This is a genomic window from Aquimarina sp. AU58 (genome assembly GCF_900312745.1).
In the GTDB taxonomy this organism is placed as follows: domain Bacteria; phylum Bacteroidota; class Bacteroidia; order Flavobacteriales; family Flavobacteriaceae; genus Aquimarina; species Aquimarina spinulae.
This window is the reverse complement of record NZ_OMPD01000007.1, coordinates 352,551-410,221: the sequence shown is the minus strand read 5'-3', so window position 1 is coordinate 410,221 and position 57,671 is coordinate 352,551. Positions and strand designations below refer to the sequence as shown.

At 32.2% G+C, this 57,671-nt stretch carries 57 protein-coding genes (1 of these 57 only partly in view); 30 read left to right on the top strand and 27 right to left on the bottom strand.

Annotation, left to right across the window (positions count from 1 at the left end; all coding sequences use genetic code 11):
* Positions 1 to 78 precede the first annotated feature (78 nt).
* The 6 genes from rplS to DK441_RS04220 all read right to left on the bottom strand — a co-directional run bounded on the left by rplS (position 79) and on the right by DK441_RS04220 (position 7,118).
* Entirely contained in the window at positions 79 to 429 is a 351-nt protein-coding gene (gene rplS / locus DK441_RS04245) for a 50S ribosomal protein L19 (RefSeq protein ID WP_109097631.1), read from the bottom strand.
* Positions 430 to 604: 175 nt separating this feature from the next.
* Positions 605 to 2,311 (bottom strand): YARHG domain-containing protein, encoded by a 1,707-nt coding sequence (locus DK441_RS04240; RefSeq protein WP_109097630.1) that lies wholly within the window; start codon positions 2,309 to 2,311, stop codon positions 605 to 607.
* Positions 2,312 to 2,407: 96 nt separating this feature from the next.
* Positions 2,408 to 3,085, bottom strand: coding sequence for a tRNA (guanosine(37)-N1)-methyltransferase TrmD (gene trmD, locus DK441_RS04235; protein ID WP_109097629.1), 678 nt, complete (start codon positions 3,083 to 3,085; stop codon positions 2,408 to 2,410).
* A 65-nt stretch (positions 3,086 to 3,150) separates the two neighbouring features.
* A complete protein-coding gene (locus tag DK441_RS04230) occupies positions 3,151 to 3,768 on the bottom strand; it encodes a tRNA (guanine-N1)-methyltransferase (RefSeq protein WP_109097628.1) in 618 nt (205 codons plus the stop codon).
* Between the two features lie 352 nt (positions 3,769 to 4,120).
* Complete coding sequence (locus DK441_RS04225) at positions 4,121 to 5,569, bottom strand: glyceraldehyde-3-phosphate dehydrogenase (RefSeq protein ID WP_109097627.1); 1,449 nt, start codon at positions 5,567 to 5,569, stop codon at positions 4,121 to 4,123.
* 139 nt (positions 5,570 to 5,708) lie between these two features.
* Positions 5,709 to 7,118 (bottom strand): trypsin-like peptidase domain-containing protein, encoded by a 1,410-nt coding sequence (locus DK441_RS04220; RefSeq protein WP_109097626.1) that lies wholly within the window; start codon positions 7,116 to 7,118, stop codon positions 5,709 to 5,711.
* Positions 7,119 to 7,284: 166 nt separating this feature from the next.
* Here DK441_RS04220 and dapF point away from each other — a divergent pair, with 166 nt between their 5' ends.
* From dapF to DK441_RS04200, 4 genes are all read left to right on the top strand, one after another.
* Entirely contained in the window at positions 7,285 to 8,070 is a 786-nt protein-coding gene (gene dapF, locus DK441_RS04215) for a diaminopimelate epimerase (protein WP_109097625.1), read from the top strand.
* Complete coding sequence (locus DK441_RS04210) at positions 8,064 to 8,591, top strand: GNAT family N-acetyltransferase (protein WP_109097624.1); 528 nt, start codon at positions 8,064 to 8,066, stop codon at positions 8,589 to 8,591. Before dapF ends, DK441_RS04210 begins: the two co-directional genes overlap by 7 nt.
* Positions 8,581 to 9,624, top strand: coding sequence for an endolytic transglycosylase MltG (mltG, locus tag DK441_RS04205; RefSeq protein WP_109097623.1), 1,044 nt, complete (start codon positions 8,581 to 8,583; stop codon positions 9,622 to 9,624). The genes DK441_RS04210 and mltG overlap by 11 nt, the downstream gene beginning before the upstream one ends.
* A 353-nt stretch (positions 9,625 to 9,977) precedes the next feature.
* Positions 9,978 to 10,619, top strand: coding sequence for a peptidoglycan-binding protein LysM (locus DK441_RS04200; RefSeq protein ID WP_109097622.1), 642 nt, complete (start codon positions 9,978 to 9,980; stop codon positions 10,617 to 10,619).
* 16 nt (positions 10,620 to 10,635) lie between these two features.
* On the opposite strand, the gene DK441_RS04195 is transcribed toward DK441_RS04200, so the two are convergent.
* From DK441_RS04195 to dnaA, 3 genes are all read right to left on the bottom strand, one after another.
* The gene (locus tag DK441_RS04195) at positions 10,636 to 11,364 is read right to left on the bottom strand and encodes an SAM-dependent methyltransferase (protein ID WP_109097621.1); all 729 of its coding nucleotides are present in this window, start codon (positions 11,362 to 11,364) and stop codon (positions 10,636 to 10,638) included.
* Between the two features lie 256 nt (positions 11,365 to 11,620).
* Entirely contained in the window at positions 11,621 to 12,091 is a 471-nt protein-coding gene (locus tag DK441_RS04190; protein ID WP_109097620.1) for a low molecular weight protein-tyrosine-phosphatase, read from the bottom strand.
* A 92-nt stretch (positions 12,092 to 12,183) separates the two neighbouring features.
* Positions 12,184 to 13,611 carry a chromosomal replication initiator protein DnaA gene (dnaA, locus tag DK441_RS04185; RefSeq protein WP_109097619.1) on the bottom strand — a complete coding sequence of 476 codons (1,428 nt, stop codon included), beginning with the start codon at positions 13,609 to 13,611 and terminating at the stop codon, positions 12,184 to 12,186.
* Positions 13,612 to 13,814: 203 nt separating this feature from the next.
* Between dnaA and DK441_RS04180 the strand changes: the two genes are divergently transcribed.
* Positions 13,815 to 14,219, top strand: coding sequence for a thioesterase family protein (locus DK441_RS04180; RefSeq protein WP_074409396.1), 405 nt, complete (start codon positions 13,815 to 13,817; stop codon positions 14,217 to 14,219).
* Here the strand turns inward: DK441_RS04180 and DK441_RS04175 are convergent.
* The 6 genes from DK441_RS04175 to DK441_RS04150 all read right to left on the bottom strand — a co-directional run bounded on the left by DK441_RS04175 (position 14,216) and on the right by DK441_RS04150 (position 18,538).
* Positions 14,216 to 14,830 (bottom strand): YigZ family protein, encoded by a 615-nt coding sequence (locus tag DK441_RS04175; RefSeq protein WP_109097618.1) that lies wholly within the window; start codon positions 14,828 to 14,830, stop codon positions 14,216 to 14,218. The two genes, DK441_RS04180 and DK441_RS04175, sit on opposite strands and share 4 nt — an antisense overlap.
* A gap of 10 nt (positions 14,831 to 14,840) precedes the next feature.
* Positions 14,841 to 15,710: a hypothetical protein gene (locus DK441_RS04170; protein ID WP_109097617.1), complete on the bottom strand. Its 870-nt coding sequence runs from the start codon at positions 15,708 to 15,710 to the stop codon at positions 14,841 to 14,843.
* On the bottom strand, positions 15,707 to 16,315 hold the full coding sequence (locus DK441_RS04165; RefSeq protein ID WP_109097616.1) for an HAD family phosphatase: 609 nt from the start codon (positions 16,313 to 16,315) through the stop codon (positions 15,707 to 15,709). The genes DK441_RS04170 and DK441_RS04165 overlap by 4 nt, the downstream gene beginning before the upstream one ends.
* Complete coding sequence (ribD, locus tag DK441_RS04160; protein WP_109097615.1) at positions 16,308 to 17,354, bottom strand: bifunctional diaminohydroxyphosphoribosylaminopyrimidine deaminase/5-amino-6-(5-phosphoribosylamino)uracil reductase RibD; 1,047 nt, start codon at positions 17,352 to 17,354, stop codon at positions 16,308 to 16,310. The genes DK441_RS04165 and ribD overlap by 8 nt, the downstream gene beginning before the upstream one ends.
* A 70-nt stretch (positions 17,355 to 17,424) precedes the next feature.
* Complete coding sequence (locus DK441_RS04155; RefSeq protein ID WP_160111949.1) at positions 17,425 to 17,892, bottom strand: hypothetical protein; 468 nt, start codon at positions 17,890 to 17,892, stop codon at positions 17,425 to 17,427.
* A gap of 184 nt (positions 17,893 to 18,076) precedes the next feature.
* Positions 18,077 to 18,538, bottom strand: coding sequence for a hypothetical protein (locus DK441_RS04150; protein ID WP_109097613.1), 462 nt, complete (start codon positions 18,536 to 18,538; stop codon positions 18,077 to 18,079).
* A 116-nt stretch (positions 18,539 to 18,654) separates the two neighbouring features.
* Here DK441_RS04150 and DK441_RS04145 point away from each other — a divergent pair, with 116 nt between their 5' ends.
* The 16 genes from DK441_RS04145 (at position 18,655) to DK441_RS04075 (ending at position 33,448) form a co-directional block, all read left to right on the top strand.
* The gene (locus tag DK441_RS04145; RefSeq protein ID WP_109097612.1) at positions 18,655 to 19,143 is read left to right on the top strand and encodes a GNAT family N-acetyltransferase; all 489 of its coding nucleotides are present in this window, start codon (positions 18,655 to 18,657) and stop codon (positions 19,141 to 19,143) included.
* A gap of 18 nt (positions 19,144 to 19,161) precedes the next feature.
* The gene (prmC, locus tag DK441_RS26990; RefSeq protein ID WP_235015703.1) at positions 19,162 to 20,013 is read left to right on the top strand and encodes a peptide chain release factor N(5)-glutamine methyltransferase; all 852 of its coding nucleotides are present in this window, start codon (positions 19,162 to 19,164) and stop codon (positions 20,011 to 20,013) included.
* Positions 20,014 to 20,025: 12 nt separating this feature from the next.
* A complete protein-coding gene (locus tag DK441_RS26985) occupies positions 20,026 to 20,616 on the top strand; it encodes a TIGR00730 family Rossman fold protein (RefSeq protein ID WP_235015702.1) in 591 nt (196 codons plus the stop codon).
* A 139-nt stretch (positions 20,617 to 20,755) separates the two neighbouring features.
* The gene (gene ligA, locus DK441_RS04135) at positions 20,756 to 22,750 is read left to right on the top strand and encodes an NAD-dependent DNA ligase LigA (RefSeq protein ID WP_109097611.1); all 1,995 of its coding nucleotides are present in this window, start codon (positions 20,756 to 20,758) and stop codon (positions 22,748 to 22,750) included.
* A complete protein-coding gene (locus tag DK441_RS04130; RefSeq protein WP_109097610.1) occupies positions 22,747 to 23,433 on the top strand; it encodes a lysoplasmalogenase family protein in 687 nt (228 codons plus the stop codon). The genes ligA and DK441_RS04130 overlap by 4 nt, the downstream gene beginning before the upstream one ends.
* A gap of 132 nt (positions 23,434 to 23,565) precedes the next feature.
* Positions 23,566 to 24,261 carry a hypothetical protein gene (locus tag DK441_RS04125; RefSeq protein ID WP_109097609.1) on the top strand — a complete coding sequence of 232 codons (696 nt, stop codon included), beginning with the start codon at positions 23,566 to 23,568 and terminating at the stop codon, positions 24,259 to 24,261.
* A gap of 95 nt (positions 24,262 to 24,356) precedes the next feature.
* Positions 24,357 to 25,061 (top strand): hypothetical protein, encoded by a 705-nt coding sequence (locus DK441_RS04120; protein ID WP_160111948.1) that lies wholly within the window; start codon positions 24,357 to 24,359, stop codon positions 25,059 to 25,061.
* A gap of 118 nt (positions 25,062 to 25,179) precedes the next feature.
* Positions 25,180 to 25,704 carry a hypothetical protein gene (locus DK441_RS04115; RefSeq protein WP_231389225.1) on the top strand — a complete coding sequence of 175 codons (525 nt, stop codon included), beginning with the start codon at positions 25,180 to 25,182 and terminating at the stop codon, positions 25,702 to 25,704.
* A gap of 1 nt (position 25,705) precedes the next feature.
* Entirely contained in the window at positions 25,706 to 26,578 is an 873-nt protein-coding gene (gene dapA, locus DK441_RS04110; protein ID WP_109097607.1) for a 4-hydroxy-tetrahydrodipicolinate synthase, read from the top strand.
* 20 nt (positions 26,579 to 26,598) lie between these two features.
* Positions 26,599 to 27,525, top strand: coding sequence for an ion channel (locus DK441_RS04105; RefSeq protein ID WP_109097606.1), 927 nt, complete (start codon positions 26,599 to 26,601; stop codon positions 27,523 to 27,525).
* 231 nt (positions 27,526 to 27,756) lie between these two features.
* Positions 27,757 to 28,551 carry an outer membrane protein assembly factor BamD gene (locus tag DK441_RS04100; protein ID WP_109097605.1) on the top strand — a complete coding sequence of 265 codons (795 nt, stop codon included), beginning with the start codon at positions 27,757 to 27,759 and terminating at the stop codon, positions 28,549 to 28,551.
* A gap of 15 nt (positions 28,552 to 28,566) precedes the next feature.
* A complete protein-coding gene (locus tag DK441_RS04095; protein WP_074409380.1) occupies positions 28,567 to 28,899 on the top strand; it encodes a DNA-directed RNA polymerase subunit omega in 333 nt (110 codons plus the stop codon).
* Positions 28,900 to 28,903: 4 nt separating this feature from the next.
* Positions 28,904 to 30,115: a bifunctional phosphopantothenoylcysteine decarboxylase/phosphopantothenate--cysteine ligase CoaBC gene (coaBC, locus tag DK441_RS04090; RefSeq protein ID WP_109097604.1), complete on the top strand. Its 1,212-nt coding sequence runs from the start codon at positions 28,904 to 28,906 to the stop codon at positions 30,113 to 30,115.
* Positions 30,108 to 30,992 (top strand): DUF4835 family protein, encoded by an 885-nt coding sequence (locus DK441_RS04085; protein ID WP_109097603.1) that lies wholly within the window; start codon positions 30,108 to 30,110, stop codon positions 30,990 to 30,992. Before coaBC ends, DK441_RS04085 begins: the two co-directional genes overlap by 8 nt.
* Positions 30,993 to 31,064: 72 nt before the next feature.
* Positions 31,065 to 32,729 carry a DNA repair protein RecN gene (gene recN, locus DK441_RS04080; RefSeq protein WP_109097602.1) on the top strand — a complete coding sequence of 555 codons (1,665 nt, stop codon included), beginning with the start codon at positions 31,065 to 31,067 and terminating at the stop codon, positions 32,727 to 32,729.
* Positions 32,730 to 32,953: 224 nt separating this feature from the next.
* Positions 32,954 to 33,448, top strand: coding sequence for a CAP domain-containing protein (locus DK441_RS04075; RefSeq protein WP_109097659.1), 495 nt, complete (start codon positions 32,954 to 32,956; stop codon positions 33,446 to 33,448).
* Between the two features lie 18 nt (positions 33,449 to 33,466).
* Here the strand turns inward: DK441_RS04075 and DK441_RS04070 are convergent, their stop codons facing one another.
* Genes DK441_RS04070 through DK441_RS04060 form a run of 3 tightly spaced genes read right to left on the bottom strand, consistent with a single transcriptional unit; the run spans position 33,467 to position 39,295 of the window.
* On the bottom strand, positions 33,467 to 35,416 hold the full coding sequence (locus DK441_RS04070; RefSeq protein ID WP_109097601.1) for an OmpA family protein: 1,950 nt from the start codon (positions 35,414 to 35,416) through the stop codon (positions 33,467 to 33,469).
* 10 nt (positions 35,417 to 35,426) lie between these two features.
* Entirely contained in the window at positions 35,427 to 36,368 is a 942-nt protein-coding gene (locus DK441_RS04065; protein WP_109097600.1) for a type IX secretion system membrane protein PorP/SprF, read from the bottom strand.
* A gap of 11 nt (positions 36,369 to 36,379) precedes the next feature.
* Positions 36,380 to 39,295 carry an Ig-like domain-containing protein gene (locus tag DK441_RS04060; protein WP_109097599.1) on the bottom strand — a complete coding sequence of 972 codons (2,916 nt, stop codon included), beginning with the start codon at positions 39,293 to 39,295 and terminating at the stop codon, positions 36,380 to 36,382.
* Between the two features lie 749 nt (positions 39,296 to 40,044).
* Here DK441_RS04060 and DK441_RS04055 point away from each other — a divergent pair.
* From DK441_RS04055 to DK441_RS04030, 6 genes are all read left to right on the top strand, one after another.
* Positions 40,045 to 40,863 carry an enoyl-ACP reductase gene (locus DK441_RS04055; RefSeq protein ID WP_109097598.1) on the top strand — a complete coding sequence of 273 codons (819 nt, stop codon included), beginning with the start codon at positions 40,045 to 40,047 and terminating at the stop codon, positions 40,861 to 40,863.
* 93 nt (positions 40,864 to 40,956) lie between these two features.
* The gene (locus tag DK441_RS04050) at positions 40,957 to 41,961 is read left to right on the top strand and encodes a glycosyltransferase family 2 protein (protein ID WP_109097597.1); all 1,005 of its coding nucleotides are present in this window, start codon (positions 40,957 to 40,959) and stop codon (positions 41,959 to 41,961) included.
* A gap of 5 nt (positions 41,962 to 41,966) precedes the next feature.
* Positions 41,967 to 42,926 (top strand): YbbR-like domain-containing protein, encoded by a 960-nt coding sequence (locus DK441_RS04045; protein ID WP_109097596.1) that lies wholly within the window; start codon positions 41,967 to 41,969, stop codon positions 42,924 to 42,926.
* A gap of 8 nt (positions 42,927 to 42,934) precedes the next feature.
* On the top strand, positions 42,935 to 43,513 hold the full coding sequence (gene coaE / locus DK441_RS04040) for a dephospho-CoA kinase (protein WP_109097595.1): 579 nt from the start codon (positions 42,935 to 42,937) through the stop codon (positions 43,511 to 43,513).
* A gap of 84 nt (positions 43,514 to 43,597) precedes the next feature.
* Positions 43,598 to 45,163, top strand: coding sequence for a HAMP domain-containing sensor histidine kinase (locus DK441_RS04035; RefSeq protein ID WP_109097594.1), 1,566 nt, complete (start codon positions 43,598 to 43,600; stop codon positions 45,161 to 45,163).
* Positions 45,164 to 45,166: 3 nt separating this feature from the next.
* Entirely contained in the window at positions 45,167 to 45,880 is a 714-nt protein-coding gene (locus DK441_RS04030) for a response regulator transcription factor (RefSeq protein ID WP_025664007.1), read from the top strand.
* A gap of 48 nt (positions 45,881 to 45,928) precedes the next feature.
* Here the strand turns inward: DK441_RS04030 and miaA are convergent, their stop codons facing one another.
* The 5 genes from miaA to DK441_RS04005 form a co-directional block, all read right to left on the bottom strand.
* Positions 45,929 to 46,834, bottom strand: coding sequence for a tRNA (adenosine(37)-N6)-dimethylallyltransferase MiaA (miaA, locus tag DK441_RS04025; RefSeq protein WP_109097593.1), 906 nt, complete (start codon positions 46,832 to 46,834; stop codon positions 45,929 to 45,931).
* Complete coding sequence (locus DK441_RS04020; RefSeq protein ID WP_109097592.1) at positions 46,827 to 47,666, bottom strand: ion transporter; 840 nt, start codon at positions 47,664 to 47,666, stop codon at positions 46,827 to 46,829. The genes miaA and DK441_RS04020 overlap by 8 nt, the downstream gene beginning before the upstream one ends.
* Before the next feature lie 33 nt (positions 47,667 to 47,699).
* On the bottom strand, positions 47,700 to 49,670 hold the full coding sequence (locus DK441_RS04015) for a DUF3857 domain-containing protein (protein WP_109097591.1): 1,971 nt from the start codon (positions 49,668 to 49,670) through the stop codon (positions 47,700 to 47,702).
* Positions 49,663 to 51,036, bottom strand: coding sequence for an exonuclease domain-containing protein (locus tag DK441_RS04010; RefSeq protein ID WP_109097590.1), 1,374 nt, complete (start codon positions 51,034 to 51,036; stop codon positions 49,663 to 49,665). Before DK441_RS04010 ends, DK441_RS04015 begins: the two co-directional genes overlap by 8 nt.
* 109 nt (positions 51,037 to 51,145) lie before the next feature.
* Positions 51,146 to 51,808 carry a YggS family pyridoxal phosphate-dependent enzyme gene (locus tag DK441_RS04005; RefSeq protein ID WP_109097589.1) on the bottom strand — a complete coding sequence of 221 codons (663 nt, stop codon included), beginning with the start codon at positions 51,806 to 51,808 and terminating at the stop codon, positions 51,146 to 51,148.
* A gap of 317 nt (positions 51,809 to 52,125) precedes the next feature.
* Here DK441_RS04005 and DK441_RS04000 point away from each other — a divergent pair, with 317 nt between their 5' ends.
* Complete coding sequence (locus DK441_RS04000; protein WP_109097588.1) at positions 52,126 to 52,761, top strand: jacalin-like lectin; 636 nt, start codon at positions 52,126 to 52,128, stop codon at positions 52,759 to 52,761.
* A gap of 108 nt (positions 52,762 to 52,869) precedes the next feature.
* Here the strand turns inward: DK441_RS04000 and DK441_RS03995 are convergent, their stop codons facing one another.
* From DK441_RS03995 to DK441_RS03980, 4 genes are read right to left on the bottom strand one after another with little or no spacing between them, the layout of a single operon-like run.
* Complete coding sequence (locus DK441_RS03995) at positions 52,870 to 54,108, bottom strand: DUF1015 domain-containing protein (protein WP_109097587.1); 1,239 nt, start codon at positions 54,106 to 54,108, stop codon at positions 52,870 to 52,872.
* Positions 54,108 to 54,689: a M23 family metallopeptidase gene (locus tag DK441_RS03990; RefSeq protein ID WP_235015701.1), complete on the bottom strand. Its 582-nt coding sequence runs from the start codon at positions 54,687 to 54,689 to the stop codon at positions 54,108 to 54,110. The genes DK441_RS03995 and DK441_RS03990 overlap by 1 nt, the downstream gene beginning before the upstream one ends.
* Before the next feature lie 48 nt (positions 54,690 to 54,737).
* On the bottom strand, positions 54,738 to 55,625 hold the full coding sequence (locus DK441_RS03985) for a 3-hydroxybutyryl-CoA dehydrogenase (RefSeq protein ID WP_109097585.1): 888 nt from the start codon (positions 55,623 to 55,625) through the stop codon (positions 54,738 to 54,740).
* 41 nt (positions 55,626 to 55,666) lie between these two features.
* Positions 55,667 to 56,632 carry a Gfo/Idh/MocA family protein gene (locus DK441_RS03980; protein ID WP_109097584.1) on the bottom strand — a complete coding sequence of 322 codons (966 nt, stop codon included), beginning with the start codon at positions 56,630 to 56,632 and terminating at the stop codon, positions 55,667 to 55,669.
* Positions 56,633 to 56,783: 151 nt separating this feature from the next.
* Here DK441_RS03980 and DK441_RS03975 point away from each other — a divergent pair, with 151 nt between their 5' ends.
* Both DK441_RS03975 and DK441_RS03970 read left to right on the top strand, forming a co-directional pair.
* A complete protein-coding gene (locus DK441_RS03975) occupies positions 56,784 to 57,425 on the top strand; it encodes a protein-L-isoaspartate(D-aspartate) O-methyltransferase (RefSeq protein WP_109097583.1) in 642 nt (213 codons plus the stop codon).
* Between the two features lie 39 nt (positions 57,426 to 57,464).
* Positions 57,465 to 57,671, top strand: the beginning of a protein-coding gene (locus DK441_RS03970) for an ankyrin repeat domain-containing protein (protein ID WP_109097582.1). It continues 813 nt past the right edge of the window; the window shows 207 of its 1,020 coding nt (coding positions 1–207); it begins with the start codon at positions 57,465 to 57,467; its stop codon lies beyond the right edge, outside the window.

Below are 57,671 nucleotides of genomic sequence, written 5' to 3'. Positions count from 1 at the left end.
GAACTTATGTTATTAACTTTTGTTCATAAAAAAAGACCGTTAATTAACGGTCTTTTTGATTTGTTAAAGAAATAAGAATTAACTTCTTTTTTCTCTAATACGTGCTTTTTTACCGGTAAGTCCTCTAAAGTAGAATATACGAGCTCTACGAACTTTACCTCTTTTATTCACTTCGATTTTTTGAAGTGCTGGTAAGTTTACTGGAAAAATACGTTCTACACCAATAGTTCCCGACATCTTTCTGATTGTAAATGTTTCAGTAGATCCAGAACCTCTTCTTTGGATTACAACTCCTCTAAAGAACTGTGTACGTGTTTTGTTTCCTTCCTTAATTTCGTAATAAACAGTGATGGTATCACCTGCAGAGAATTCAGGCATCTCTTTTTTTGCAACAAATTCGTCTTGTACGAATTTTACTAAATCTTCCATTTTTGATATAGTTTCTTGATTTTATTAGAGCAACATTCGCGATTTTCGCCAGAGGTTGATCTAATCAGGGTGCAAAAATAAGTATTATTTGATGATTTGCAAGTGTTTTTGAAATCTTTATCAATGTTTTTATATTCAAAACATTAGAAGGTGCACAATACCATTTAATCATGTGTTAATTTCTATTAGTTATTTTTCCTAAAGGAACATATTCTAATCTATGTTTTTTTGAATAAAATGTTTTTTTATGCTCGGAAAAAGTGATCTGCATAAAAATAATATAGTTTCCGAAATCCATATCCGGATGAAAAAGATCTATATATCCATCTTCTGTTATCCAATCTTGCACTTTGTATTTTTCGTTAATTTCTTCTACATAATTATCATCATATACAATCCATCCATCAGAGGTTTTTACAGCATTTTTTTCATATAACTTATGTTTGTATACTTCATTTTTTTTAGAAACAAATATAAAATATACATCATGTTTTTCTAGTAGTAAATTTTTGTCTGTATAGTTGAGTTGGGGGTAGTGCAAATATTTTCCATTATCTCCTTTTATATAATCATCTATAGAAGGACTAAATATCTCAGTATTTGGATATTTTAGTTCATACAAAAACTTCAAATCTTCAATATTATATTCGCCATTAATATTTGTTTTTAGCGAATCATGAATAAAGTGATTCATTTCTTCTTCTGATAGGGTTGAAGGACTATATAGATCATAAATTGTACTATATTTTATATCATTATTTTCTTCTTGAATATATTTATCAATTGACCACCGATTTTTGTAATGTTCAAGCTCAGGAATATTCAAACCTTTACCATGAAATTGTTTTCCTTTTTCTCCTCCTGTGTTAAAATATGTGCTTTCTGTTATATCGTAAATATTGATTCTATCATGAATAAATAGCTCTTTTTCAACGTTGCCATTTGAATAGTATTGTCGAAATTGTTCATATCTATGATAGATATTATTGAATACTATCTCTTTTGGTTGTCTTTCTTTTTCGTTATAAGATATATAAGTTTTGTTAATATTTATGATCTGTTTTTTATCTTCTTCTGTTTGTGTATCGTATGATTGTTGATGTTTATATCCTATCTTTTTGATCATATCGGTATCATAATATTCGATAAAGTCAATAGTAAGGTTTGCTTTGGATTTTAAATGTTCATAATATTGAAGATATGCGATCTCTGCCGCTTCTTCTTGTGTAAATTGTATGATGTTCTGATCTCTAAAAATAGGAGTGTACCATTTTTGAGTTTTGAAGTAGTTATTTAATTTATCACTTTTGAAAATATACCCTTTTTGAGCATAATATTCATTACGCATAATGTGTAATTCTTCTAGAGAGCATTCATGCAGAGACCTGTCTGTGAATAATGAAGAATCTGGTTTTATATTGTTTTGATTTGTAGGTTGTGAGTATTTAGATAAATGTTTGTTGATTTGCATTGTTTTCATTTCGCTATCAACGATTTTTCCGGTATTTAAAAAAATATAATTATCTCTTTTGTGTGTAAAATGATTATCTACATGTAGATTGAATGTAATATCTCTATGCATATACATTGGGGATAAACTAGTGTATGATAATTCTATAATTACTTGATTGTTGTCAATTTGTTTCTTGAATGTGCAATTTACTTTTGGGATGTACAATCCATTTTCTATAATAGAAAAATTGAATTGATCAACATTTTTTGGTATCACCTTACAATCATCCATATCTTTAATAATACAGGTAGTTGTAATTGTTGGATAATTCTTAAAATCTAACTGATTTGGGTATGTTTGAAGAAAAACTTCTGCTTGTACTACATATGTCATAAACATAAATAGTATAAAAAAGGTAGTTTTTTGCATTATAAAGGCTTTTAGCTTATTAATACAAAGGTGATATTTAGTTGGTAGTTATACTACCCGTTTTACAGTGAAAACTAAAATGAATATTATGATGATTTATTCATCTAATAGATCAGGCCTTCTGTCTTTTGTTCTTTGATATGCTTGTTCTTCTCGCCATGTTTCTATTTTAGGAAAATTACCAGAGGTTAGAACTTCTGGTACTTTCCAGCCTTTATATTCTGCGGGTCTTGTGTAAATAGGAGGGGCTAATAAGTTATCCTGAAAAGAATCGGTTAATGCAGAAGTTTCGTTACCAAGCACACCCGGAATAAGTCTAATGATTGTATCACATAATATTAGCGCACCTAGTTCTCCTCCAGATAGCACATAATCTCCTACAGATATTTCTTTGGTAATGAAATGATCTCTTACACGTTGATCTACTCCTTTGTAATGACCACAAAGAATAATTAGATTTCCTTTTAACGATAATTGATTTGCAATTCCTTGGTTTAAAGTTTCGCCATCTGGAGTCATATAGATGATTTCGTCGTAATCTCTTTCTGATTTTAATTTGGAAATACATTTATCGATAGGCTCTATCATCATAACCATACCAGCACCACCACCAAATTGATAATCATCAACTTGTTTATAATTTGTATCGGTATAATCTCTAAGATTATGAAACTGTACTTCGACCAATCCTTTTTCTATTGACCGCTTCATTATAGAAGCTTCAAAAGGACTTTTTAGTATATCAGGTACTACGGTGATGATATCTATGCGCATCTTTATCTAATTCATTTGTGGGTGCAAAGATGCAAAAGAATATGATGAAAATCTAGAAATTAAAACTACTTAGCGCCAGCTTTACGTTGTTTATTAATTTCGTCCTGAAGTTTACGCATTACTTTTTGCTCTCGTTCCAAAGCTCTTCGTCTGTGATCCTCAAACTCTGCTTCGGTTTCGGTTAATGCCTTTTTGGCTTGTAACGTTATTGTATTACTATTTTTGAATTTATATATAAAGAAACTAAGCAAGGCGATGAGCACACCAATAATAACCCACATAATGGTTTTGTAACTGGATTTGGTTAGTGCTGCTCCAAAAAAGTTAATGCTGTTTTTTTCTTTAGTAACAGTAGTAAGGTCTCCATTTGTTTTGGCAAGTGATTCTTCGAGTCCGGTTATTGTAGATTTTTGCTCATCAATCTTAAGATTGGTAGTATTTAATTTTGATTCTAATGTTTTAATTGTATCTATAGTGTTATTTTTAAGTTTGTTTAACCAAACAAGCTTTACTACTTTGTATTCTTGAAATTTCCCGGATTTTTTTATCACCATATCAAATTGTCCTTCGATCTTTTCCTGCCTTAAAGCATCAGCAACAGTTGCATTTTCTTCTTGTGCATAGGTAGTTTCAAAAAAAGATAGAAGTAGTATTAAAACTAGTAGATACTGTGGTAATTTCATATTGTTATTCTTAATTTTTAATGGTTAGATACGGTATCCCTATAGTGTGGAGTAGTTAGAGAATAAAATAACTAATGACTTTGTAGTATAGGGAATATTTATATGTCGTTTCTTTTCGGTTATTAATTTCTTCTGTAACGGTAATAAATGTACGATATTGTGAGTAATTATAAAGTTTTTTTTGCAAGAATTCACGTAGAGATGATTTTGAGTCTAGATTGTTGATAGTTAAAATCTTACATCTTTTTAAAACAGGTTTTAGAAATGACACTTTTTCTTTTTGGAGAATAGCAATAAAAAAAGTCGTTATTTATATAAATAACGACTTTAGAAATTTTAGTAAAAACGGCTACTAATAATAAGTAAAACGTCTTACTTTGGCAATATATTTTGATAGTCTAATTACTTGATGACTATATCCATACTCATTGTCATACCATACATATAAAACCGCATTATTTCCTTTTGCATCAACAATAGTAGCATTGCTATCATATATAGAGGGTGCAGAAGAACCAATAATATCGCTAGATACTAATTCATTATCTAGTGAATATTTTATTTGCTCTACCAAATCTCCTTCTAGTGCATATTTTTTAAGTACCGTATTCATACTTTCTTTAGAAGCTTCTTTTTCTAAATTAAGATTAAGAATTGCTAATGATCCATTTGGTACAGGAACTCGTATTGCATTAGATGTTAGTTTTCCTTCAAAACTTGGAAGCGCTTTAGAAACTGCTTTTCCTGCTCCTGTTTCTGTGATTACCATATTTAGAGCTGCAGCACGACCTCTTCTGTATTTTTTATGCATATTATCTACCAGGTTTTGGTCATTAGTATATGCATGTATTGTTTCTAAGTGACCATTAACTACGCCAAAACTTTCATCTACAGCTTGTAGTATTGGGGTAATTGCATTGGTAGTACAAGAAGCAGCAGAAAAAACATCTACTTTGTCTGGATCATGTTCTTTATGATTAACTCCGTGTACAATATTAGGAACTCCTTTTCCGGGAGCGGTAAGTAATACTTTACTAGCTCCCTTAGCTGCCAGGTGTCTGCTAAGGGCTTCTTTATCTCTAAAAGCACCTGTGTTATCTATTATCAAAGCATCCTGAATTCCGTAAGATGTGTAATCTATATCTTCTGGATTATTGGCGCTAATAATTTTTACAGTGGTACCATTTATGATTAAAGCGCTATTGGCTAAGTCTGTTTCTACGGTACCAGCAAAATCTCCATGCACAGAATCACTACGAAGCAATGAGGCTCTTTTCTCTAATACTTCTTGAGTGATAGCTCCTCTCGTTACTATAGCTCTAAGCCTTAATTGGCTTCCTTTACCAGTAATGGTCATTAATTCTCTGGCTACTAAACGACCGATTCGTCCAAATCCATATAGGACTACATTTTTTGGAGAAATTGGTTTGAATGTTTTTGCATCTTTTAGCTTATTTTGTACAAAGCTATTTATCGAACTGTATTCATCACTTGCTAAATGATACTCATACGTAAGTTTACCTATGTCTAATTTTGATGGAGGTAAATTCATTAATTTGATAGCTTGTGCAATTTCTACAGAATCAAAAATTGAAATAGGTTTTTGTACAAACTCGCCAGCATATTCGTGCAGATTGATAATTTCACTTACGTTTTTATCAATTAGCTGATTGCGGAAAAGTACCAACTCGATAGAATTGTCGTACCAAAGATCACTTACAGTCTTTATAAATGCTACTGTAGCGCGACGTCTGTCTGCCTGAAAGGCTAATTCTTTTTCATAAACTTCGTTAGAGCTCATAATGTGTTGTGTTTTAAAGTCTTGAAATTTCGTGCAAAAGTATATATTTCAAACGTTTTCGTGAAACCTTTTGTGAAAAAAAATCCCATTACTTTATAAAAGTAATGGGAGGTGCTATTATAATTGTGTTTTGTGATGCTTATTGAAATACAAATTCTCTTTTCTGACCATTTCTGTCTACTAGGCTAATGGTGATGTCTTCGTCTTTATATTTATTTTCAATTATTTCTTTTACTTCAATAACATTCTTTACTTTTTTTCCGTCTATTTCACTAATAATAAGACCTTCCAGATTGTATCTTTTCATTCTCGAACTTAGTGCTTTGCTAATTACAACTCCATGATCAAGGTTAAATTTCTTTAAATAGTCTTTACGTGGGTTAGCTACTTCTACACCAACATCATCTATATTATATTTTTGAATTTCGTATTTTGATAAGGTAACCGGTAAAATAAGTTCTTTGTTTTTTCTTAACACACGTACATTAATAACATCTTTTGGTCTCTTGCTGTTTACATATCCTGTTAAATCCGAAAATTTTCTTATTGGTAGTCCATCTATTTCTTTTATGACATCTCCTTCTAAAAGCCCTGCTTTTTTTGCTCCACTGCCATCGGCAACAGATGCTACAACTACTCCTTGGCTAGTAGAGATATCATAGGCTTCCATTGCTTTTGGGTTTATAGTTCCTCCTGTAATTCCTAATATTCCTCTTTGTACGCCACCAAACTCTATAATATCGTCGATTATTTTCTTAGCATTATTTGAAGGTACAGCAAAGGCATATCCTACATAACTTCCAGTTTGTGAAGTTATGGCTGTATTTATCCCGATTAATTCTCCTCTTACATTTACTAATGCGCCACCACTATTTCCGGGATTGATAGCGGCATCTGTTTGTATAAAAGATTGAGCTTTACCATCAGATTCATCTAAATCTCTTGATTTTGCACTAATAATACCGGCAGTAACAGTAGAAGTAAGGTTGAACGGATTTCCTACAGCAAGTACCCATTCTCCGATTTTAGCCGAATTAGAATCACCAAATGGGATGTAGGATAATTTTTCTTCAGCATCGATCTTGATGAGTGCTATATCAGACTGTGGAGCAGTACCAACTACTTTGGCTTTATAAGACTTATTATTATTTAGTGTAATTTCTAAATCAGTAGCTCCGTCAATTACGTGGTTGTTGGTTACAATATATCCATCTTCTGTAATAATAACTCCTGATCCAGCACCTTGAATTCTTCTTTCCTGTGCTCCACCGTTTCTGAGAAACTCCATTAAATTCCTTGGCGCACGTGTAATCCCATATTGTTTAACATGAACTACTGCATTCACTGTTTTTTCTGCGGCAGTGGTAAAATCAATGCCAGAAACAGAAGCATTAGTGTTAGTTAGGGTATAATTTACAGGGGTTAGATTTGGTTTGGCTTCACTTTCATTAACAACGATGGCTTCAGGCTCTAAAAACATTTTATACGCGCCTAAAGTAAATATACCTGCTAGGATAGCTACAACCAATAAACTCAAAAATCTTTTCATTTTCTTCTCTTTTTTTTGTTTGATTTATGTAATACTAATCTAATAGACTTGTATTAACTCTTAAAATTACAATTATAGTATACTTTTTTTATGAAATTTAACTCACAATTAACAACGGTTTTTTGATAACATTCTTTGTACCTTTGTCCTTATAATTGAAAGAATAATGACTCTTACGTTTTATAAATATCAGGGTACAGGGAATGATTTTGTAATCATTGATAATAGAGATTCTATACTCTCCAAAAATGATACCAAATTGTTTGCCAGACTTTGTGACAGAAAATTTGGTGTTGGAGCCGATGGTTTAATGCTGTTAGAGCTTTCTCAGGATAAAGAGGATGACTTTACAATGGTTTATTTTAATGCAGATGGAAACGAAAGCTCAATGTGTGGTAATGGAGGGAGATGCCTGGTTGCTTTTGCAGCTTTTCTAGGAGTGATAAAAGATAAGGCTACCTTTACTGCAATTGATGGTAAGCATAAAGCTGAAATAAAAGATAGTTTGGTGTATTTGCAAATGCAGAATGTGTCTGAGATAGAGAAGTATGATACACATTTATTTTTGGACACAGGTTCTCCTCATCATGTTGCAATGGTTAAAGATTTAACGAATTATGATGTAGAAAATAAAGGAAGAGCGATACGAAAAGGAGCTCCTTATTTTGAAACTGGCAGTAATGTGAATTTTGTAGAAAAGAAAAACGAGAACGAATTTGCTGTACGTACTTATGAAAGGGGAGTAGAAAATGAAACGCTATCGTGTGGTACAGGAGTTACTGCAGTAGCTCTTTCTATGCATGCGACCAAATTAACAAATGATCAGGAAATTGATATTCATACCCAAGGAGGAAGACTAAAAGTTACTTTTCAAAAAAATGGAAATGGATATAAGAATATCTTTTTGATAGGACCTGCAGAACAGGTTTTTAAAGGGGAGATTACATGGTAACATTAAAAGGGAAAAATATTTATTTGCGGGCTCTTGAACCCGAAGATCTTGATTTTGTTTATATTGTAGAAAATGATGAACAGATTTGGGAAATGAGCTCTACCCAGACTCCATACTCTCGATTTTTGATTAAAGAGTATTTAGAGAATTCACATAAAGATATTTATGAGGTAAAACAGTTGCGATTGGTTATTTGTTCTAATGATCATGCTACACTGGGTTTGATAGATTTGTTTGATTTCAACCCTATGCATAATAGAGCGGGAGTAGGTGTTTTGATAGCAGAAAAAGAAAATAGAGGCAAGGGTTATGGAGCAGAAGCTTTGGAGCTTATTGTAAACTATGGTTTTACTCACTTGCATTTGCATCAGTTGTATGCAAATATTTCTGAAGATAATGAGACTAGTATTAAATTATTTGAAAATAGAGGATTTAATAAAGTTGGGGTAAAGAAAGAGTGGAATCGAGTAAAAGATGTTTATAAAGACGAATTTTTATATCAGTTAGTATATGTACATTAAAAAAATACTATTAGTTATTGCATTATTAGGTTTAATTGCAGGAGGAATTTTTGCGTATTATGTCTATCAGGCAGTTTTTTCTCCTAATACGAATTTTGAAACTAAAACAGCAACCATCTATATCCCCACAGGAGCTACTTATACAGAACTTATTGAAACGATTAACCCCGTGGTTAACGATATTTACAGTTTTGATAGGATTGCAAGAAGGAAAGGGTATATTGATAACATTAAGGCAGGGCGATATATTATACAAAAAGGCCTTAATAATAATGATATTATAAATGTTTTACGAAGTAAAAATTCACCTATACATGTAAGCTTTAATAATCAAGAAAGGCTGGAGAACCTTGCAGGTAGAATTGCTTCACAGATCGAGCCGGATAGTATTTCTTTGTTAAAAGCATTTAAAGAAGAATCTTTTTTAGAAGCAAATGATTTTTCTTTAGAAACTGCTTTAGCGATGTATATTCCTAATAAGTATGAGTTCTTTTGGAATACTTCTGCAGAACAGTTTAGACAAAGAATGTTGAAAGAGTATAAACGATTTTGGAACGAATCCCGGGTGTCAAAAGCAAAGCAAATTGGGTTAACCCAAAATCAGGTGATTACTATTGCTTCTATTGTGCAAAAAGAAACGGCAAAAGTAGATGAACGCCCAAGAGTAGCAGGAGTCTATATGAATAGGTATAATAATAATTGGAAATTAGACGCTGACCCGACCGTAATCTATGCAATTAAAAAACATCGCGATGACTGGGATGTAATTATAAAACGTGTGTTATATAAAGATTTAGAGCTGGATAGCCCTTATAATACTTATAAGTATGCTTCTTTACCTCCTGGGCCAATAGCGATGCCAGATATTTCGTCAATAGATGCGGTTCTTAACTACGAAAAGCATGAATATTACTTTTTTGTAGCTAATGTAGAAAACTTCGGATATCATAAATTTGCCAAGACAATCAGCCAGCATAACCGTAATAAAAAACAATATGTTAACTGGATTAATAAACAGGGGGTAAAACGATGATTGTCGACCTGTTTTTTGTAGGAAAAAAAACAGTAATTTCTTCTTTTTAAATAAAAAGCAACACGAATTTATTAACAAAAGTGCATTCTTTTTTGTGAATTACTTACAAATGAGATTATTTATTTTTTCTCGATTAAAATACTAGGTTTGACGTTTAAGTGTCGTTTTTAAGGTTTTTTATGGAAGATTTAACCGTTTTTAAGCCTGTTTTTTGTTGTAAAACACTGTTTTTCAGTATTATAATTATTTTAACACTTAATTCTTTTTATTTTTTAAAAAAGTTGTATATTTGCACGGCAAAAATTTAAGTAGTGGGGGACGTCATTTATGATGGCTACTTAGAAATTTTTTATATGATAAAGAAGATAGTAGGATTATCTGTATTACTTACAATTGGGGGAATACTCTTGCTAAGTTTTAAAACAAAAGAAAGTATAGATCTTAGTTCTTATAGTACGGAAGGTTTGGATCTATATTACATCGCACCGAATTTTAGTGAAATAGAAGATGATAATATAGTTATCTCTCCAGAGCTTGGTAAATCTTATATAGGGTTTAAAGAGGCTGTTGCTTTTAAGGAGTCTCGTGGAGATTATGGTGTGGTTAATCAATTTGGTTATTTGGGGAAATATCAATTTGGTAAAGGAACACTTGATTTGATAGGTATTAAAAATGTAAAAAGAAATAAATTTCTTAGCAATCCTGCTCTTCAGGAAAAAGCATTTTATGCTAATCTGTCTAGAAATAAGTGGGTGCTGCGTAGGGATATAAAGTGGTATGTTGGTAGAAGGATAAATGGGATAGAAGTAACAGAGTCGGGGATTCTGGCTGCTGCTCATCTATCTGGACCAGGTGCGGTAAAAAAATATTTACGTAGCGGTGGAGTAGAAGGGTTTGCAGATGCTTTTGGTACTACAATTCGTTATTATATGAAACGATTTGGAGGGTATGATACTTCTTTTGTTGTTCCTAATAAAAAAGCAAAAGCAATCTAGTTTCTTTTTCTTAGGCTTAATCTCTTTGTATAATGTATATGGTTGGCCTTTTATGAAGATCTATTTCTTCTTTTTTCCATTCTTCAACCGTTTTGGTAGCAATAAATTCGGTAGTTAATGTGATGTCACATGCAATACATAGCCTGGTATTGGTGTTTAGTATGGTTTTGAGATCAGAAAACATTTTGTCATTTCGATATGGAGTCTCGATAAATATCTGTGCTTGATTTTTTTCTAAAGAGATTTTCTCCAGATGCTTTATGGTTGACTTTCTTTCGTTTTTATCGATGGGGAGATAGCCGTTAAAGGTGAAGCTTTGACCATTCATTCCGCTACTCATCATAGCTAGTAGTATCGATGATGGTCCTACAAGAGGTGTTACTGGTATTCCTTTTTCGTGAGCTATTTTAACAACTTCTGCTCCAGGATCAGCAATTCCGGGGCATCCGGCATCAGATAATAAACCGATAGATTCCCCGTTAAGGCAAGGTGTGAGATAGCTTGGTATCTCCGAGATATCCGTGTATTTGTTAACAGTGTGTATAACAATAGAACGTTGAGACTTGCTGGGGCTTACTTTTTTTATGAATCGTCTTGCAGGTTTTTCGTTTTCTACAATATAGTGATTTACTTGCTCTAATACCTTTTTAATGGATATAGGAAGTACTTCTAAAGGGACATCATCTCCTAATCGTGTTGGGATTAGGTATAATTTTCCTTTGGGATCTAGGGGTTTAAATTCCATAGGTTATTTTATAACTGGTTTTTTAAAGACCTTTTTATTGATAGTGTTGTTGTAATGTGTATCTGCATTTTGTGAATTATCAATAAATTAATTAGTCTTTAAGGTTTAAGAACGTTTATGCCCTTGGTAGGGTGTATACTAAAATAGTATTATTTTTTTTATTGTTATCTATTGTAACGCTATTATTTGTGATGATAGTATATAGCGATGGGAAATGATATTGATGCTAACCGCGTTGTTTGGTTATTGTTGCACCTTATGAATGATTAGAATCTTTGAGTTTTGTAGCGATATTGTTGCATGCTTTGTCAAGCATTTGAAATACGTCTTCAAAACCTTGCTCACCTCCATAATATGGGTCAGGAACATCAAGATCACTATTAGGGTATGATTCATTTAAGATGCGTTTTACTTTGCTTTTTTCATGATCATTGCTGGCTAGATTAATTATATTTTGATAATTAGAACCATCCATAGCGTATATGTAGTCGTATGTTGTAAAATCGCTAATTTTAAATTGAGCAGCTCTTTGGTTTGTGATGTTAATATCATGTTGTTTTGCAATATCGATAGAGCGTTGATCGGGTTTGCTGCCGATATGATAGCTGCTGGTTCCGCAAGATGCTACGCTATAAAAACGTGAGTCGAGTTTAGATTTTAAAATACCTTCTGCTAAGGGGGATCTGCATATATTACCTAAACATACCATTAGAATTTTGACTTTCATGTAGTTTGTTTTGTTGTTTTAGATGTGGTATACGTTTTTTCTAATAATGTAATTGAATTATTAGTATTGATCTGTTTATAAACAATGTAAAGTTATAATGTAAGCTTCTTTCCTAAATCTTCTACATATTTTCTAAATTGCTTGTCTGTAGATGATAGGTTATCTACAGTTTTGCAGGCGTGTAGGACTGTAGCATGATCTCTTTTTCCTATTTGTGTACCGATACTGGCTAAAGAGGCTTTGGTTAGTTTTTTGGCAAAAAACATAGCTAGTTGTCTTGCTTGCACAATATGACGTTTTCGAGTCTTTGATTGTAGTGTTTCTACATCCATTTGGAAATAATCACTTACTACCTTTTGGATGTAATCAATAGATACCTCGCGTTTTGTGTTTTTAACATAGTTGTCTACTATGGTTTTGGCAAGGTCTATTGTGATATCTTTTTTGTTAAAAGAAGAATGAGCTATTAATGATATAATTGCGCCTTCTAACTCTCGAATATTGGTTTTAATATTGTTTGCTAGAAATTCAACTATTTCTTCAGGCATTTCTACCCCGTCACGATACAGTTTGTTTTTAATGATCGAAATTCTAGTTTCGAAATCAGGTTGGTGTAATTCTGCAGACAATCCCCATTTAAAACGAGAAAGTAATCGTTGTTCTATATCCTGCATATCTACAGGAGCTTTATCACTTGTTAGAATTACTTGCTTTCCGTTTTGGTGTAAATGGTTGAAAATATGAAAGAACACATCTTGAGTTCCTGCTTTACCAGATAATAGCTGAATGTCATCAACAATCAAAACATCGATAATTTGATAAAAATGAATAAAATCGTTTCTGTTATTCTTTTTTACAGATTCTATATATTGCTGTGTGAATTTTTCGGCAGAAATATATAGAACTGTTTTTTCTGGATAATTGTCTTTTATGTTAACACCGATTGCATGAGCCAGGTGTGTTTTTCCTAAACCAACTCCTCCAAAAATAAGTAAAGGGTTAAAAGAGGTGCCTCCAGGTTTATTGGCTACAGCCATACCTGCAGAACGAGCTAATCGGTTAGAGTCTCCTTCTAAGAAATTTTCAAAATTATAACTTGGATTTAATTGAGATTCTATTTTTACATTTCGTATTCCAGGAATAACGAATGGATTTTTTAACTCAGGATTTTTACTTTTAATAGGAACGTCAACTTCTTGTGAGTTAACAGGAGTTCGGTTAGAACTTGGGATTTTTTCGGTAAATGGCTTTTTGTTGCCATATGTGTTTTCCATTTTAATAACATAAACTAACTTAGCACCTTCTCCTAATTCTCGGGTTAAGGATACTTTAAGTAGATTTACGTAATGTTCTTCTAGCCACTCATAAAAAAATTTACTAGGAACCTGAATACTGAGAGCGCTATCCGTAAGCTTTACAGCTTTGATTGGTTCAAACCATGTTTTAAAAGCTTGAGGTGTGATATTGTCTTCTATGAAAGACAAACAACTATCCCAAACTGATTGCGCGGTTACATTCATTCTTGTGGTCAGGTTTACTTTTTTGTTATATTAAGGTACTAAAAAGAAATTGCTGAAAAACTCCTTACTGTTTTTGCATGACAAATATGTGAACAAAAAATGTAAAAAAAAAACGATTTAGGGGTTGAATATTAATTATTTTTTTTGCATAATTTGACAACACTACTTTTTAATTAAACTAAATAACCCCTTATTTTTAAAATATGCTAATCACTTCAGAAACTTTACTAAAGGTGCGATACTCTGAAACCGATCAGATGGGTGTAGTATATCATGGTAACTACGCGCAGTATTTAGAATTGGCACGAATTGATTGGTTATCCCGATTAGGGGTCTCATATAAATCAATGGAAGAAAATGGTGTTATGCTTCCTGTATTTACATTAGACTTTAAATTTAAGAAATCTGCCTTTTTCGACGATGAATTAATTGTTAAAACTTCGTTGAAGAAAATTCCTACAGCAAAAATCGTTTTCGATTTTGAGATTTTTAATAAAAATAATGAATTACTAACAACAGCATCTACAACTTTAGTCTTTGTTGATAGTAAAACAAGAAAGCCTATTCCATGTCCCTCTTACTTGCTTGAAAAAATAAAAAACTATTAACCTTGTGTTTTTCTAATTTCTATACCATACAACGGGGAAAAAACATCTTTTATTTTATCTGCAAACTTTTTTCTTACCGAAATGTGAATTTTACAATTCAATTTATGATCTTGTTTCGTGATTTTTAAAGTATGCTCTTTAATAATCCTCATCACTTTATTCATGTCTTTATATTCGAAAATAAGTACAAAATCAATATTAATTGTTTTTTCGACTATATCTGAAGTTTCAAGTGCTAATTGAGCAGCAGTTCTATAGGCGTTAATTAATCCGCCAACTCCTAGTTTGACACCTCCAAAATAACGCACTACAACAATTAGTATATAAGTAACATCAAAAGATAGAATCTGACCATAGATGGGTTGGCCCGCAGAATTAGGAGGTTCACCATCATCATTAATACGGTATGTAGCAGGTTCGGTCCCTATTTTCCATGCATAACACCAATGTCGGGCAGCGTGATGTTTCTTTTTAAGATCGGCAATAATATGTTTGGCCTCCTCTTCTGTAGTAATAGGGAATGTGTATCCAAAAAACTTGCTATTCCTATCTTTAAAAAGAGCTTCCTCTCCGGGAGTGTTAATTGTTTTATATGTGTCTTTTATTTCCAATGAATATATGCTATATAGAAAAGGCAACTAAGATAATGCTAATAATCGCCAGAATAATACCTATCCAGTTTTTAAAGGTTAATTTTTCTTGAAAAAACAGAATCCCTGCGAGAGTTGAAACCAAAAGTATAGCTACATTATTAATAGTAAATACTGTAGAGCTATCCATACTGTCATGGCGTAATGCCTGAATCAGAAAATAAATCGAAAAATAATTAGGAACACCTAATACAATTCCTGCAATAATGTTTTTAAATGCAATTTTAAATGTTCCTGTTATTGCTTTAGATGCTAGTGTGATAATTCCAACAATGGCAGCAAATCCAAAAACGGTAGCAGAAAAAACCGGAATATCATTTTTAGCCACATAATGTGTTTCTAAAAATTTAATACTGGTATCAATAACTCCACTTCCGATAAAAACCAGTAATGGAAAAATAAGATTCTTTTTTGTAATAGGAATTCCTCCGGTGGTTTTAGTCGAAGTGAGATAAACCGCGATAAGTGCAATTAGAATTCCTGCAATTTTTATGATACCTGTGCTTTCTTGGTAGGCAATAATTCCAACAATAATAGGGATTACCAAGCTCATTTTAGTAGCTACAGCAGCTACAGAGAGACCATTTCTTTGTGTAGTAATTGCCATAAGATTAAATACAGATATAAATATTACCCCCAGGATCATTGCTCCAAAAAACCATCCTTTTTCAGATACAGAAGGTAAATCTATTGGTTCTGAATATGCTATAATTCCTGAAACACAAGCTACTATATAATTAACAACAATTGCCTGAAGTGTATCTACATGGTATTTAGCAAACAACTTGAAGATGATAAAAATCAGAGTAGATGCTAATACACTAAGAACTAAATAGATCAAAATAAATTAGATTTTATGGTAAATAAATCTGTAACATCTTCGGTTACAGGGTTGTTGTTCCAGATGTGCATTCCCAGTGCAGCAGCAGTGTCTGTATTATCCTTTGTATCATCAATAAAAAGTGTTTCACTTGGGTTTAATTGGTGTTGTTCTAGAACAAATTCAAAAATATAAGGTTCTGGCTTTCGTAAATTGATTTCGTGAGAAAGGTAAAAAGCATCAAAACATGATTTGAATGCAGGGAAAAAGCTAATGTGTTCCTTAATCCAATTAATATGCAATTCATTATTATTACTAAGTAAAATCAACTTGTAACGTTGTTCTGAAGCTAGTTTCTGAATAAATTCTAGACGATGTTTAGGAAAATCCTGTAAAAGAGCATTCCATGCATAGATAAGTTGCTTTTCTGAAGCTTGTGGAATATGCTTCTGAAAATTTTCTATAAGTTCTTTCGTAGTAATTTTGCCTGCTTCATACAAGATATTAAGCTCTCGTAATTCTGTAGTAAGCTTTTCGTTGTTAAGGTTATATAATTCTCTTTCTGTTGCGGACTTGTCTAAATTAAGAAAGACGTCTCCAAAATCAAAAATTATAGTTTTAATCATTTTGATATGTCTTTAGGGTGTCTGTCATGATTTTTTGTTCAGAAATTAGATTTCCATTTTGTGTAGGTGCTTTTATTCCGGTTCCAAAAGTAATATTTCCTTCAAAAACCCTAGCTTCATCCCAGAGGTTTTTATCAATAAAAGATTGTGTTGTATAAGAACCTCCTTCTATGATCACTGATTGGATGTTGTGTTTATAAAGAATGTTGCATATTTCTTTGGCAAGATTCTCTTGCGTGTCGACAACCTCATAAATAAGAGTATTGCTGTTTTCTTGTTTGAATTTTTCTGAAGTAATCACAATTGTCTTTACCGATTGATCTAATACGGCAGAATCTTTAGGTATTTTTCCTGATCTGTTAATCACAACTCTTATGGGATGATGTTGGCTAGACCAATCTCTGATGGTAAGTTTGGGATTATCCTTAATAACGGTTTGGCTGCCAACCAAAATGGCTTGTTCTTCTGCTCGCCATTTATGTACAATTTGCCTGGAATATGTATTTGTAATCCAAACAGGTTCTCTTTTGTTTGTAGTAACCGGTGCAATATAACCATCTGCAGTTTCTGCCCATTTTAGGATGATATATGGCCGTTTTTTGTTATGAAAAGTAAAAAACCTTTTGTTTAATGCTAAGCATTCATTTTCTAAAACCCCAACAATTACATCACAGCCAGCATTCATTAATTTTTGAATTCCTGCACCCGATACTTTTGCAAAAGTATCTATTGTACCGATAACTACCTTTTTGATTCCTTTTTGGATAATAAGGTCGCTACAAGGAGGTGTTTTTCCAAAATGACTACAAGGTTCAAGGCTAACATAGATGGTAGCGTCTTTTAAAAGAGAGTGATCTTTTACCGAAGCAATAGCATTTACTTCGGCATGAGGTTTGCCCGATTGATAATGCCATCCTTCACCAATGATACTGTTGTTATGCACAATTACACTACCTACCAAAGGGTTTGAGTAGGTCGTTCCTAGTCCGTTTTTGGCAAGCTGTATGCAGCGTTTTATGTATTTTTCGTGTGTTTTCACTTTTGCAAATAGCAAAAATAAGTAAAACTATGTGTTTTATATGGTATAGTAGACCTGTAGTATTGATTAATTATCTTTTTAGCTCAAACACATATTTCATAACACCTTTTTTTTGATCCTTCTTAGGGTTCCATTTGATACGAACTATTTGGGTTTCCTTAGAAGGAAAGATTTTTTCATTAACACCGTGTATAGCTATAAAAATAACACATTTAGAAAAATAGCCTTTCTCTACATTCTTATCAACCGAAGATATTTTGAGTACAATCTCATTAGTGCCATTTTTTATAAGCTTTTGAGCTTTATTGTTACTTACCTGGCTTGCTGATTTTTCAAATTCATGTAATTTTTTACCATTTAAATAAATTTTACCTGCTACGCCTTCAGTTGTTTTGGCTTCGAGTTGATAATATTTAAATGGTTCTGTTTTTATTGGGGTGATTTTAATAATTTCAGATGTATTCTGAGTTTGGCTAAAAGAGTTTATAACTGGAAAAAAAATCACAATCAAAATAAAGTTTTTAATCTGCTTAATCATTTTATTTTCAAGATTAATTAATGTGGGTTTGATAGATTTCGGTTTATGATAGTGCAATTATCAAGAAAGAAACTGTGTCTAAGAATGTTGAACGTGTAGCACAAATATAGTTACTTGATATAGGTTTAGAGTCACTGTTTTCAGTGAAAAACCACCAAAATTATGCTGTGTAGAATTGCTGTTTTTATTTTAATTTCACCTTTTGCTGTTTGTCAATTGTATAAGGGTAAGAAAAATTTCCAAAATGATATCGAATTACCCCTTTGTATTGTATATCAAGCGAATCACTCTGAATTACTTTTAATACACTGCCAAGAATACTATTTTTATTTTTTTTATAGACTTTAGAAAGTGAAAAAGTTCCTTCTAATGGAATAGCGAATTCATTTTTTGAAGGAACATCGAACTCTTGTGAAGAGAGTGCTCCGACATCTATGTTATCAACAAAAATGTGTATGCTGTCTATAGAAAGTTTTCCTTTTATGTGATTTGGATTATTAAAAATAGCATCTGCTTTAAGTGTTATATTGCGCATACTGACATTTTTAACCTCGATATTATCGACATATTTAAATTCAGGTTTTTTAGAAATAGAACAACTGGTAATACCTATGAGTAATGTTGATAATAATAGAAACTTATTCATTGATTCCTTGTTAGATTTAACGTATATTTCAATACCTTTTAAGAAGTTAATTTTTTAGTTAAATGAAGATTAGAAGAACCTTCTGGTGATACCACAAAAATAGTATTTTAAAAATAATGAATGATATAAAAATACGAGCAATACAGCCAAAAGATAATAAAGTAATTGCCTCGGTAATACGAGAAGTCTTAATAGAAATGGGAGTGCCTAAAGTAGGGACAGCTTATGAAGATACGTCTTTGGATAGTATGCATGAAACTTATAACTATTCGAGAATGAAGTATTATGTAGTCGAAGAAGAAGGTAGAATCATCGGTGGTGCGGGTATTGCTCCTTTAGAGGGAGAAGTTGTTAAAGATATCTGCGAGTTGCAAAAAATGTATTTCTTACCGCAGGCGAGAGGCAAAGGAGTTGGGTATAAGATGATAAATACATGCCTTGATTTTGCAAAAGAACAAGGATATACCAAATGTTATTTGGAAACAATGCCTTATATGGAATCTGCCAGGAAATTGTATAAAAAAGTAGGCTTTACTCCTTTGGAAGAGCCATTGGGAGATACCGGGCATTATAGTTGCCAGGCATGGATGATAAAAGATCTATAACTAAAAATAAACTTCAAATTGAAGATAAAAGACCTTAGAGTTAGTTTTACAAATTCTTTATCCGGGATCTATGATTCTGAAGAAGTATTGTCTTTTTTTTATATACTTTCCGAAGAGATTTTAGGGCTTAAAAGAGTAGATGTTGCTATGTGTCTCGATAAAATACTCACCGTTAATGAAAAAGCGAATTTTGATAACGCTATAAAACGACTCGAAAAACAAGAGCCTATTCAATATATAATTGGGGAGACCTATTTTTTTGGAATACCATTTATAGTTAATGAACATGTATTGATTCCGAGACCAGAAACCGAAGAGTTGGTAGATTGGATTTTGAAAGATCAAAAAAAAGAGAAACAATCAATAACAATACTGGATATTGGTACAGGAAGTGGTTGTATAGCTATTTCTTTAGCAAAAAAAATACCTGAAGCCAAAGTGTTTGCAATGGATATATCAGAACAGGCTATACAAGTTGCAAGAGACAATGCAAAGAAAAATCAAGCTGATATAACATTTGTTAAAACAGATATTCTAGAGGTTGAAGAACTATTTCAAGATTTTGATATCATAGTTTCTAATCCGCCTTATGTACGAGAGTTAGAGAAAAAAGAAATGAAATCGAATGTGCTTGATAATGAACCACAGCAGGCTTTGTTTGTTTCTGATGATGAGCCTTTACTCTTTTATAAGAAGATTACAGATCTGGCTAAGGGAAAATTAAGAGAAAATGGTAGTTTGTATTTTGAAATTAATCAATACCTGGGTATAGAAACCAAAAATATGATCGAGAGTAAAGGGTTTAAACCTGTAGAAGTACGTAAGGATATATATGGTAATGAACGTATGATAAGAGCTCGTTTAAATTAAAAATCTATTACTATGAACAGTCTGAATTCAATTTGTGTATTTTGTGGAAGCAGCGAGGGGAATGATACCAGGGTTATTGCAGAGGCATTGTTGCTAGGAGAAAAACTAGCAGAACAAAAAATCACTCTGGTGTATGGTGCTGCAAAAATTGGGATAATGGGAAAGGTTGCCCAGGGAGTGATGCAGCAAAAAGGGAAGGTGATAGGAGTGATCCCAGAATTTTTAAAACGAAAAGAAGTAGTGCATCAGGGGTTATATGAACTAGTTACTACTGTTAATATGCACGAGCGAAAGATGAAAATGCAAGAGCTTAGTGATGGTTTTATTACATTACCTGGGGGATTTGGGACGTTAGAAGAATTGTTCGAAATTATAACATGGTCTCAGTTAGGTTTACATCAAAAACCAATTGGGCTTTTAAATACTGGAGGATTTTACAATGACCTGTTAGCTTTGTTAGAAAATATGGTACGAAGAGGGTTTTTAAAAATGGAAAACTATGAGTTACTCCTTGTTGATGATGATATAGATAGGTTATTAGGAAAAATGAGAGCCTTCAAGCCGGCACAAGTACCAAAATGGTTAAAACCAGAAAGAACATGATATTCATTAACTAAATGAAAACGAAACGATTTATAACAACATTAAAAAACAATAAAGAATAATTGTCTTAACCATTAAACCTGCCAATACATGGTAGGTATTTTGTCTGACCATTAAAAAACAAGACATATAAGTACCAATGAATACAGAACAACACATCAATCAATTAAGGGAAGAACTAAGGCAGCATAATTATAACTACTACGTACTGGATGCTGCTGTAATAAGTGATTATGAGTTTGATATGAAGCTCAAAACACTGCAGGAATTAGAAGAAAAACACCCAGAGTATTACGATCCTAATTCTCCAACACTTAGGGTTGGGGGCGAAGTAACCAAGAATTTTGAAACGGTAGTTCATGAGTATCGAATGTACTCTCTTGATAATTCATATTCAAAAGAAGATTTATTAGATTGGGAAAAACGTATCAAAAAGTTGGTTGATGGAGAGGTTAGTTATACCTGTGAACTTAAGTATGATGGAGCATCTATAAGTCTTACTTATGAAGATGGGGTATTGGTAAAGGCAGTAACCAGAGGAGATGGTATTCAAGGAGATAATGTTACGACAAATGTAAAAACTATTAACTCTGTACCATTAAAGCTGAAAGATGGTTTTCCTCCAAAATTTGATATTCGGGGAGAAATTATTTTACCTTATGAAGGTTTTGCAAAAATGAATGAAGAACGAATAGCAGCAGGAGAAGACCCTTATGCTAATCCCCGAAATACAGCTTCTGGTAGTTTGAAATTACAGGATAGTAGTGAAACAGCAAAGCGACCACTAGATTGTTTGTTATATAGTATTATAGGAAATAGATTAGGAATTGTAACTCAATTTGAAAGTTTAGAAAAGGCCAGGGAATGGGGGTTTAAAGTTCCTGTAGAATCTAAATTGGTACATTCGATCGATGAGGTACTGGATTTTGTAATATACTGGGATGAGCATCGCCATAATTTACCATATGAAACCGATGGTGTGGTGATTAAGGTAAATAATCTTCAGCAGCAAGAAGAACTGGGTTTTACCGCCAAAGCTCCCCGATGGGCTATGGCTTATAAATTTAAAGCCGAACAGGTTTTTACAACCCTTCATGAAATTACATATCAGGTAGGTAGAACGGGGGCAATTACGCCGGTAGCTAACCTCGAACCTGTATTGCTTGCAGGAACTACAGTAAAAAGAGCTTCTTTGCATAATGCCGACCAGATTGAGAAATTAGATATACGTGTTGGAGATACGGTTTTTGTAGAAAAAGGAGGGGAGATTATTCCAAAAATAATAGCAGTTGATTTTCAAAAAAGAGACAACAATTCGCAACCAACAGTATATATAACGCAATGCCCAGAATGTCATACCGATCTTATACGTAAAGAAGGAGAGGCTCAGCATTATTGCCCTAATTACCAAGGGTGTCCGCCTCAGATAATTGGACGCATACAGCATTACATTTCTCGTAAAGCGATGGATATCGATGGGCTGGGAGGAGAAACCGTAGCACTGCTGGTTAATGAAAACCTGATCATAAACTATGCAGATCTTTATGAATTAAAAAAAGAGCAAGTCGTTCCTTTAGAAAGGATGGCAGAAAAAAGTGCAGAAAACCTTATTGCCGGAATAGAAAAATCTAAAGAAATTCCTTTTGAACGTGTTTTATTTGCATTGGGAATTCGATATGTGGGAGAAACCGTAGCAAAGAAACTCGCAAAACATTATAAGTTTATTGACGCTATTATCGAAGCTTCAGAAGAAGAACTGGTAAATGTAGATGAGATAGGAATAAAGATAGCTCAAAGTGTTGTAGAGTTTTTTGCTTCAGAAGAAAATAAAAATTTAATCAACAGGTTAAAACAATATGGAGTTCAGTTAGAAATTTCTGCAGAAAAACTGGCAAATCAAACAGATACTCTACAAGGACAGACATTTGTGGTGTCAGGAGTTTTTGAAAAAGTTTCACGTAATGAACTTAAAAAAATGATAGAAGATAATGGAGGTAAAATATCTAGTTCTATTTCTTCTAAAACCTCTTTTATTGTTGCAGGTGCTAATATGGGACCCAGTAAGTTAGAAAAAGCAAAAGCACTAGAGATTCCTATTATTAGTGAAGACGAATTTCTTAGTAAAATAGCATGAAAATAAGAACTCTTATTAAGGTGTTATTGCTCATTACAGGGGGACTTTGTGTATTGAGTACTGCTATGAACTGGCCCGACTTAGAGTTGTATATAAAGCCAACCACTGTGCCTTTATTTTTTATGCTGTATTGGTTTAATACAAAGCGTATAAGTATTCCGTTTTTACTGGTTTTATTACTTTGTTTTCTGGGAGATATATTTCTACTTACAGATTTTGAGCACAGTTTTATATATGTATTGTTAAGTTATGGTATTTGTTATTTGTTGTTGTTCTATTTCTTATATAAGAATCATAAACCTATAGATTATGATGGTACAGATATCGCTTATGTGTCAATTTTCTTTGTGGTATGGTCTTTTATTGTTTATGAAATTTATGATGCAATACACGTAGGAATGGGGGGTATTAAGCACTATGGATTAGTATATTTACTAATATTATATGTGTTGTTTATAGGAGCTGTTTTTCATTACGTAAATGTTAGGTCAACCAAGTCGTTATGGTTTTTGATTGCGGTGTTAAATTTTGTCATTAGTGATTCTTGTTTTGCATTAAACAGGTTTTATGTGTCTTCAATCGAATTTGAAATTATTAATTCTATTTACCAATTATTGGCTGTTTTTTTTCTTGTACAGTTTAAGATATCTAGTTCGACTTCTTTAAAATTAAATAAATTGTAATAGAGCATTTTTATGACAGTTTTGAGTTGTCTCAAAATTTAGTATCTTGTGTAAGGGAAAAATTTATGATTGTGTAACAAAGTGTCCTATAGAGAATTATATTGATTTTTTTTGGGATGCAAATTAAAATTAATGAATGGAGGAAAACTACTAAAGCTTTTAATTTCTTTTTTAATTATTATACAAGTATTAGGATATGTGTTTCAAAGTGATTTTTTAAACACATACACTAGTTTGATTCTTGTTGTATTAATAGCCACACTTTATTTTGTAAATTCTAAACGAATAAGAACATTTAAAGTTATTGTTCTTCTGATTTTCTTAATAAAAGAGTTAGGTGTATTTTATACTATTGATAATATTGTGAAATTTCAGATAGAGGCACATATAGTGGCCTATATCCTGTTGTTTTATTTCTTGTATTATAATCATAAGTCATTTGTGTATAATAGCAGAGATGTTTTTACATTGGTATTAGGCAGCTCTTTGTTTACCATTATATTTTTTATGGCTTACCTGGAGCTTAAAGACCCTATGGAAGAAATACGAGTATTGGGGTTTCTTTATTTGTTACTAATTTATGTTTTACTAATTGTAGGAGCGATGCATTATATAAACATACGATCAGAAAAATCTTTATGGTTTTTTTTATCTATGTTAAATTTTGCATTTAGTGACTTTATGTTTTTAATCGATAGATTTTATCTACGATCTAAAGAGTTTAATGTTCTTATGCTAATATGCAGCCCGATTGCTCTTCTTTTTTTGGTAAACTATATGATAACTAAATCGTTAGTTCTTAAGTCTGAAGAGTTCGAAGGGTTTTGATTTTAAATAACGAAACGCTAATTGTTGAAAATAGAAATACCATATTACCTAAATTAATTACTATATATGAATCTTGTAATCTTCTAAAAAAATCCTTGAAAACAATAAATATTACATATCTATTAACCTATTTTGCTTTTTTGATCGTTATATGTGTAGCTATCTTTTTTGATAAATGGGTGTTGGTATATGTTAAACCAATTGTTTCTTTATCATTAATAGTTTTGTATCAAAGGTTTGTAAAAAAAACCAGTCTTCTATTTCCTTTAAGTATGCTTGTAATTGCAGCAACCGATGTTTTTGTGTATTTAGACTTTACGAAGTATTTTTCAATTATTGCAATACTAATTGCTTTATTCTATACTTTGTGTTTGCTTTTGTTAAAGAATTTCATATCGATACAGGAAATAAAACTAAATAAATTAATATCTCCTCAGGTTATAGTTAGTGTATTTTTGATAGGGTATCTTATTTTTTCTATTACCAGATTGGTTTTGCCCAAAATTATAAATTCTATAGGATCAGTAATATTGATCGTAGTAAGTCTTCTTTTATTTGTTACAGTTTGTTTTTTTATTTATGTTGCTAATCGATACGAGAAATCAATTTATCTTTTTATAGCTTCGTGCTGTACCTTATTTGTAGATGCGTTTCTTGCGATAAATGAATTGTATTATTACAGTAGGTTATTTACTACAATGATTAATATTGTAGAAATTGCAGGGTTATACTTTTTTACTATTTTTTTTGTGGAAACAAAACTTGTTAAAAAGGAACGTTTAGAAGATAAATATTTATAGATTTAACAAAAATCACTAAGTTGTGTTAATTGGGAAGTTTTTGTTTTTTCTCGAAGTATACCAGATGATTTTAATTTGTAAAATGGCTACATTTGTGGCTTATTAATTTTTTTAATAAATGATTTTAAAAGGTCTTAAAAGAAATGCAATAAAGAAAAGTGCTGAAGCATATCTCAAAGAAAGAGAAACCAGATCTCAAAACATTTCTAATTTAAAAACCCTTGCAGTTCTTATTGATGCAACTCAATCGATTAATATCGTTTCATTATTGAAACTTGCTAATGAATTAGGAGTGAAATCAGAAGAACTAAAAGTGATAGGCTATAAAGAAGATCAGAAAGAAATTATAGATGATAAAGATGCGGCTTATTATAATGATAAGAGTTTTGGGGTAAACGGTGCAATAAAAAGTAAGTCTTTACAAGATTTTGTAGATAAAGATTTTGATGTTTTGATCAATTTTTATGAAAAAAATTCTGTAGAGCTAAACTATGTAGCAGCAGCTTCTAAAGCTAAGTTTAAAGTTGGTTTTGCAGAAGTAGATAATCGAATTAACGATTTGATTATTGGATCAACCACAAATGACACCAATCTTTTTATATCAGAGCTTAAGAAATATTTAAAAATTTTACAGATTATATAGTATGAATGATTTTCTAAGAGGAACAGGTATAGCATTAGCTACTCCTTTTAATAAAGATGGATCGATAGATTATGATGGTGTTACATCATTAGTTAATTTTTGTATAGAAGGGAACGTAGAATATTTGGTTGTATTAGGAACTACCGCAGAGTCAGCTACGCTCTCTAAAGAAGAAAAGAAGAATTTAACAGCACATATAGTAGAGGTAAATAGTAAAAGACTTCCTTTGGTAATTGGAGTAGGAGGAAATAATACATCGGCAGTTGTTGATGAGATTAAAGAAATCAACTCATCTGATTTTGATGCTATTCTCTCTGTCGTTCCTATGTATAATAGACCTAGTCAAGAAGGCATTTATAGACATTATAAAGCCATAAATGATAGTGCGACTTTACCTGTTATATTGTATAATGTTCCATCTAGAACAGCAACTAATATGACAGCAGAAACAACTTTACGCCTTGCTCAATTAGATAAAATAATCGGAATTAAAGAAGCAGTGGGAGACTTTACTCAGGTTTTACAAATTATCAAAAATAAACCTTCTGATTTCCTTGTGATTTCTGGTGATGATGCATTAGCATTGCCGGCTGTAGTAGCAGGCGGAGACGGAGTGATAAGTGTAGTTGGTCAAGGGTTTCCGGCATCATTTTCAGAAATGATACGATTAGGATTATCAGGAGAAACAAAAAAAGCATTTGAGAAACTATATACATTATTACCAGCAATAGATTATGCCTTTGAAGAAGGAAATCCTGCCGGAATAAAAAATATCCTGAAAGTAAAAGGGGTGTGCGAAGACAATCTTCGTTTACCACTAATACCCGTTTCAGAAGGTTTAGCAAAAAGAATAGAAGAGTTTGTTGAAGATTAATCGTTTTCAAAAATGAAGTGATGGCTAAAAAAATAAAAGATCCTGGTATAGGTAAGTCCTCTAATAAATACGCTAAACGATTTATCAATCCAGATGGCTCTTTTAATATAAAACATATCAATAGACCAAGTTCTTTATCAGAGAGCTATAACTATCTGATTAGTATTAGTTGGGCCAAATTTTTCCTATGGGTCGTATTGGGGTATACTTTGATCAATGCGTTATTTGCTATGATCTATACATTTTTAGGGATATCAAATATTACAGAATCTACAGGAAGCGTTTTAAAAGATTTTCTTAATGCCTTCTTTTTTTCGGCTCAGACTATTACAACTGTAGGATATGGAGCGATGGCACCAAAAGGGCTTGTTTTTGGAATCATTTCTTCTTTTGAAGCTCTTATAGGATTATTGAGTTTTTCGTTTATCACAGGGTTGTTATATGGTAGGTTTTCTAGGCCAAGAGCAAATATTAGGTTTAGTAGCAGTATGGTATTTAGAAAACATAATGGAGTAGATTGTATTATGTTTAGGTTAATGAGTAGAAGTGCTAATGTAATGATTCGACCTAAAATTGAAGCTACACTCTCTTTGTCTCAAGAAAGTAAAGACAAAAAATATATCAATAATTTTTACAGCCTAAAGCTGGAAAGAAATTCGATTACATACTTGCCTACAACCTGGACTATTGTACATCCTATTGATGAATTGAGTCCATTAAAAGAATTTAGTAAAGAGCAGTTGCAAAAATTAAACGGAGAAATTTTAATATTAGCTAGTTATTATGATGAATCTTTTGCGCAGGAAGTTCATCAGGTTCATTCTTATGTATTGAAGAATTTAAAACAAGATCAAAGTTTTATTCCAGCATTTTATTATGATGAAGAAGGCTATACAATTCTGGATCATGATAATCTGGATAAGACCTTACCGCATAGTTCTATTTAATTTTGTAAAACTATTTTTTTAGTGTTAAATACTATTAATCCTGCAACATACCATTAATTATATAGTTATTGAAATGAGCTAAAATCAATAAAATGATATAGACAGAAATGTTTATTAGCCAATTCTACCAGCTTAATTCTAGAAACAATAGAGAGTAGCAGGTGAATAGATGAATTAAAGTTTTTGTAATACGGCAGAAATATATACTTTTGCCAGATGTTTTTTTAAGATATGAAGAGATTATTGTATTTACTTGTTTGTGTGTTATTTTTAGGATCTTGTAGTGAATACCAAAAGGTACTAAGAGGCGAAGATTTAGCTGCTAAATATAAAGCTGCAGAGAACTTGTACAAAGAAGGGAAGTACAAAAAGGCCTTAAAGCTTTTTGAACAGATTGTACCTCAATATAGAGGAAAGCCACAAGCAGAAAGAGTAATGTTCTATTACGCCGATACTTATTATCAGTTAGAAGATTATTATCTTGCAGGATACCAATTTGAAAGATTTGCTAAATCTTACCCAAAAAGTCAAAAAAGGGAAGAAGCATATTATAAAGGAGCTAAAAGCTATTATGATTTGTCTCCAAGATATAGCTTGGATCAGGAAGATACAGATAAAGCACTCGAAAAACTTCAGGCATATATTAATGCATATCCAGAAAGTGAGAACCTAAAAGAAGCAAATAAGTTAGTTGCAGAACTTAGAGAAAAGAAAGAAAGAAAGACTTATGAAGTAGCTAAACAATATCATCATAGGGAGAATTATAAAGTTGCTATTTCAGCTTTTGATAATTTCCTCATAGATCATCCAGGATCTCCTTATAGAGAAAAAGTATTATATTACAAATTAGAATCAGAATATCTTTTAGCAATAGGTAGTTATGAAAGTTTGGTAAGAGAGCGTTTAGAAATTGCCCAAGGGTATTATAATAGTTATAAAAAATATTATAAAACAGAAGGAGAGTATCTAGAAAAAGCAGAAGAATTAGGAGAAGATATAAAGACAAGATTAGAAGAATATAAATAGAAAATAAAGTAGAAGATGGATTTGAAAAAAAGTAATGCGCCGGTAAATACAACTACTATTGATAAAAATCGTATCGATCAGCCAACAGATAATATCTATGAGGCAATTTCGATAATATCAAAAAGAGCAACTCAAATCAATACCGATATCAAGAAAGAGCTTCTTGAAAAATTAGATGAGTTTGCTACTTATAATGATAGTTTAGAAGAGATTTTTGAAAATAAAGAACAAATAGAAGTTTCTAAATTCTATGAAAGATTACCAAAACCACATGCTTTGGCAGTACAAGAATGGTTAGAAGGTAAGATTTATCACAGAAATACAAAAGTAGACTCAGGGTCTCTATAAATTTATGTCTATAATAAGCGGTAAAAAGATTTTAATTGGTGTCACCGCTGGTATTGCTGCTTATAAGACAGCAAACTTAGTGCGCTTATTTATTAAATCAGGAGCAGAGGTAAAAGTAATAATGACCCCTGCTGCTAAGGATTTTGTAACACCGCTTACATTATCTACATTATCAAAAAATCCAGTTCATTCCTCTTTTTTCGATGATGAAGATGAAAATGCAATTTGGAATAATCATGTAGATTTGGGATTATGGGCAGATTTTATGATCATAGCACCAGCTACTGCTAATACATTATCCAAAATGGCAACAGGTAATAGTGATAACTTGCTGTTGGCAACCTATCTATCTGCAAAATGCCCTGTTTATTTTGCTCCAGCGATGGATTTGGATATGTATAATCATCCTTCTACGCATCAAACATTTAAAAAATTACAAGAGTTTGGTAATACCATGATCCCTGCAGAATCAGGAGAATTGGCAAGTGGTTTGATCGGTCAGGGACGTATGGCAGAACCTTCTACTATTATTGAGTTTGTAGAAAAAGATATTTTAGATAAACTTCCGTTAAAAGATAAGCGGGTTCTGATTACTGCAGGCCCTACATATGAAGCAATTGATCCGGTAAGATTTATAGGTAATCACTCTAGTGGCAGAATGGGGATTGAACTTGCTAAAACCGCTGCTAATTTAGGAGCACAAGTAACTCTTGTTTTAGGACCTTCTGCTCTTAAAATTAACCATGGTCTTATTCGTGTGATTAATGTAGTTAGTGCCAAAGATATGTATGAAGCTGTAGTTTCTGTGTATAATGATTGTGATATTGCAATTGCATCTGCAGCAGTTGCAGATTATAGGCCAAAGGCAATATCAGATCAAAAAATAAAAAAGGCAGATACAGAATTTTCTATTAAATTAGAGCGAACAACCGATATCCTTAAATGGATGGGAGCAGAGAAGAAAAACCAATTTCTTGTTGGGTTTGCTTTAGAAACAGAAAATGAAGAGGAGAATGCGAAGAATAAATTAAAAAATAAGAACTTAGATTTAATTGTTCTTAACTCTCTTAATGATAAAGGAGCTGGTTTTAAAGGGCAAACGAATAAAGTAACATTGATTAATCATAAATTGGAGATTAAAGCGTTTGACTTAAAGACAAAGTTAGAAGTTGCACAAGATATATTTAATGAAATTAATACATTGAACAATGAATAGGTTGTTACTTGTTATCGTATTTGTAGTTAGCTTAGGAGTTAATGCTCAGGAGTTTAATGCCACTGTGGTTGTTAATGCAGAGCAAACGGGTAATCCTAATTTACAAGTCTTTAAAACCTTAGAGCGTGCACTAACCGAATTTATTAATAATTCGAAGTGGACTTCTATAGATTATCGAACAGAAGAAAGAATCAATTGTAGTTTTTTTATAACTATAAACAGTTTCGATAATGATCTTTTTTCTGCTACTGTACAAGTGCAGGCATCCCGTCCAGTATATGGATCTAGTTATAATACTACAATCTTTAATATAAATGATAAGCAGTTTAATTTTAACTACTTAGAATTTCAACCTTTAAATTATAATCCAAATAGCTTTGAGTCAAATTTAATCTCTGTAGTTGCATTTTATTTGTATACCATTTTAGGTATAGATGCAGATACTTTTGAGCTAAATAGTGGAACCAGTTATTATCAGGAAGCTAAAAATATTGTTAGTAATGCTCAAGGGAGTAATACACTTGGTTGGGCCAGAGAACAAAACCCTAATAGATTTAGACTTAATGATGATCTTCTTTCGGGAACATATGAAGGGTATAGAAAAACGATGTACGCCTATCATAGAGAGGGGTTAGATGTTATGTATAATAATGTGAAACAAGGGAAAGAAACAATTACAGAATCTATGAAGTCGCTTGAGGAAATGCATAATACCAGGCCTAATTCTTATATAATGAGAGTGTTTTTTGATGCCAAAGCAGATGAGATTTCAAGTGTTCTTTCTGGAGGACCTTCAGTTAATATTGCAGAAACCGTTGAAATACTTAATAAAGTAGGACCTACATATTCAGAAAACTGGAAAACTATAAAGTTTTAAAAAATGCTTTATTTTTAATTATTGTAAATAGTATCTTTACTTTTTTAAAAACAACAAAAATTTTTCTATCCTTTGCTAAAAGGTCTTTCTATAAAAAACTTCGCCTTAATAGAACAGCTACAAGTAGCTTTTGATTCGGGTTTAATAACGATTACAGGAGAAACTGGAGCGGGTAAATCTTTATTGCTTGGTGCTTTGGGATTGTTATTAGGAAAAAGAGCAGATCTAAGTAGTGTTAAAGATAATACTCAAAAATGTGTAATAGAGGGAGTTTTTGATGTGAAAAAATATGGGCTTACTTCTTTTTTTGAAGAAGAAGCGCTGGATTATGAAGATCAAACTATAATCAGACGAGAGATTTTGCCATCGGGTAAATCCAGAGCTTTTATAAATGATACGCCGGTCACTTTACAATCATTAGCGTCTCTAGGAAGTAGATTAATAGATATCCATAGTCAACACCAAACATTAGAGGTAACTACAAATGATTTTCAATTTGAGGTATTAGATGCATTGGCTGATGCAGATCGTGAAATAAAATCTTACAAAAGAGGTTTAGAGCTTTTAAAACAAAAAGAAAAAGAAGTAGGTACTCTTATAGCTGATCAAGAAAATTTCACAAAAGAATATGATTACAATGCTTTTCTTTTAAATGAATTGGAAGAAGCAAAGCTTAAGCCAGGTGAACTACAAGAATTAGAAGAACAATACGATCAACTTAATAATATAGAAGAAATTCAGGAACGATTATCGGGATCTGTTGCTGTAATGTCTTCAGAAGAAGTTGGGGTATCTGATCAATTAAATACAATCAAAAATAATCTCTCTAAAATAGAATCGTATTCTGGACCTTTGCAAGAACTTTCTCAAAGAATTCAGAGTGTATATATAGAGTTAGATGATGTAAGTAGCTCTTTACTTGATGAATTAGAAAAACTGGAAGCGGACCCTGAGCGATTAGAACAAATTAGCCAGCGTTTGCAATTATTACACAATCTACAAGTAAAACATGCGGTATCAGATATAAAAGAATTGATCGTAATAACGGATACATTACGAGAAAAAGTTTCTAAAACAGAATCGCTGTCAGAAGATATAGAGAGGCTTAAAAAAGAAATAGTTACTATTCAGTCTCAATTAGATAAAGTTGCAGAAAAGATTCATAAGAAACGAAATAAGGCACTTCCTTTACTTATAAAGGAGTTAGAAGATATTCTTAAAGCACTGGGAATGCCAAATGCAGCATTTCAAGCCTCTTTAGAGCCACAGGAAAAGTATTTGTCTAACGGAAAAGAAGTGCTAACATTTCTGTTCTCTGCCAATAAAGGAGGAGCTTTTGGGCAACTTAAAAAAGTGGCTTCAGGAGGAGAGCTGTCAAGAATTATGATTGCGATTAAATCTATTTTATCTAGATACACACAGCTACCTACAATTATTTTTGATGAAATAGATACCGGTGTATCTGGTGAAGTTGCTCATAAAATGGCAGATTTAATGATGAATATGAGTAAGAACCTACAAGTTTTCAGTATTACACACTTGCCGCAGATCGCTGCTAATGGTCAAAACCATTATAAAGTATATAAAGAAGATATACAAAATACTACTATTACTCAGCTTAAATTGCTAAGCGAGGAAGAACGAATTAACGAAATTGCCGAAATGATTGGTGGCAAAAACATTTCTGATTCGGCATTAACCCATGCAAAATCATTATTGAATTCAGCCCTAAATTAAGTAGAGTAAAGTTGTAAGTCTATCATAAATAAGTAGATTTTTACTTTCTTTGATTTAATGATTAGAAACAAGTGTTAAAGTGCTAAAAACGTGTATTTTATCGATTATTTGCAATATAACGCGTTTAAAGGGTGTTTTTTATCGATTTTAACATTTTTGACCCTAGTTTGTTTTCTTTTATTTTGTAGTTTGTGCAAGTAGCCCCAAACCTACGCCCCCAAATTATGAAATCACCTATCAAAGTAATCTATATTGCTTGTATGGCAATGTTGTTATATTCCTGTTCTGCAGAAAATGTTGAAGATAATTTAGACTCTTCTAACAAGGAATTTACTGTTCCTGAAGTAAAATCAATAGAAATTGAAATTTTAGATCTTATAAATAGCTATAGGGTTTCTAAGAATTTAAATACCCTTGAATCTCTAGATATTATAAAATCACAAGCCTATAGTCATACCGATTACATGATTAAGCAAAATAATATATCTCACGATTATTTTTATGAGCGTAAATCATATCTTGTTGCGAATGCAGGAGCAAGTAAAGTAGCCGAAAACGTTGGATACGGCTATTCCTCGGCAGAATCTATTGTTAATGCATGGATAAAAAGTGATAGTCATAGAAGTACAATAGAAGGTGATTTTACAGATTTTGATATTTCTATAGAACAAAATGAAGATGGTGTGATGTATTGTACTAATATTTTTATTAAAAGATAACCTTCTTACTGACTTCAATTATTCATAGTCATTGAGTATCAAAAAAGCTGAACGTCTGTTTTCATCATGATCTTTTTCTGTACAAGGAGGTTTGTTATCTATACCACACTTGTTTAATAATCGTGATTCACCATAGCCTATAGCACTTGGGATCCTGTTTGTGGCAATCCCTCTTGATAAAATATAATCTCTGGTAGCATTAGCACGTCTATTAGAAAGTTTCATGTTGTACTTAGCACTACCACGGTTATCTGTATGAGATTCAATCTTTATAATCATTTTAGGGTTTTCTCGCATCACATTAACAATATTCTCTAATTCATAGGCTGCATCTGGGCGAATATCATATTTGTCAAAATCGAAGAAAATAGGATTAACTACAATTTCTTTTTTTATGATTAAAGGAGTTAGGTATAGATCTAATTTTATTTCACTTCCATTAGTTGTAGTTGTCGAAAATTGTTTAGAATCTGGCCTGTAATTTGCTTTGGTAGCAAGAATAGAATATGTTTTTCCGCATGATACCTCTTCAAAAATATAGTTGCCGTTATTATCAGATAGGGTAGTATTAATAATTTTACCTGTTTCATCAATGATTTTAACAGTAACTTCTGCAAGTGGTTTTAAGGTGAGTTTATCGTATGTTACCCCGGTCAAAACTTGCTTACATTCGTATTTGTCAAATATATAGATGTCATCGCTACCCTTACCTCCAATTCTGTTAGAAGAAAAATACCCAGAATCACCATCTGTATTTAAAAAGAAAGCAAAATCATCATAGCCACTATTGTATGGGGCTCCCAGGTTTTTAATTTCGACCTCTTCATCGGCTCTTTTTTTAAGCATATTAGATTTGTAAATGTCTAAAAAACCAAGATTTATATGGCTATCTGATGAAAAATATAATGTAGAGTCTTTTGCTACAAAAGGAAAAACTTCCCGGCCTTCGGTATTAATTTTGTCTCCTAAATTTTTTACAGCTCCAAAAGAACCATCATCGTTTATAGCTACTTTATATAGGTCTGATTGTCCATATCCTCCTTCTCTGTCTGATACAAAATACAAGGTTTTTTCATCAGGGCTTAACGCTGGATGCCCTGTCGAAAAAGTTTTGTCATTAAATGGTAATTCTTCAATGGCTGTCCATTGATTGCCTTTAAGCTTGGCTCTATATAATTTTAGATTAGAATTACCTTCTTTATCATAAGATGTTCTTTTTCTTTTATTAATGTTGTTTCTGGTAAAAAAGAGTGTTTTACCATCTTTAGTGATTGTTAATGTGCCTTCGTGTTCATTCTTTAAATTTACTGCGTCTGAAGAAATAGGAGCAATGTTGTTTACTACAATAGTTGAATCAATTCGATCAATTGTAGATTGATAAATGTTTAAATAAGGTTCTCCATTCCATTTATAAATTTTCTTTTTGCCTTTGGCATTGTCATCTGCTCTAGAGGATGAGAAATATAAATTTCCATTTTGTTCAAACCCACCAAAATCAGAGTATTTGCTATTAGAGTTTAGGTTTATTACACGAACATGAATATCTTTTGGAGTAGATAATTCTTGAAATTTTTCAAGACTTATGCTTTCAGAATTTTTGGTGTATTTGCCATTTTGTTGAAGTGCTTTAAATTTTTTAAGCCACTGATTAGCTTCCTCATATTTACCTAAACTTCGTAAGGTTTGTATGAATTTATAGATGTATTGAGGGTGTATCTTTTTGTATTTGTTAACTGCTTTGTTATACCAAAAATATGCTTGTTCTGAGTTAGAATTGTTATAATAGCAATCTCCTATCCTAGATAGAATATGTTTACTGCTATCTTCTCTTTTTAATGCTTCTTTGTATAATTCAATAGCTTTTAAGTATGCGAAATCTCTAAAATATTTATCTGCTACCTTTATTTTTTGCGCATAAATAAAGGTGCTAAACAGGAGTGCTAAAATTAGAAATATTCTATTTTTCATACGTATGCTATTAAAAGTACCTGGGAGACCTGACACGCTTTTCATTAAATAATTCGTACATCAGTAAAATTTCATGAGTGCCACCAATATAAGGGCGTATGTCTGAAATAAAATGTTCATAGGCATAGCCAACTCTAATTTGTTTTGTTACTTGAAAATCTGCTAAGGCTCCTATTGAAGCAGTATGCTCATTATATCTATATGAGCCTCCGAGCCAAAATTTTTCATAGAATAGAAAATTAGCATTTAGATCAATAGAAATTGGCGCGCCATTAGTTGCTTTAAGAAGGGCTGACGGTTTTAATTTTGTGTTTGTACCTAGATCAAACACATATCCTCCTGTAAGGTAATAACTAACGCGTTCTAGGGCTACATATTCTACCGTAGATGTTTCGGTGGTACTATTATTATCGGTATTTAATATTCTTGGTGATGATAGCCCAAGATACCATCTGTCTGAGTGCAGATATAGCCCGGCGCCAATATTGGGATTCCAACGGTTTGAGTAATTTCCAAAGAAAGGATCTTGCGTTACTTCAGGGTCATTTAAAAATTCCCGATCTAGATTGTAATTAGTAGCCCCAGCTTTAAACCCAAAAGCTAATTTCGAATTATCTGTAATATTAATAGAATATGAGAAATCACCATAAATATATAAGTAGTTTTCAAAACCAGGAGTATCTCGTATTACAGATAATCCAACTCCTACTTTTTCGTTTCGTAATGGAGAATGAGCAGATAATGTCTGAGTTTGAGGACCGCCTTGTATTCCTGTCCATTGACTTCTGTGTAAGCCTACAATACTTAATGCTTCTCTGCTACCTGCATAGGCTGGATTTATAGATATGGTATTAAACATATATTGCGTGAACTGTGGCAATTGTTGCGCATATCCGATGATGTTAATGTAAAGTATTAGTAGTACTGTTATTTTGTTTTTTGTAATACCCATTAGTTGTTTTTTTATTTTGTTCCAATATATAATGGGGTACTAATGGGTTTTAAACCACTGTTGTTGATCGTTACTATACAATAATATGTGCCACTAGGTACTTGGTTTGCTGACCCTAAAGATGATTGATGTGCTGTGCCATTCCAATCATTTTGATAATCACTTGATTTGTATATAATCGCCCCCCAACGATTAATGATTTTAACATCTACAACGTAACCGCAATTTTCTACACCATTCACTGCAAAATATTCATTGTACGGATCTCCATTTGGTGTAATTACCTTTGAAATTTTGATAGTATCTTCTCCACAAGAGAATACTGCACATCTATTATGTACTTCTATTGTTGTTTCGAGATATATTGGGCAAGCCAGATTGTTTTCTGTGTAACTAAATGCGATCTCCTCAGAGGTATCTTCGCCAAATAATTCTATGCTTAGAGGATCAAAAAAATGATCATCAACTATAGATGCATTTCCTGATATAACTTCCCAGGTTCCACTAGTACTGTACTCTCCTTCTAATAGATCAAACAAATCAAAAATTTGCGATTCTATTTCATCAAGAGCACATAATGTAGTGTCATTTGCAATTACAGAATTGCTTTCGAATGTTATTGTAGCTTGCACTGTAGTTGCGTTGTTACAATCATCTGTGATAGTGTATTCTACTATCAGGATTCCATCTGTTATATTGTTAAAGTCATAATCCGAAGTTACTAATGCAGTTGCACTCGAGTTACAATTATCGGTTGTACAAGTTTCCAGTAGTGCAATATTATCACTATTCCATTGGTTAGCAATTTCTTCAATATTAGTTGTAGAGCACTCTAAGGTTAAATCAGTAATTGTACAGCTTGTTAGGTCTGGAGGTGTAGAATCATGCAGGGTAAGAATTGCAGTAAGAGTTGTTGTATCTCCATTATCACCTGTGATAGTGTATGTAACTTCTATAGTACCGCCTAGACCGCAAGAACTTACTAAATTATTAAAATCATAATTTGAAGTTATTTGACCAGTAAAATCTGTATTACAAGTGTCAGAAGCGCAGGATTCTAACTCTGCAATATTATTGGCGTTCCAGGTGTTGGCTATGGTTTCATTATCTGTTCCATTACATTCGATGATTTCGTCTGTTACATTACAATTAGTGATATTGGGAGGTACTATAGCAGAGATGGTAATGTACACAGTGGCTCGATCACAAGCAACAACCGGAGAGCCATTATCACATACTGTATAAATAAAACTATCTGTGCCTGTATACCCAGAATTAGGGATATAAGTAAAAGAACCATTGGTGTTAAGAGTAAGGGTTCCGTTATCTACATCATCTACAGGGACTATGTTTATGGTTTGTGTGTCTCCTTCTGGATCAAAGTCATTATCCAGTACATTTCCTTGAATATTTTTACATGCAGTAAAATATGCATCATCATTAGCAAAAGTGCTGTTATTCTGGTTTTTTATAACAGTAATTACTACAATAGTGGTATCGCATAGAGCAGGATTACCATTATCACATATAGTATACTCAAAAGTATCATCACCAGTAAAATCAAGAGGAGGCGTATAGCTATATGTGCCCGTATTGGGATCTATAGCTACTGTAACTCCTTCTGTGGTGGTTACTGTAGGTGTTGTCACTGTAATAGGGTCTCCATCGGGATCAAAATCATTAACTAATACATTACCGTTTACAGGAGTATTTATTTCGGTAATTGCAGTATCTGGATTTGCAATGGGTGCTTCATTTTTGGGATTGCTAATAGGGAGTACTTCGATATATACAGTAGCCGTGTCACAAGCAATTGGATTGCCATCATCACAGATAGTGTATTCGAAAGAATCCTCTCCTGTAAACCCGGTAGGAGGGGTGTAAGTATAAGCACCTGTATTAGGCTCTATATTAACAATAACCCCTTCTGTGGTAGTTGCAGTAGTAGTAGTTACTGTTTGTGTATCTCCTTCGAGATCTTCATCGTTGGTTAATACATTGCCAGAAACGGGTGTATTAATAAAAGTGTTGTTAATGTCTGTCACAGCGTCTGTGCAATTAAATAAAATTGTTGTGCAAACTATAGAAGTACAACAATTAGCATCACGTATCTTTATAGTATAACGTCCTGGTGCGAGATCTAGAAATGTTTCGCTGGTTTGATAATTGGCTCCATTATCGATAGAATATGTATAAGGTGGTACTCCGCCGATTCCTTCTACAGTAATTTGGCCCGAACCGTTACAGCTAATATGGGTTAATTCCTTTACGGAAGCAGATACTGCTTTGCTGGGTTCGGTTATGGTGGCTGAGCTTGTAGTAGTGCAATTTGAAGCATCGGTGATCGTTACCGAATATGTTCCGGCAATTACATTAGTTAAATCTTCATCAGAAGAACCATTACTCCATGCAAAAGTAAATGGAGGGGTACCGTTTTCTACTGTTAGATCAACAGATCCTGTAGCATCGCCATTACAAGATACATTAGTTATAGTATTTGTAGCTTTAATATCACAAGTATTTAAGCATTGAATAACAATACTTTTTGTTACTTGAGTTCCATCGGTATCAGTTACTGTAACACTGTGGGTGCGATTGGTAAGAAGGCTTGCCGTTGCTGTAGTTTGATTGTTAGCAGAAGCACTCCATTGATATGTGTAACCAGGTTTTCCACCAGAAGCGATAGCTTTGGCTTTACCATCACAACATATTCCTGTAGTTGTGGCATCCTGTATTTTTAGTATAGTAAGACTTAATGGATTGGTATATTTGGTATTAATTGTAGTAGTATCCTTTGAGATTAAAGAAGTATACTTGTATTCATGAGGATAATGTGCGTAAACACAAGCCGAAGAGAATAGTAGTGCAAAAAGACAAATAAGAGTGGTGATTCTCTTATGTAAGAGAGTTAACGTAATAATTTTCATATGCCCCGTTTTTTTAATTTGTTCTAAGAAAAAAGCCCCTGTTTTTTTAGTGTTTTAAAAATCAAAAAATGAAAACATCTGACAATGATAATAAGTAACTTGGTAATTTTTTTCCATAACGTATATTCTTAATAATGGTTAATTTTTTTATATAAAGAATTATTTCAACACATAAATCGACTGTATTTTATAGTACTAAGAGTTAGTTACCTATACTTGTATTAATGAAAACAAATTTTTTCAGAAATAGGTACATCATCTTTGTGTAACTAAAAATTCTGTTATAGAAATAACTCTATAATAATTTCAATACTAAGGGGGGATGAAATAGTATATTTTTTCTAAGGGGAGAAATAATATACACTATGGGGGGTGTTTTGTATCATAATCTTACATATCAAATCAATGATATTTTGAAAACAATACTCAATCAAAATTATATGTCAAATATAAGGTATATGTTGATAAAAATCAACTGATAATAGATTAATTTTTAATTAGATTTTAAAAGTCAGGTTTTTTTAAAACTCCCAACGTTATTTATAAGTTATCGCAATCATAGGTTTCTATTTCTTATAGAGATAGAAACATTATTAATTTATCATGTAGAGGTTTGATTAATATTTTATTGCCATGCACCGTTAATTATTTTTTTTACATACTTAACTAAATTCTATTTCGATTGGTTGTGGTTTGGGTCGTTTTATTATCTTTACCACTCGTATAACCATACTTTAATTTATAATTAAATGTCATACAATTTATTAAAAGGTAAAAGAGGAATTATTTTTGGGGCACTTGATGAAAATTCAATCGCTTGGAAAACCGCAGAACGTGTTTATGAAGAGGGAGGAAGTTTTGTTCTTACCAATGCTCCTGTCGCAATGCGAATGGGTGCTATAAATACTCTTGCAGAAAAAACCAATACTCAAGTTATACCTGCAGACGCTACTTCGTTAGAAGATTTAGAAAATCTTGTAGATAAAGCAACAGAAATTTTGGGTGGTAAACTTGATTTTGTTTTACATTCTATAGGGATGTCAATAAATGTGCGTAAAGGACGTCATTATACAGATCAGAACTATGACTGGACACAAAAAGGATTAGATGTATCTGCACTTTCTTTTCATAAAACAATGCAAACCCTATATAAGAAAAAGGTAATGAATGACTGGGGAAGTATAGTTGGATTGACATATATGGCAGCACAGCGCGTGTTTCCTGATTATAATGATATGGCAGATAATAAAGCATATCTAGAATCTATTGCTCGTAGTTTTGGATATTTCTTTGGTAGAGATAGTAATGTACGAGTGAATACAATTTCTCAATCCCCAACCCCAACAACTGCAGGAAAAGGAGTGAAAGGGTTTGATGGATTTATAGAATACGCAAATAAAATGTCTCCTTTAGGTAATGCCACGGCAGCAGAGTGTGCCGATTATACCATTACACTATTCTCTGATTTAACCAAAAAGGTAACCCTTCAGAATTTATACCATGATGGAGGTTTTTCTAATATGGGAGTAAGCCAGTTAGTGATGGATAAATTTGTAGGAGAAGAATAAAGATTTTCTAAAAAAAACTACTATAAAATTAGTAAAAAATCCCATTCTTAATTGGTAATGGGATTTTTTATTTAGACCACTTACCTTTGCAATATGAAAATATATTTCTCCTTTATTGTGCCAGTATATAACAGGCCAAATGAGATTAAAGAGCTGCTGGATAGCATGGTGGATATGGATTATACCAAACCATATGAGGTTGTGATTGTCGAAGATGGATCGTCTGATACATCAAAGGAGGTTATAGCGACTTTTGCAGATAGGTTATCTATAAGTTATTACCAAAAGCCAAATACTGGCCCGGGAGATTCTCGTAACTATGGTATGCGTAAGGCAAAAGGTAACTACTTTGTTATTCTCGATAGTGATGTGCTATTACCAAAAGAGTATTTGTCTAAAGCAGAACGTTTTTTATCCAATACTTTTGTACATTGTTACGGAGGTCCCGATGACGCTCATCAAAGCTTTTCTAACCTTCAGAAAGCAATAAGTTATAGTATGACTTCGTATTTAACTACTGGCGGAATTAGAGGGCGTAAAAATACATTGGGAAAATTTCAGCCCCGTAGTTTTAATATGGGATTGTCAAAAGAAGCTTTTGAGGCTTCGGGTGGTTTCGGAAACATACACCCCGGAGAAGACCCGGATCTTACCATAAGATTATGGAAATTAGGATATGACACTACATTAATTCCTGATGCCAAAGTGTTTCATAAAAGAAGAATTTCCTGGGAAAAATTCTATATCCAGGTGAATAAGTTTGGATTGGTACGACCTATTTTAAATCGATGGCACCCAGATACAGCAAAAATTACATATTGGTTCCCTACCTTATTCTTGCTATACACCGTATTTTCTATAGTGACTGCACTTTTGGGATGGTGGTACTTTGTTGCTATTTTAGGTATGTATTTAGGGATTATTTTTCTAGGCGCTACGCTAGAATATAAGAATCTGTCTATAGGCGTACAATCTATTTTGGCAGTTTTGATACAATTTTATGGATACGGAAAAGGATTCCTGAAATCTTATTATTATATTCATCTATTGAAAAAAGTACCCGAAAAGCAATTTAAGAAATTGTTTTTTTCAAAGTAATTTGTATGTCAGCAAGAAAAAAGAATAGATTTTCCTTAAAAAGGAATAATGTAAAAACCTTTTTGTTTTTTCTAATATTTACTTCAATCTTGTGGTTATTTATACAATTCTCTAAAAATTATACCCAAGAAGTAGAAGTAGCTATACGATATACCAATATACCACAAGACAAAATTTTTAATGAGCAGAGTGACCAAACATTAAGAATGGTCCTTAATGGGAATGGTTTTAGACTAATGAATCATAATTGGAGCAGACCAACATTACAATTTAATGTAGAGGATGCGGTTATTAATAGCGGAGATCAATATTATTTTCGTGTTGATAAAGAATCTTCGGTGTTAAAAAATAAATTGGACTTTAAAGGAAGGGTTTTATCTGTACAAAAAGATACCATACGATTAAAATTAGATCATAATCTGGAAAAAAAGATCCCGGTTAAAATCGTCGAGAAGATTCAGTATGCTATTGGATATGGTAGTGATAAGGGGTTAGTAGTTTCTCCTGATTCTATAACAATTAGTGGGCCTTCACAAATTATAGATACGATACAATATATAACAACAGAAAATTTAAATTTAGAAGGGCTAAACGTTAATTATACTTCAAAATTAGATATAGATATTGAAGAATTACCAGCCACCATTACTGTTACTCCTGCACAAGTAGAGGCTAACGTTTTGGTGAGTAAATTTACAGAGGGAGATCAAAAAATTCCTATAACATTAAATAATATACCTGAAGGTGTAGAAATTAAGATTTTTCCTAAAGAAATTTCTGTAGTATACAGGGTAGGATTAGATAAATACAATGAAATAAGTCCCAGAGATTTTATGGTAGTAGCTGATTATGCTAAAGCATCTGAAGAAAGTTTGTTTTTAACTTTAGAGTTGGTAAATAAACCAGATTACATTCATGATGTACGGTTACAGGTGAAACAAGTTCAATTTGTGGTTTTGAAATAAGTTAGGATATGAAAGTAGTAGGTCTAACAGGTGGTATAGGTAGCGGAAAATCTACAGTGGCCAAAATGTTTGAACAACTAGGAGTTGCAGTTTATATAGCCGATATTGAAGCTAAAAGGCTTATGAATGAGGATGCATTAGTAAAAAAACAAATTATCGATTTATTAGGAAATGATTCTTATATAAACGAAGAATTAAACAGATCATATATAGCAAATGTAGTGTTTAACGATTCTTCAAAACTACTTCAGTTAAATGCAATTGTTCACCCTGCTGTGGCAAACCATTTTGATTGCTGGAAAAGTAAACAAAAAGGGAATTATGTAGTAAAAGAAGCGGCTATACTTTTTGAAAATGGAGGTCATGAACAATGTGATTATACTATTCTTGTATCAGCACCAATAGAAACCAGAATTGAACGAGTCCTAAAAAGAGACAAAACTACGAGAGAAGATGTCCTTTCTAGGATGAATAATCAGTGGGAAGATGCTCGAAAAATCCCATTAGCCGATTTTGTAATATATAATGAAAATATAAAAGATACTGAAAATCAAGTATATAGGGTTCATGAGAAAATATCTTTATAAAATGTTTGTAATCCGAATCTTTCATTTTGTTAACATTTGGTTAAACCCTAAAGTAGCTAAATGTTAAAGTCTTACTTTTGAGTTATGAATAAAAGGTTATTCGTGTTGCTGATAATCCTGATGAGTTTATCGTTAATTGGGATTATTTTTGTTCAGGGATATTGGATTAACAACACTGTAGAGAATAATGAAGAACAGTTTTCTTTTAATGCGAAACAAATATTGATATCTGTATCTCATAGAATTCAATACAGAGAGTTTGAAGAGATGTTTTTTCCATTACAGGAGATTCTGGATAGCATAGAAGAGCCTGATAACAAAACTATACGTCAGCTTCTAAATATTAGTATTGATAATACGACAAAGTCGTTTACACATACAGATGGTATTTTAGAAGAAGACCATAAGTTGTTTTCGTCTTTTATAAATTTAAATATTGATACGGTTCGGTTAAAAAATATTTTAAATCGTAATACCGAGGCTGTTACGCAAAATGATAAAAGTGATTTTGTAAGGCAAAATTCTAAATCCAAACTAGAGAGAATACGTGGGTTAACAGATCTCCAGAGAATGGATTATGAAATAGTAATAGGAGAAATTGCCAGTTTTATACCAATACATAGAAGAGTTCAAAAAAGAGAAATAGATTATCTATTAAGGAAAGAACTGGAAGAAAGAGATATAAAAGTAGACTTTGAATATGCTATATATAGTAATGCTTTAGCAACCAAAGTACGTTCTGATGATTTTAGTTTGGATTATCCAACAACATATGCAATACCACTTTTTGTAAATGATGAAGGTGTAAGTGAGTATCAGCTATATGTTAATTTTACTGGAAAAAAACAATATGTGCTTTCTTCTATCAAGGGAATGGCCATATTATCTATAATATTTACGTTAATTATTGTAGTTGCATATTCCAGTGCTTTATCACAATTGATGCAGCAACGACAGATATCACAAATTAAAACAGATTTTATTAATAATATGACGCATGAGCTTAAGACTCCCATTGCTACTATTAATTTGGCATTAGATTCTATAAAGAATCCTAAAATAGGAGGGGATCCAGAGAAAGTGCAGCGTTATATGAGTATGATACGTGAAGAGAATAAAAGAATGCATGCCCAGGTAGAAAATGTGTTAAGAATATCTCAATTAGAGAAAAATGAACTTAACATTAAAAAAGAAAGACAAGAGTTGCATGATATTATTGAAGATGCAATTACTCATGTGTCTCTACTTGTAGAAAATAGAGAAGGGTATGTGAAAATGCATTTAGGAGCGCTTAAAACAACAGTATTGGCTAATGATAGCCATTTGACTAATGTAGTTGTGAATATTTTGGATAATGCAATAAAATATTCAGAAAATGAGCCTAAAATAGATGTATATACAGAAAATGTAAAAAATAGTATTGTTCTAAAAGTTCGTGATCAAGGAATTGGAATGAGTAAAGTAGCACAGAAAAAGATTTTTGAAAAGTTCTTTAGAGAACATACCGGAGATCTTCATAATGTAAAAGGACACGGATTAGGACTAACATACGTAAAGAGAATTATAGATGATCATCATGGTCAGATATGGGTGGAGAGTGAAAGGGGAAAAGGCTCCACATTTATAATTAAATTACCGTTAATATCTTAAAATATGGAAACAGAAAACAAAAAGATTTTGCTTGTAGAAGATGATCCAAACTTTGGAACAGTATTAAAGGATTATCTAGTAATGAACGATTATGATGTTGTGCATGCTAAAAATGGTATGGAAGGCTTCGAAAAATTCAAAAAGGATGATTATGATATGTGTATTCTTGATGTCATGATGCCTTATAAAGATGGATTTACATTAGCAAAGGAGATTAGAGAAAAAAATGAAGAAATACCAATCATCTTTTTAACTGCAAAAGCAATGAAAGAAGATGTGTTGAAAGGATACAAAGTAGGGGCAGATGATTACCTTAATAAGCCTTTTGATAGCGAAGTGTTGTTAATGAAAATACAAGCTATTATGCAGCGTAAAAGCACAGAGTCTGTTGCCGATAGTAAACAGTTTGAGTTTAACGTTGGAGGCTTTCATCTTAATTCGAAACTTCGCTTTTTAACGTTTAAGGAAGAAGATCCAATTAAACTTTCTCCAAAAGAGAATGAATTACTTCGCTTACTAGCACTACATCTTAATGATTTAATGCCTAGAGAATTAGCATTAACAAAAATATGGAGAGATGATAATTATTTTACCTCTCGTAGTATGGATGTATATATAGCCAAACTTAGAAAATATTTGAAGAAAGACGAAAATGTCGAAATTCTTAATATTCACGGAGAAGGATTTAGACTAGTTGTAAGAAACGAAGAATCGTAGGAATAGTAACGGTAACTAACTTCTAAAAAAGTTCACTATGTATAATTATCATAGTGAGCTTTTTTTTATATGCATTATAATAGGTTTAATATCTTCTTTGTAGTCATACCAACTAATTTCTAAATCTTTTTTAAACCAGGTAAGCTGTCTTTTGGCAAAACGCCTGGTATTTTTTTTGATTTCAGAAAGAGCAAAATCCAAATCCCATTCTTTATCCAGGTATTTAAATATTTCTTTATACCCAACAGTGTTTAATGCATTTAATGATGTGTATGGGTAAAGGCTTTTTACTTCATCTAGTAATCCCCCTTCCACCATTAGCTCTACGCGTTGGTTTATTCTGTCATAAATAGTTTGTCTTTCTGCGGTAACCCCAATTTTAATAGTGTTAAAAGGTCGTTTCTTTCGTGGTTTAGTAAGAAATGATGAATAAGGTTCTCCACTACCAATACATACTTCTAAAGCCCTCATAACTCTATGTGTATTGTTAAGGTCTACCTTCTCGTAATACAATGGATCCAAAATTTTTAATTGTTGCTGCAAATTTTCGATTCCTTTGTCGTTATATTCTTTTTGAAGTTCTTGTCTAATCTTTATATCTATTTCAGGAAAACGATCCAACCCCTTGGTTACCGCATCGATATAGAGCCCAGAACCTCCAACTAGAATAGCATAGTCATTGCTTTTGAATAATTCATTAAGTTTATCTAAAGCATCTTTTTCAAAATCACCTACACTGTATTCATTCTTAATACTTATGTGTTGAATGAAATGATGTTTAGCTTGTTTTAATTCATCAAGAGAAGGAGCTGCAGTACCAATGCTCATTTCTTTATAAAACTGCCTGCTGTCTGCAGAAACAATTTCACAATTAAAATGTTTTGCAAGTGCAATACTTAAGCTGGTTTTGCCTATAGCAGTTGGGCCAACAACCACAATTAGATTTTTATTCATGGTCATGATGTAAGTCTTCTCCGCATTTATGGCAGAATTTAGCGTTATCGCGATGCTCATTCTCACTACAATGACTACAGGATTGAGTATTTAGATGTACTTTACTAGCTTGATGATGTGTGTATTCGGCACTAACAATACCCGTAGGAACAGCAATAATACCATAACCCATGATCATAATAATGGCTGCAATAAATTGTCCTAGCGGAGTAACAGGAGCAATATCACCATAACCAACTGTTGTTAGTGTAACAATACACCAATATACGCTTATGGGGATGCTTTTAAAACCACTTTCTTCTCCTTCTACGATATACATTACCGTACCCATAATTATGCATAACACTAATACAGCAAATAGAAATACCAGTATTTTGGCTCTACTATCTTTTATAGCTTTGGCTAGTCTGTTGGATTCACCAATATATCTCGAGATTTTTAAAATTCTAAAAACCCGAAGTAATCTTAACGCTCTAACAGCCAACAATGCACTGGTGCCTGTTATAAAAAATGATAGGTATAATGGTAAAGTAGATAAAAGATCGATGATCCCATAAAAACTAAAAATATAAGAGGCTGGTTTTTTTATAGAAATAATACGGGCTATATATTCAAAAGTAAAGAATATAGTGATGATCCATTCTGCATAATACAAAAACGTATAGGTTTCAGCAGATAGTCCTTTTACACTTTCGAGCATTACAAAGATGATGCTCAATACTATTAAGATAAGTAGAGTTACATCAAATATTTTTCCTATCGGAGTATCGGCTTCATAAATGATGTCGTGCAATTGGTTTTTCCAGTTCTTATGAGATGAATTATTGTCCAAATTTCTTGATTTTGAATAAAAATACTAAAAAAACTAATGTACCCTTCTAACGGCTATAAGAGTATTATTTTCTATTTCAATAATAAGATTAAAAAAATCTTTAAGTGTTTTATAATATTCTACAGGGTAATATGAAGAATTAAATGTTATTCTATGAGTAATAATTAATTTTTTTTCATTTTTCTGAAAATTGACACCTGCCTGACCTAGATGATTAGGAATAGCATACAAAGAATTATTTGGGATGTCGACAAATTCATGATTTTCGGGTAACTCGATAGAAACCAGGTATGTATATGAGTCTGGATAGCCAAAATCAACAGGATATGTTCTTTGATTAAGTTTGAAAGGAGTTTCTTCGAAAAAAGGTAGGGTAAATGGTTTTATGTAAATCGTGTTATCTATTGTTTCTGTATTTCTTGTAAATTGAAATTCTTCTTCAAATGGTTTTTCATAATCCTTCTCATCTTTAATGCTAATGTTGGTTATTTTTACTTCGGAGTTTTTCTTTTTCCTTAAGTCTAAATAACTTTGTTTGTTTACCTGATCCAGTTCTTTTCGCTTATAGTATCCATGGTAACCAGCGAAAACATGTTTTGCTTTACCGTCTAATTCTAATTTTTCATTTAGTTTTAATTCTTCTTTATAAAAAATTAAAGAACGCTTTGCGGGTTTTATATCTATCCAGGAACTACCATTTTTAAAATCTAATAACCTACCATGTACATTTAAGCATCTAAAAGGTACTTCTCCGAACGCTAAATTATTTTCTGTAGCATCTAGAAGAAATGTCTCATCTTCGATAGTTAATTGTGTAATTAAGTAATTAAAATCAGAGATTACAGGGTGTATAGTTGTAGCGTAGCCATTATTCCTTGTTGATAGTAATACAGGATAAACTTTAAATTGTTGTTGTTTCAGTGTGTTATGTAATAAAATATTTATACCAGAGACATTACCTGATTTAGAGTTAATTACTTCAGAAATAGAATTACCTTTAAAAATGTCATTCTTTTTGTTCCATTTATAATGATCAGCAATATAACGATATATTGCTTTTGCTTTGATCACATCATTAGGCATTGATTGTATAGTGTCGGGAAGAATATTTTTAGTGATTCCCGTTTTTTTGAGTTGTACTCCAATGGCTATTTCTTTTTTTAATTTGATATCAACATTTTTCCATGTTTCAGTATATTTATTATTGACTCCATCGAATCCTTTAAATTCTTTTAATTCATACTCAATACGAGAAAAATAATTGCTCTTTGCTGTCATATATTTTTCTTCTTTGAAAGCAGGAATATCTTTCATGATATATGTGTTATGAGAACAATCAGCAGATCCTAAACCTGATGCTTGGAGACAATTTTTTTTAATAGTAGATTCACTGGTATTTAGTTTTAGAGTCCCTACGAGTTTTATATTGTAGACATAATTACCGGGTAGATCAGCTATAAACTCACTATACATTTTTGGGATATCATCTTGAAATTCCCATCCATTAAAATTATACATAAAAGGAGATTCTACCTGGTATTTATAAGTTAGTACAGATCCTGGCTTTATATTAGAAAATGTAAATTTTACAGAAGTGAAGTTTTGATCATGTTTTTCATAATAAATTTGGTCTTTTTCTACTTTGGTTTTAATAACTTTACCTTGTTCCAGGTTATAAGTAAATGCTACAAGATTATTGAAAGATTCTTTATCCCTTTTATTTCTGTATAAAAGAATTTTTACCGTAGCATGACCAAACCCTTGCTCATTTAATATTTTGACTTTTGCTTCATAATCTGTTAACAAATCATAACCACCACCATTTTCTACTCTGCTAAACCCTTTTTCGTATATAAAAAATGCAGTTGCGGTACTGTCTTTTTTATATGTTGTACTTTGTAAATCAATCATGCTCACAACCATATTTTTATCATTGTAAGCTTCTTGGGCGCTTATTAAAAAAGAGAAAGTGGTTAAAAATACAAAGAATAGAGTTCTATACATTTTTTTGTAGTTTGATAATCTTTAGTCTTTTATGTGTACGCACATAACTTTGGATAATGTGTTGGGCATCTCTGTTATGGGTCATTGGGGTAATAATAGAGCGTAAAATCTCTATATTATTGATTTGATAATTTAGATTGAAGTACCCTATACCTTTAAATTTTCCTTCTTCAACCAATATTACACTTTGTTCGTCAATATCTCTTCCTCGATCCACAATAATCATATCCTGACTCTGAAAAGAAGTATTGAAAATAAGTTTTTGTGCCCTAATATTATATTCTTCTGCAGGTTCATTATAAATACAAGCGCCATGACACTGCTTTATAGTGTAGTTAAAACAATTACTTTCTCCATTATCCAGCCCCATTAATTTTTGGCATAAATTATACTCTTCTGTCCATCGATGCATGTAAGTCTTAGCTTGTTGTTTATTAGAAAAAGTAGTGATGCTTATTTTGCGATGATCTGCTTTTTGAACTTTGAAATTTATATACCCATTGTCATCTGTAAATTGGTATAGGGCTTGATCAAATTTTGTTTTACGCAGTGCTCTATTATATTTTGGTTTGTTACGTTTTATCTCTTCACTTTCTTTTAGTAATGCTAAAAGCTCACTTCCTGTATTTTCATACGTTACACTAACAACTTCTTCTTGTATTCTTTTAGATTTTCTATTGTCGTTTGTAAAATGTTGATTGAGGCGTTTTTTTATGTTTTTACTTTTTCCAATATATATGATAGTCCCGTTTTCACGATGCATATAATATACTCCTGTTGCTGCAGGAGCGTCTTCAATTAATCTAAGAAGCTTATCATCGACCTGGCGTTTAGTCTCTGTTCTAACGGTTTCTATAATTATTTTTTTCTCTATATCTTTTGTGAGTAAGAGTTTAAATAATTTTACTGTAGCCAGGGCATCACCATTGGCTCGGTGCCTGTCAGAAAGAGGGATGCCAAGTCCTCGAACAAGTTTGCCTAAGCTATAAGATTGTTGATCTGGGATTAATTTTTTAGAAAGCTCTACAGTACATAAAGATTGCCGTTCGAATTCGAATCCTAATCTCGAGAATTCGGTTCTTAAAATTCTGTAATCAAAACTAGAGTTATGTGCAACAATAATACAGTCGGTAGTAATTTCAACAATTCTTTTGGCTACTTCATAAAACTTGGGTGCATTGCGAAGCATTTGATTGTTTATCCCGGTAAGATTAGCTACAAATGGCTGTATGGGACGTTCGGGATTAACCAGACTTATAAACTGGTCCACTACATCATGTCCGTCAAATTTATAAATAGCAATTTCAGTAATTCCTTCTTCATTATATTTTCCTCCGGTTGTTTCAATATCTAAAATTGCATACATATAGTTCGGTAATCTTTATTTTTTCAAGCTTAGTTTAATAAGGGACATTATTATTATTATTTTATTTATCAATTTGGTAAATCAAGTACTAATGATCAAAAAGTATATATTATTGGTAATTTCTGGCTCCAAAAATAGAACTTCCTATTCTAACCATAGTGCTTCCGCAGTCAATAGCCATTTTGTAATCTCCGCTCATACCTATCGATAAGGTTTTTAGTTGAGGGTATTTTGTTTTTATGTTTTCAGAAAAAGAAGCAATCTTTTTAAATTCATCGTGTATTTGTTGCTCATCATCTATAAAAGTTGCCATTCCCATAAGCCCTTGAATATTAACATTGGTTAAATTCTTAACTTCTTCGGAGTTTAATAAAGCGATAGCATCCTGTTCTGATAAACCAAATTTACTTTCTTCTTTAGCAATTTTGATTTGTAAGAGACAGTTAATAGTTCTATTGTGTTTTTTTGCTTGTTTGTCGATCTCTTTAAGCAATTTGTAACTATCTACTGCATGAATGAGATCTACAAAGGGAGCCATATACTTAACCTTATTAGTTTGTACATGTCCGATCATATGCCAGCTAATGTCCTTTGGCATGGTTTCCCACTTTTCGGTCATTTCCTGAATCTTATTTTCACCAAAAATTCTTTGACCAGCATCATAGGCGTCCATTAGATCAGAAACAGGTTTAGTTTTGGATACTGCTACCAGAGTAACTCCTTCAGGAATTGATGTTTTTATTTCATGAAGGTTTTTTTCGATATCATTCATAGTTTGCAAAGATATCTAAAATCATTTTTTTATTGATATTGATTATTCGTTATTTATTTATAAATCAAAGGCTAATTTTGATCTTTTTTATATAAAATAACTAATCTCTTTTTTCTTGGATAAAAGGTAAGTATTTAGGTTATATTTCTAATTTCTACAGATGTCAAAAGTATTCGTGGCTTAAGTCGTACAACTCTCATATATATGTTAATTAATATTAAGGATTTTGGTAGTGATCGTATCTTAATGTGCTTTTAATAACGAAGTTAATAGCAGTAATTAACAATTTTATTTTAACCAATTTAAATTAAGTTTTTATGAAAAAATTAATTTTTTTAACAGCATTAGCACTGTTCAGTTTTATGATCTCATGTCAGAAAGATGAGATAAAAGAAGGTGTAGAAAACACCCAGGAATTACCTACTTATGATGATACTAATTCTTTATTGGTAGAATGGGAGAGCTTTCCTAAAGAATTAAAAAATGCTATCCCTCTTGAGGAGAATGTAACAGAAAGTAGTGGTAAGGCATATTCGTACTCTATTGGCCCTTTTGGAGGTAATGGAGGTAGTGCTTTTAGTGTAAACCCTCCTAGTGGTACAAGAATTCATGCAATTGCCATGCGAACAGGTAGTAGGGTAGACAAATTGATCGTTTACTATAAATCACCTTCTGGTACTATTTATACAGGAGTGAATAGAGGTGGTAATGGAGGGAGTTATTACCTTCATTTTTTTAGCAGTGATGAGCATATAAAACGAATTTCAGGAAGAAGTGGGAGTCGTTTGGATAAGTTAACCATCTATACTAATAAAAAAACATTTACCCATGGTGGTAATGGAGGTAGTTATTTTAATGCTTCAATCCCGCCTAGTGGATTTGAAATATTAGGTTTCTATGGCCGTTCAGGATCAAATATTGATAGAATTGGGTTTTATGTGCATACCTTATAAAGTATAAGTGTTCAATTCTCTTAAAACCAAAGTGTATTGAAAAAAGACAAAGGATGCTTGAATTTCAAGCATCCTTTATTGTTTATAAATAAAAATGATTAGTTAATGTTAAAACTCATAAATAGTGATTCCGCTTCTTAATTTTGGTTCTATGTATGTGCTTTTTGGAGGCATTTTCAATCCTTCGTCTGCAATTTTTTTGACTTGCTCTACAGATGCAGGAAAAAGCCCAAATCCTACTTTGTATTCTCCATTATCAACATCGCTTTTTACTTTTACAATTCCATTCTTACCATGTGAGTATTCGATACGAGTATCTGTACGCAAATCTTCTATGCCTAAAATAGGTTTTAATACCGTTTTATATAAAATCTGTGCGTCTAACTCCTCTAGTGCATCTGTAAATTCATAAGTTGTTTTTCTTAGATATAACGAATAAAACTCATCGTCAATATACATGCTAAAATGATGAGGTTTTGAAGGTCTGTATACTTCTGGCCCTCTATTTTCGATACGAAACCATTCATCTAATTTGATTAGAAATTCTTCTTTGGATAATCCGTTTAGATCTTTTACTAATCGATTAAATTCATAAATTTTTAAATCAGATTCAGGGATCAAATAACTCATAAAAAAATTATAAGCTTCATTACCGTTATGCTCAGGGTTATTTTCTTTTAAATCCTGGGATAGTAGGTGAGATGAGGCAGAACGATGATGACCATCTGCTATATATATAGTTTTAATAGAAGAAAAGGCTTCTTGTATCTCGCGAATAGATTTTTGATCCTCTATTTTCCATAGGTAATGCGTATCACGATTTGTAGTTGTAAATTCATATTCTGCTCTTGCTCCAACGGTTTCTGAAATAATTTTTGAAATAGAATCATTATCAGGATAGGTAAGTAATACAGGTTCTGCATTGAAGCCAACCGTTTTTAGATACTCTTTAAAAGTACTTTCACGATCTTGAAGTGTATCTTCATGTTTTTTGATAACATCATTATGATAATCTTCTGTACTGGCAGCAGCTATAATACCACAAAATGATTCTTGTTCACGATTTACAATTTTGTAAATGTAATAACAAGGACTATCCTCTTGCATAAAAATTTGATCTTCTTTAAACTCCAGATATCGATTTCGAACTAATTTATAGCGCTCTTCTCCTGATATCTCTTTATGGTATTTATATCCTGGATTTACAATATGTAGAAAGGAGTAGGGGTTATAATCCATTCGAGAATCTCGCTCAAAAGAAGTGTAACTTTGATATGATCTGGAAGCAACCAGATTTACTTTATCTCTTGTTGGTCGTATAGCTTTAAACGGAACGATTTTTGCCATTAATTATTATTTATAAATTTTGTAGGATCCAGATATCCAGATCTGTCATTTGCGTATCCACCACCGATATCCATAAAAATATCATCTCTGATTTCTAGATGCAAATGGGCCAAATATATGCCATTTGCATTACCTATAGTTGCTATTAAAGCACCTTTTTTTACAAAATCTCCTTCTTTTACAAATATAGAATCGCAATGTGCATATACAGATTCATAATATTTTCCTTTGTATCTATGTATTATTCTTATAACATTACCCCAACCTCCTTTAATATCCTTAGCAAAAGAAACATATCCATTAGCAATGGTATATATGGGATCTCCCAGATCTGTATTACCTCCTCCAGTACCATTCCAATCATCACCTAAGTGATTGTTTTCTCTAAATTTTTGAGCATTATAATAGCCTTCAGCATTTGATTTACCAATTGGATAATCAAAATCAGAAGCGATAAATTCTGGATTTTCCTTAAAAAGAGAGGTGTAGATCTGATAAGGATCTTGATTTTCATCTATAACAAGGCTAGATGTTTCATTTCTGTTTTTGCAGGAAATAAAGGTTAAAATTATAATCAGCATCAGGATTTTATTCATCGTAAAATCAGGAAGTAAATACTAAATTACGAACTATATAAACTGCTTAGATACGTTTTCTGCTTTTCTGTTTTCAGAATAATCATAGAACCCTTCTCCACTTTTTACTCCGAGTTTACCGGCCATAACCATATTAACTAATAATGGGCAAGGAGCATATTTTGGGTTTTTGAAACCATCATACATTACATTAAGAATAGAAAGGCAAACATCAAGACCAATAAAATCTGCTAATTGTAATGGCCCCATAGGGTGTGCCATTCCTAATTTCATAACGGTATCAATCTCTGATACTCCTGCGACACCATTATATAAAGTTTCTATTGATTCATTAATCATTGGCATGAGGATACGATTTGCTACAAATCCAGGGTAATCATTTACTTCTACAGGGATTTTACCTAGTGTTTTAGATAGTTCCATGATAGTAGAAGTTACTTCATCAGAGGTGTTGTATCCTCTAATGATCTCAACTAATTTCATAATAGGCACGGGATTCATAAAATGCATACCTATAACCATCTCAGGACGATTGGTTACAGCAGCAATTTGTGTAATCGATATTGATGAAGTATTAGAGGCTAAGATTGTATCTTCTGGACATGCCTCACTAAGCTCTTTGAAAATTTTTAGCTTTAAATCTACATTTTCTGTAGCGGCTTCAACGACAAGACCTGCATATTCTACTCCTTCTTTGATATTTGTATAAGTAGAGATATTGGCAAGTGTAGCTTCTTTATCGGCTTCTGATATTTTTTCTTTAGCAATCATCCTGTCTAAATTCTTTGTGATTGTAGCTAAACCTTTATCCAAAGATTGCTGAGAAATATCAATAAGCTGTACTTTAAAGCCTTTTTGAGCAAAAGTATGTGCAATACCATTCCCCATAGTTCCTGCACCGATTACTGCAATGTTTTTCATATGTATATTGTTTATTTGATGTATATGTGTAAATTTTGTTTTTAATGAGTAAAGCAATCAATGATTTTTAAGGCAACTTCTAATGCCTTTTTTCCTTGCTCCAGCGATACTACAGGTGTAGTATCATTTTTTATGGCTTCTGCAAAGGTGTCTAATTCATCTAATATTGCATTATTAGAAGGAACATTAGGGTTGTCAAAATAAATTTGTTTTTTCACACCTTCAGCATTTTGCAATATCATAGCAAAATCATCTGGACTTTCGGGGGCATCTTTCATCTTTACGACCTCACATTTTTTTTCAAAGAAATCAACCGAGATATAGGCATCGCGCTGAAAAAACCTGGATTTTCGCATATTCTTAAGAGAAATTCTACTGGCAGTAAGGTTAGCTACACAACCATTTTCAAATTCTATTCTAGCATTAGCAATATCAGGAGTTTCACTAATTACAGATACTCCACTGGCACTAATCTGTTTTACTTCAGAGTGCACTACACTTAGTATAGCATCTATATCATGAATCATAAGATCAAGAACTACAGGAACATCTGTGCCTCTGGGGTTAAATTCTGCTAATCTGTGCGATTCGATAAACATTGGATTGTCAATCTTGCTAGCTACTGCAGTGTATGCAGGATTAAAACGTTCTACATGTCCTACTTGTCCTTTTACATGATGCGCATTTGCCAAATCAATAAGTTGTTGGGCTTCTGCTACAGTATTAGTAATTGGTTTTTCTATAAAGACGTGTTTGCCTGCTTTTATAGCTTGCTTAGCTACATCAAAATGAGCAAAAGTTGGGGTAACAATATCAACTACATCTACAGCATCAATTAATTCTTCAATAGAGTTAAATAGTTGATAACCAAATTCTTCTGCTATAGATTTAGCTTGAGTTTCGCTAGCATCGTAGAAACCTATAAGGTCATAATTTTCTGATTGTTGTAGAAGACGTAAATGGATTTTACCAAGGTGTCCCGCACCGAGTACTCCGGCTTTGAGCATAATATATTGATTTTACACAAAAATAGTATTATTTATAAATTTTAAATCCTAATTATATCTAAAATGCAAAATTTTAGTTCGAAGAAAGAAATAGTTTGCAAATCTTTAAAATCTTTATGTAATTTTAGCCTGCTAAATAACCCTTAGAATAGTGAAAGATACCCTTAGACATGCCGGAAAAAGAAAACAATTAGTAGACGTATTGATTAAAAAAGGAATCAAAAATAAAACGGTGTTATCTGCTATTGGAAAGATACCCAGACACTTATTTATGGATTCTGGTTTTGAAGATCATGCATATCAGGATAAAGCTTTTCCGATAGCAGCAGATCAAACCATTTCTCAACCCTATACTGTAGCGTTTCAAACAGAATTATTGGAAATAAAAAAAGGAGACAAGGTGTTAGAAATTGGCACTGGTTCGGGATACCAAACTGCAGTTTTATGCGAAATGGGAGCAAAAGTGTATAGTATAGAACGTCAAAAAGAATTGTTTAAAAAAACAAAATTGTTTTTGTCTAAACTTGGATATAGACCAAAACACTTGTCGTTTGGAGATGGATATAAAGGCCTAGCAGAGCATGCACCGTACAATGGAATTATAGTGACAGCAGGAGCTCCTTTTGTTCCAAAACCATTATTAGGGCAGCTACAAATTAATGGCCGTCTAGTAATCCCGGTAGGAGAGGATGTACAAATAATGACACTTTTTATTCGTAAAAGTGAAACAGAGTTCGAAAAACGAGAATTTGGAGAGTTCAGATTTGTTCCTTTGTTAGAGGATAAGAATTAGAAAAAGAATTGAAATAATATTCTTTTAAAAATTAGAGTTATGGAAGAACAGAAGCCAATCACAATAGAATTATTTGAACTTGTAGACAAAAGAAAGTATAGCTCTGATGACATAACAAAAATTAAATTGTTATTAGAAGAAGGAGCAAATGTTAATTATCAGGAACCTGAATACCCTTTTGAAACTATACTCTATAGAGTTATTTCTTCCTGGAAAAAAGAAGAAAGGTTAGAGGTTGTAAAACTT

Excerpts from the sequence above, each read along its gene's own strand:
- DK441_RS04105 (WP_109097606.1), top strand. The coding sequence starts at position 26,599 with ATGGCTAAAAAAATAAAAGATCCTGGTATAGGTAAGTCCTCTAATAAA.
- DK441_RS04115 (WP_231389225.1), top strand. The coding sequence starts at position 25,180 with ATGATTTTAAAAGGTCTTAAAAGAAATGCAATAAAGAAAAGTGCTGAA.
- DK441_RS04000 (WP_109097588.1), top strand. The coding sequence starts at position 52,126 with ATGAAAAAATTAATTTTTTTAACAGCATTAGCACTGTTCAGTTTTATG.
- DK441_RS04180 (WP_074409396.1), top strand. The coding sequence starts at position 13,815 with ATGCTAATCACTTCAGAAACTTTACTAAAGGTGCGATACTCTGAAACC.
- rplS (WP_109097631.1), bottom strand. The coding sequence starts at position 429 with ATGGAAGATTTAGTAAAATTCGTACAAGACGAATTTGTTGCAAAAAAA.
- DK441_RS04150 (WP_109097613.1), bottom strand. The coding sequence starts at position 18,538 with ATGAATAAGTTTCTATTATTATCAACATTACTCATAGGTATTACCAGT.
- DK441_RS04005 (WP_109097589.1), bottom strand. The coding sequence starts at position 51,808 with ATGAATGATATCGAAAAAAACCTTCATGAAATAAAAACATCAATTCCT.
- DK441_RS04030 (WP_025664007.1), top strand. The coding sequence starts at position 45,167 with ATGGAAACAGAAAACAAAAAGATTTTGCTTGTAGAAGATGATCCAAAC.
- DK441_RS04145 (WP_109097612.1), top strand. The coding sequence starts at position 18,655 with ATGAATGATATAAAAATACGAGCAATACAGCCAAAAGATAATAAAGTA.
- DK441_RS04210 (WP_109097624.1), top strand. The coding sequence starts at position 8,064 with ATGGTAACATTAAAAGGGAAAAATATTTATTTGCGGGCTCTTGAACCC.
- DK441_RS04190 (WP_109097620.1), bottom strand. The coding sequence starts at position 12,091 with ATGAAAGTCAAAATTCTAATGGTATGTTTAGGTAATATATGCAGATCC.
- DK441_RS04125 (WP_109097609.1), top strand. The coding sequence starts at position 23,566 with ATGAATGGAGGAAAACTACTAAAGCTTTTAATTTCTTTTTTAATTATT.
- dapF (WP_109097625.1), top strand. The coding sequence starts at position 7,285 with ATGACTCTTACGTTTTATAAATATCAGGGTACAGGGAATGATTTTGTA.
- DK441_RS04100 (WP_109097605.1), top strand. The coding sequence starts at position 27,757 with ATGAAGAGATTATTGTATTTACTTGTTTGTGTGTTATTTTTAGGATCT.
- DK441_RS04195 (WP_109097621.1), bottom strand. The coding sequence starts at position 11,364 with ATGGAATTTAAACCCCTAGATCCCAAAGGAAAATTATACCTAATCCCA.
- DK441_RS03995 (WP_109097587.1), bottom strand. The coding sequence starts at position 54,108 with ATGGCAAAAATCGTTCCGTTTAAAGCTATACGACCAACAAGAGATAAA.
- DK441_RS03985 (WP_109097585.1), bottom strand. The coding sequence starts at position 55,625 with ATGAAAAACATTGCAGTAATCGGTGCAGGAACTATGGGGAATGGTATT.
- DK441_RS04015 (WP_109097591.1), bottom strand. The coding sequence starts at position 49,670 with ATGTATAGAACTCTATTCTTTGTATTTTTAACCACTTTCTCTTTTTTA.
- DK441_RS04035 (WP_109097594.1), top strand. The coding sequence starts at position 43,598 with ATGAATAAAAGGTTATTCGTGTTGCTGATAATCCTGATGAGTTTATCG.
- DK441_RS04050 (WP_109097597.1), top strand. The coding sequence starts at position 40,957 with ATGAAAATATATTTCTCCTTTATTGTGCCAGTATATAACAGGCCAAAT.
- DK441_RS04220 (WP_109097626.1), bottom strand. The coding sequence starts at position 7,118 with ATGAAAAGATTTTTGAGTTTATTGGTTGTAGCTATCCTAGCAGGTATA.
- DK441_RS04095 (WP_074409380.1), top strand. The coding sequence starts at position 28,567 with ATGGATTTGAAAAAAAGTAATGCGCCGGTAAATACAACTACTATTGAT.
- DK441_RS04225 (WP_109097627.1), bottom strand. The coding sequence starts at position 5,569 with ATGAGCTCTAACGAAGTTTATGAAAAAGAATTAGCCTTTCAGGCAGAC.
- DK441_RS04200 (WP_109097622.1), top strand. The coding sequence starts at position 9,978 with ATGATAAAGAAGATAGTAGGATTATCTGTATTACTTACAATTGGGGGA.
- DK441_RS04070 (WP_109097601.1), bottom strand. The coding sequence starts at position 35,416 with ATGAAAAATAGAATATTTCTAATTTTAGCACTCCTGTTTAGCACCTTT.
- mltG (WP_109097623.1), top strand. The coding sequence starts at position 8,581 with ATGTACATTAAAAAAATACTATTAGTTATTGCATTATTAGGTTTAATT.
- DK441_RS04230 (WP_109097628.1), bottom strand. The coding sequence starts at position 3,768 with ATGAAATTACCACAGTATCTACTAGTTTTAATACTACTTCTATCTTTT.
- DK441_RS04060 (WP_109097599.1), bottom strand. The coding sequence starts at position 39,295 with ATGAAAATTATTACGTTAACTCTCTTACATAAGAGAATCACCACTCTT.
- DK441_RS04065 (WP_109097600.1), bottom strand. The coding sequence starts at position 36,368 with ATGGGTATTACAAAAAACAAAATAACAGTACTACTAATACTTTACATT.
- trmD (WP_109097629.1), bottom strand. The coding sequence starts at position 3,085 with ATGCGCATAGATATCATCACCGTAGTACCTGATATACTAAAAAGTCCT.
- DK441_RS04155 (WP_160111949.1), bottom strand. The coding sequence starts at position 17,892 with ATGATTAAGCAGATTAAAAACTTTATTTTGATTGTGATTTTTTTTCCA.
- ligA (WP_109097611.1), top strand. The coding sequence starts at position 20,756 with ATGAATACAGAACAACACATCAATCAATTAAGGGAAGAACTAAGGCAG.
- coaE (WP_109097595.1), top strand. The coding sequence starts at position 42,935 with ATGAAAGTAGTAGGTCTAACAGGTGGTATAGGTAGCGGAAAATCTACA.
- DK441_RS04055 (WP_109097598.1), top strand. The coding sequence starts at position 40,045 with ATGTCATACAATTTATTAAAAGGTAAAAGAGGAATTATTTTTGGGGCA.
- DK441_RS04085 (WP_109097603.1), top strand. The coding sequence starts at position 30,108 with ATGAATAGGTTGTTACTTGTTATCGTATTTGTAGTTAGCTTAGGAGTT.
- coaBC (WP_109097604.1), top strand. The coding sequence starts at position 28,904 with ATGTCTATAATAAGCGGTAAAAAGATTTTAATTGGTGTCACCGCTGGT.
- DK441_RS26985 (WP_235015702.1), top strand. The coding sequence starts at position 20,026 with ATGAACAGTCTGAATTCAATTTGTGTATTTTGTGGAAGCAGCGAGGGG.
- DK441_RS04010 (WP_109097590.1), bottom strand. The coding sequence starts at position 51,036 with ATGTATGCAATTTTAGATATTGAAACAACCGGAGGAAAATATAATGAA.
- DK441_RS03990 (WP_235015701.1), bottom strand. The coding sequence starts at position 54,689 with ATGCTGATTATAATTTTAACCTTTATTTCCTGCAAAAACAGAAATGAA.
- DK441_RS04240 (WP_109097630.1), bottom strand. The coding sequence starts at position 2,311 with ATGCAAAAAACTACCTTTTTTATACTATTTATGTTTATGACATATGTA.
- DK441_RS04045 (WP_109097596.1), top strand. The coding sequence starts at position 41,967 with ATGTCAGCAAGAAAAAAGAATAGATTTTCCTTAAAAAGGAATAATGTA.
- miaA (WP_109097593.1), bottom strand. The coding sequence starts at position 46,834 with ATGAATAAAAATCTAATTGTGGTTGTTGGCCCAACTGCTATAGGCAAA.
- DK441_RS03980 (WP_109097584.1), bottom strand. The coding sequence starts at position 56,632 with ATGCTCAAAGCCGGAGTACTCGGTGCGGGACACCTTGGTAAAATCCAT.
- DK441_RS04165 (WP_109097616.1), bottom strand. The coding sequence starts at position 16,315 with ATGATTAAAACTATAATTTTTGATTTTGGAGACGTCTTTCTTAATTTA.
- DK441_RS04075 (WP_109097659.1), top strand. The coding sequence starts at position 32,954 with ATGAAATCACCTATCAAAGTAATCTATATTGCTTGTATGGCAATGTTG.
- dnaA (WP_109097619.1), bottom strand. The coding sequence starts at position 13,611 with ATGAATGTAACCGCGCAATCAGTTTGGGATAGTTGTTTGTCTTTCATA.
- DK441_RS04130 (WP_109097610.1), top strand. The coding sequence starts at position 22,747 with ATGAAAATAAGAACTCTTATTAAGGTGTTATTGCTCATTACAGGGGGA.
- dapA (WP_109097607.1), top strand. The coding sequence starts at position 25,706 with ATGAATGATTTTCTAAGAGGAACAGGTATAGCATTAGCTACTCCTTTT.